This is a genomic window from Rhodococcus sp. Chr-9 (assembly GCF_000801125.1).
Lineage (GTDB): Bacteria > Actinomycetota > Actinomycetes > Mycobacteriales > Mycobacteriaceae > Rhodococcus > Rhodococcus pyridinivorans.
Genome location: NZ_JTIZ01000061.1, coordinates 1 through 47489 on the forward strand (window position 1 = coordinate 1; position 47489 = coordinate 47489).

A 47489-nucleotide genomic window follows, 5' to 3' on the forward strand; every position below is an offset into this window, starting at 1 on the left:
CAACGGGGTCGATCGACACCCGCCCCTACCAAGTGCGAAGAGCCCCATTAGTTCGAGGTCAGATCGAAAAGTCGGCTCGGACCACGAATGGAACTTTCAAGATTAACCAGTCTGCGCTCGCGGCCATTAGACTTCCTGTCCCCGGTCATGAATTGCAGCAGGTTTATGCGGAACATCGGCGCCGAATTTTGGATCAACGACGTCGCCATATTGAAAGTCATCACCGAATGAGATTGTTGTTCGACTCGCTGCAATCCCGCGCTTTTCGAGGCGAGCTGTGACCCTTCCGCAGCCAATTACCGTCCCTGTCTGGCAGCAGTTCATGTTGCCCGTGCTCAAGGTGCTTTCCGACGGCGCAGTCTGGGCTCGCCGTCCGCTGCGTGCTGCGGTATTCGAGTGCATGCAGTTGACTGAAACACAGCTTGCAGAACAGCTTCCGAGCGGACAATCGCGGGCGAACAACCGCATGGGATGGGCAACGTCTGCGCTCGTCCGCGCCGAAGCGGTTTCGAAGCCGGAGAGGGCGCATTTTCGGATCACCGATGTCGGTCGTGCGCTCATCGAGCAATATCCGAACGGCTTCACGGAGAAGGGACTGCGGGCGCTCCCTGCATATCAGGCCTACGAATCGCAGACGAGAACCTCGGCGTCCTTGGTCGCCTCGGCGGAGGTCGCCGAATCCGACCTCGATCCTGTTGAACAGATGGAAGCCGGCGAACGACGATTGCACGCTGATGTCGGCGTCGAACTCATCAAGCGACTCCGCGCACAAGCACCCGAGTTTCTCGAACACTCCGTCCTCGACCTCCTCGTCAAGATGGGCTATGGAGGCACGGAGAAACTTGCGCAGCGAATCGGTGGTAGCGGCGATGGCGGTGTTGACGGCGTCATCGACCAAGATGCACTCGGTCTCGACCGTGTCTACGTCCAAGCCAAGCGATACGGTCAAGGCAACGTCGTACGGCGGCCCGACGTACAGGGATTCGTTGGCGCTCTACAAGGTGTTGGTGCGAACCGCGGCATCTTCATCACCACAAGTTCCTTCTCGCAGGGCGCGCTCGAGTTTGCAAAGAGTATCTCCGCCTCCGCCGGGAACACTCGCATCGTGCTCATCGACGGGCAACGCCTCGTGCAACTGATGATCAAATACGGCATCGGTGTACAGAACGTCCGAACATTCACTGTCGTCACAGTGGACGAGGACTACTTCGAATAGCAAGGGAGACAATTCCTTTGATCCCGTCGGCCTCGGAAGAGAACTTCCGAAGGCTCGAACGCGACGAAGAGATGTTCGCGGGGTCCATCGGGTTGATCTCGGCCTACCTCGAATGCGCTTTCTCTGATCCGGCGTCCGAAGAGGTCGAGCGGTGGACGCTGAATTGCCTGCCATCCACCAACCGCGACGCGCGGCTGTTCACCCTCAACATCGGCCCGATGGAAGTGCTGTTCGTTGAGCGGGCCGACGCTGGGGGCGCCGACCTCACAGCGGGATTCATGTCGCTGTATGTGTCCCGCTCGGCGCTCGAAGAGGAAACCGGCACGTCGATCGAGGCGTTGGCGCAGTCTGCGGCGGCGGTCGAGCTGGTGCCCAGTCGACTCGCATCGGCCGACGGGGACGCGATCCGATTGGTTGCTCATATCGCGGACGAAGCTGCTGCCGATGAACTCGACGCACTCATCGGCACTGGACTTCCGATTCGCCGGTTGGCCGAGAAGCTGGTGATGAAGGGGCGGGGGCCGTACGAGCAGTACCACAACCGGTGGTTCGCTGTTGCCGTGCTCGACGAGATTGAACGAAACGCTGCGGCCTGAGATGTGGCAAAAGAAGCGGGCGCCCTTCGGGCGGCTGCGCCAACCGATCGGAGACCCTACGGGTCCCTGAGCCTGTCGTCCCCTTCCCCAAGGCTGCCCGGTCGCCATGCCCCGGTAGACCGTCTCGGCCAGCACTTCTGGCCCCACGTCGCAGAGGACGTGTGGCTTGTACTGGACCCGGTCGTTCGTGTCGACCTTCACGATCGGGTGCTCCACCACCAGCTGCGGAGACGAAGGATACTGGTGCCCAGTCGGTTTCGAACGCGAGGAATGGCACCCCGGTTCGCAGCGTCGAGCGCTGACGTCGGACTGTGGGAGGCGAGCGACGAATGTGTCGATGTGCCTCGGATACCGGAACGGCCCTCGTGCACGTCGAAGCAGAGAAACGGCTCGAGCCCTCCGACCATCACGGTCGGAGGGCGAAACAGTCAGAGCGTCGGTGATGAACCTGGTGGCCAGGTGAAGAATCGGCCGGCGCGGACCAGCGCGCTCGCGGCTGATTGCTGGTGCTCGCCTCTGGAAGGCGTGTGGATAGAATCCACCCTACGGTGCATGACAGCTCTCTTCTGTCTTGTGCCCAGACCCCGGAGTGGTGTTGGTAGCACCTTCCGGGGTCGACCTGTATTCAGGTCGGTGGAGGGATGATCGCATGGGCTGCATCCGAGGTCAACTCGAAACTGTTTTCGAACCCGCGTCCCAGATTTCCCTCGGCATGCGCATCACTACATTTAGTGACGCCATCAGTGTATAGAGTGAGGTCATCACTGCATGATTGATCCAGTCACTGAGGAGTGTTGATGGACCGGGACGAGCTGGGCACGATAGTTACCCAACTTCGTAGACGCGGCCGCGACACCGCACAGGTTGAAGTCAAGTCCGTAGCCGACAGGGTGGGAAAGAGTCTCTGGCCGACTATCAGCGCCTTCAGCAACACCAACGGAGGCCTGATCCTCTTGGGCCTCGACGAGCGCGAGGGGTTCACGCCGGTTCCCGGCTTCGACTCAGCACGAATTTCCGACGAAGTGAAGGACGCGGTGCGACCTCGTGGTCCTAGAGAGGTCCCTGGTCCTCTTTCGCCTCGGCCGATGGTGACAATCGACGAAGTTGAGTTCGAGGACGCAACGGTAGTGGTACTCGAAGTCGAGGAGTTGCCAGCAGGTGAAAAACCATGCTTTGTGCTCGAGCAAGGAAAAGAGCGGGGAAGTTACACGCGCCTAAGTGACGGCGACCACCGTATGGATACATACGAGGTCTTTCTGATGTCCGCGCTTACTGTGCCGAGTAGGGCAGATCGAAATCCGGTTGAGGACGCAAGTATCGAAGACTTGGACCCGCGACAGATTGCGCGCACGATCGATCGAATCCGCACGGTGCGACCACGTGCGCTCGCTGGTACTTCTGATGAGGAAACAATTCTCGAACGGATTGGGGTCCTCGACCGAGCTACAAAGACACCGACGCTCGCGGGGCTACTTGCACTAGGGAATTATCCTCAGCAATTCTTTCCTCAGCTCATGATCAGCTTTGCTTACTATCCAGGAACCGACAAATCCGTGATCGTCGGGTCGGAGCGGATGCGAGACCGCGCCGTGCTCGAAGGACCGCTACCCGACATGGTCGACGACGCGGTCTCGGTGGTGCAACGAAACCTACAAGTTCGACGGGTTTCACGCGGTGCCGGCGCCGAGGATGTAATGGAAATTCCGGCCGATGCCATCCGCGAGGCGATAGTCAACGCTGTCACGCACCGCGACTACAGTGCTCGAGCGCTTGGTGTTCAAGTGCGGGTCGAACTGTATCCGGACAGGCTTGAAGTCCATAGTCCCGGAGGTTTGTGGGGTGGACGCGGCATCGAGCGCATCTATGAGGGGGGGTCCTACTCGCGGAACGAGGTGCTGGCGCGATTGCTGACCGACGTCCCATTTCGGGATCGAAATGAAACGGTCTGTGAGAACGCGGGCTCAGGGATTCCTCGCATGTGGGGTGAAATGACGAGCAATGGCCTTCCTGCACCTCGATTCAGGAGCATCCCCGCTCAATTCACGGCTACGCTCGACAGATTCGGGATCCTCAATCCTGACATGAGGCATTGGCTCGATTCGCTCGGTGTAAGCGGACTCAGTCGAGAGCAGGAGTTTGCGCTCGCGCTGCTCCACCAAGCGGAATCGCTGACTACTAATGAACTGAGGCAGCACTTGGCCGTAGATTCCAGTGTCGCGGAGCAGGCCCTCCACAATCTGGTCGAGCGGCAGCTCGCGACTCAGGCTGCTGAGAGATACTTTCTCGTGCAAGCATCTTCGGCGGCCGGTCGCTACTCGGCGGGCGACTTGGCCGTTATTGCGACGTTGGCCGAAGGCGGAGCATGGACGGTTCACCAGCTTGCGACTGCGACCGGACGCACTGCGGGATCTTTGCGTCCGGTGCTCCGGAGACTCGTAGAGAAGGGCGAAGTGGTGCCTACAGCGCCGCCCACGAGCAAACGTCGTGCATATCGGCTCCCTTGAACAGTGTCGCGAGTCATCGAAGTTCAGTAGGTCAAACTTTGAAGTAACCACGATGCATTCAAGGTTTGGTCGGGGGATTGTCGGATCCACCCTGTAGCGTCACGCGGCTCGACACCGATACAGGCACGATGGGTCGAACAAGCACGACCCGAGCGCGAGGAGGACAAGAGGGCATGGTGGGGAACTTCGACTTCCTTCAGGCCGAGTGGCCGCAGCTGCATGCCGAGGCCAAGAAGGCCGAGCGCGACGCCCTGTTCGACCCCCGCACCACGTGCTTCTACGCGCGCCGCACCGTCGAGCACGTCGTCAAGTGGCTCTTCGGGGTCGAAGGCATTCAGGTTCCCTACAGGAGCGACCTCGCTGCCCGCCTCCATGAACCCGCCTTCAAAGCCGTGGTGCCTCCTCAGCTGCTCCCCAAGATGCATCTCATCCGGGAGCACGGGAACCACGCGGTTCATGAGGCGAGACCGGTCTCCCAGGAGATCGGCCGGCGGGTGCTCGCCGAACTCTTCCACATCCTGTCGTGGCTTGCGCGCACGTATGCGACCCAGCCCACGAGTAGGCCGGCTCCCACGGCGCAGTTCGACTCCGCCCGCCTCCCCAAGCCCGGCGGTGGGGCAGTGGTGGCGAAGTCGCTGGCTCAGCTCGGGAAACTCGAAGGTCTACTCGCCGAGAAGGATCAGCAGCTCGAGGATGCCGAGGAGCAGCGCCGTCTGCTGATAGAGCAACTCGAAGGCCGCAACGCCGAGATCGAAGCGCAGGATCTCGCCGCCAAGAATCTCGAGGAACTCGTCGCGCAGCTCAAACGGCAGGTCGCCGAAGCGCAGGCCGCCGCACGCGCCCTTCCCGATACGCACGACTACGACGAAGCACAGACCCGCCGCGACATCATCGACCTCCTGTTGGCCGAGGCCGGATGGTCGGACGACGGGGTGGGCAAGGAAGTGCCCGTCACCGGCATGCCCGACGACAAGAACGGCTTCGTCGACTACGTGCTGTGGAGCGCGGACGGACTGCCTCTGGCCGTCGTCGAGGCCAAGCGCACCTCGAAGGACGCTGTAGCGGGCCAGCACCAGGCGAAGCTGTATGCCGACCGGCTCGAAGCGCAGTACGGACAGCGTCCGGTCATCTACTACACCAACGGTTTCGACACCTACATCTGGGACGACCTGCACTATCCGCCGCGGCCGATCGAAGGCTTCCACACGCGCGACGAGCTGACGCTCGAGATGCAGCGGCGCCGCACCCGGAAACCGCTCGCCTCCATCGAGATTCCCCAGCACATCGCCGGTCGTCGTTACCAGGAAGAAGCGATCCGTCGGGTCACCGAACACTTCGAGAACGATCGCGAACGGGCGGCGTTGCTCGTCATGGCGACCGGCTCGGGCAAGACACGTACGGTCATCGCGCTCACCGACATGCTCATGCGCGCCAACTGGGCCAAACGGGTGCTGTTCCTCGCCGACCGCGTCGCTCTCGTCAAGCAGGCTGCGAACGCATTCAAGACCCACCTGCCCGACTCGGCGCCCGTTAACCTGCTCACCGACAGGAACATCGACGGTCGTGTCTACGTCGCGACCTATCCCACGATGATGGGCCTGATCAACGAGATGGAGGACGGCAAGCGACGCTTCGGTCCGGGCCACTTCGACCTCGTCGTCATCGACGAAGCGCACCGCTCGGTGTACCAGAAGTACCGCCGCATCTTCGAGTACTTCGATTCGCTGCTTCTCGGGCTCACCGCCACCCCCAAGGACGAGGTCGACTACAACACCTACAAGTTGTTCAACCTCGAAACCGGCGTTCCCACAGGGAACTACGAGCTGGACGACGCCATCGCCGATGGTTTCCTGGTTCCTCCGCGTGCAGTGACCGTCCCGTTGGCCTTCCCCGTCAAGGGCATCAAATACGACGACCTTTCCGAGGAGGAACGCAAGCGGTGGGAGTCGACCGACTGGGGTGACGACGCGGACGAGGACGAACTGCCCGACATCGTGGCTGCCGAAGCCGTCAACAAGTGGCTGTTCAACACCGACACCGTCGACAAGGCACTCGAGGTTCTGATGACCCGCGGGCACAAGGTGGCCGGCGGTGACCGTCTCGGCAAGACGATCGTCTTCGCCAAGAACCAACGGCACGCGCAGTTCATCGCCGACCGTTTCGACCACAACTATCCTCAGTACAAGGGCAGTTTCGCGCGAGTCATCACGCACTCCGTCTCGCACGGGCAGGACCTGATCGACCAGTTCTCGCAACGCGATCGAGAGCCTCACATCGCGATCTCCGTCGACATGCTCGATACCGGTATCGATGTGCCCGAGGTCGTGAACCTGGTGTTCTTCAAGCCGGTTCGGTCGAAGTCGAAGTTCTGGCAGATGGTCGGACGTGGCACCCGGCTGTGCCCGGACCTCTACGGCCCGGGGCAGGACAAGGAAGACTTCTTCATCTTCGACCTGTGCGGCAACTTCGAGTTCTTCGAGCAGCGCCCCGACGCGGCGGAAGGAACGATGACGCGCTCCCTGTCGGCTCGGTTGTTCGAGGCGAGAACGGACCTGCTCGTCGCGTTGGACAAGACCGCGGACCATCCGGCTCTGCGGACCGAGACGGCCGACCGACTCCACCGCACGGTCCTGGGAATGAACACCGAGAACTTCCTGGTGCGCCCGCGCCGCCGCGAGGTCGAGAAGTACTCGGATCGCAGCGCGTGGGATTCGCTGAACGAACAGAAGGCCGCAGAGATCGTCGAGTCGCTGGCCGATCTCCCCACCGCAGTTCATGACAGCGACGAGATGGCCAAGCGGTTCGACCTCGTCATCCTGCGAGGGCAACTGTCGGTGCTCTACGGCGACGGTGCGCTGCCGAAGTACGAGACGCCCATCCGTGAGATCGCCGACGGATTGCTCGAACAGCTGTCCATCCCGAAGGTCGCTGCCAAGGAGACGCTGCTCCGCGAAGTGGCGTCCGACGAATGGTGGCAGGACATCACGCCTCCGATGCTCGAACACGCCCGTAAGGAGCTGCGGTCGCTCGTCGGTCTCCTGGAGAAGAAGAAGCGCACGATCGTCTACACCGACTTCCAGGACACGCTCGGTGAGGTCGTCGAGCGCGCCATGCCCGAGCTGCGATCGGGGACCGACACCGACCGGTTCAACGCCAAGGTGCGCGACTACCTTCGCTACCAGCCCGACAATCTGGCTTTGCAGAAACTCCGATCGGGCAAGCCCCTCACCGAAGCGGACCTGACGTCCCTCGAGGAACTCCTCGTCCGCAGCGGCGCCGGGGAGCGCGAAGACTTCGAACGTGCGGTGGAGAACGCGAAAGGCCTCGGACGGTTCGTGCGGTCGCTGGTGGGACTCGACAAGCAAGCCGTGCAACAGGCCTTCGTCGACTTCCTGGAAGGCCGGACGGCCACGGCCAGCCAGATCGACTTCGTCAACCTGATCGTCGCGCACCTCACGAAGCACGGTGCCATGGATCCGGGTCTGCTGTACGAGGCGCCGTTCACCGACTACGCGCCGCAGGGGCCGGATCAGGTCTTCGAACCCGAGCAGGCTCTGCGGCTCGTCCAGACCATCCGCGCGGTCAACGACTCGGCGGACGTACGGAGCGCATAGAACCCGCGATCCCACCGGCGCGGTTGCCGGGACCACCCACCACGGCTGGGTATCCCGAACGGCCGCGCGACCACCACTGTCCCTGTCGCATCCGCGGGACTCCTGTTGCCGACTGTCTCGAATGTAAGGGATGCGATGGTGGACGAGCGAACGAGGAAAACTCCTCGTGGACGCCCGCACGGACAGGAGGACCGTATGGCCGAGGTGGCGAAGGGGTCGAAGACCGATCTCACCGATCTTCGATACGAGGTGACGCTCGGCGCCGCAGTGGACGGAGCTGTCGACCTGATGGCCGTCCTCCTCGCCGACGACGGCCGCGTGCGCAACGACGACGACTTCGTGTTCTTCAACAATCCGAAGGCGCCGGGTGTCCACCTCACCTCCGACACCTCCGTCACGGTCGATCTGTCCGCGGTGCCGTCGGATGTGCAGCGGGTGCTCGTCGCCGCGAGCACCGAAGCGCAGGGACGCACCTTCGGTGACGTTCCGGGTGTGCGCGTCGAGATCCGTGGGCCGGGCCAGGTGCTGGAGTTCTTGCCGCCCGGGCTGGCCACCGAAACCGTCCTGCAGGTGGTCGCGCTGTACCGGCGTGGAGGTGGGTGGCGCCTCGACGCGGTAGGCCAGGGTTACCAGGACGGACTCGCGGCATTCGCGACCGATCACGGGATCGTCGTCGACGATGCGGACGACGAATCCGAACCGGCCGTTTCCGCTCCGAAGGTGCCTCCTGCCGCGAGCCCGATCTCGTTCGAGAAGGTGCGGATCTCGCTCACGAAGGATTCGCCCACGCAGACCGCCCGGATCGACCTGCGCAAGTCACAGGGCGATCCGAACTGGGTGCTCACCGTCGGACTCGAATGGGACGGTCGCGGCGCGACATACGACCGGAACGGCAACGTGAAGAAGTACGGCACCGGAGATCTCGACGTCTACTTCTACTGCCGCAACGAACACACGAACGACTACATCGTCGTCAGTGGAGATCCCGGTCATCGCGGAAGTCTCGACACGTGGCCGCATATCCACCACTACGGCGACAGCAAGGGTCCGGGCAACGGGAAGAGGCCTGCGGTCGAACAGGTTCGGGTACTGCCGAACGAGAACGGCGATCTTCTCGTCAACATCTACCAGAGCATCGACAACGGCGCGGGCGCGATCGACAAGTTCGGAAAGCCGCGTGTGGCAATCCGATACGGTCGTGCCGGGCACGACGGTCTGCCCGGGCCCGACGCCGACGAGATCCTCGTGTACGTCGGCAACGGGAAGAACTCGTACTGGGCGACCGTCGCCCACATCGACGTGCAGGACGGTGTGCTGACTGTCGACGGCGAGACCCGGTACAGCAGGTTCGGGAGCGAACGCATGCCCGGACTCGACTCGTCCGGCAACTGGGTGCGCTCCCCGAAGGGCGGCCCGACCGGTCGCAGCAAGAAGCGGAACAACGGCCTGGGTCTGGATCGCTACGCCGGGGCGTGCCCGACGTAGCCGATCACCGGCGTCGGCCGGCCCGCCCGCGTTCGACGACAGCGCGCGCGATCAGGAAGGTGATCACCACACCGGCGACCGACCGCACCAACCGGTTCACATCGACGGCCGGTCGCCACGACACCTTCCCGTCCCTGACGACATAGGCGCCGGCCGGTCGCGCCCCGACACCGAAGCCGCCGCCCTCGCCGTTCTCGCCGTCCGCGGACGAACCACCGCCTCCGCCCACGCCGCCGGTGATCGTCGCGGCGGTGATCACCGTGACCCCGTCCTTCTCGAAGGGTGTCGAGAACACTCGTTCGACGGTCACCGTGTCCCTGGCGATGCTCATGAGTTCTGCGAGTTTCATCCCGGGCCTCCCTGCTCGATCGTGTCAGCGGGTCGAACCCATTGTCGGCGACCACGGTGGATGAGACCAGGGCGCACACCGGGGGAAGGAGGACGTATGTCCTCCTTGTGGCGTCTTTCTACGCGGTATCGGGGGAGAATGGCGGCGAGAAGTACCGGAGATGGGAGTGACGGGGCATGAGGGCGACAGCCGAGTCGGGAGAGGCGTGGTCGGCGGAACGCCTGTTCGAGGGGCCGGGAGAATGCCTGGAACGGTTTCGGAAGACCGACTGGTCGGCCACCCCTCTGGGGCCGGTGGAGTCCTGGCCGGCGGAACTGCGCATGGCAGTGCGGACGGTATTGCCGTCCGAGGTGCCGATGCTCCTGTGGTGGGGGCCGCAGCTGGTGCAGATCTTCAACGACGCGATCATCCCCCTCCTCGGCGACAAGTACCCCGCGGCGGTCGCCCAGCCGGCACCCGAGTGCTGGCACGAGGTGTGGGACGAGGTGGGCGCGCGCGTCGAACGGGCGATGGCGGGCACCGCCACCTTCGCCGAGGAAGAACTGCTGTTCATGCAGCGCCACGGTTACGAGGAAGAAACCTACTGGACCTTCTCCTACAGCCCGATCCGCGACGAGTCCGGCAAGGTCGCGGGGGTCTTCGTCGCGACCACCGACGTCACCTCACGGGTACTCGGTGAGCGTCGTCTGGAGGCTCTGAGCCGCCTGGGTACGGTGGCGATCACCGATTCGGGCCTGTCGGTGATCGACACGTGCCGGAACGCGCTGGACGCGCTCGCTCCGAGCCATCAGGACATTCCCCTGGCCGCGCTGTTCCTCGACAGTCGGGTGGTGGATCCCGATGATCCGCAACCGAACTGGAAGCAGCTCGCCGTAATGGGGACGAAGCCCGGCTTCTCGGGTGCCCTGCTCGGACCGGATGAGGACCAGCTGCTGTCGAAGGCCGCCAGGGCCTCCGAACCCTTCGTCGTCTCCGGCGTCGCCGAGCGTTCCCCGGATCTGCTCGACCCGCAGCGGGCCCTCGGCGACCATCCGATCGGCACCCTCCTCCTCGTGCCGTTGACGGCGCCGGGACACGACTTCCCGCTCGGTGTCCTCGCCGTCGGACTGAGTCCGTACCGGGTGTTCGACGCCGCGTACTCGACCTTCGTCGACCTCGTGGTCACGAAGATTTCGGGGCTGCTGCGCGATGCGTCAGCGATGGATGCCGAGCGTCGCCGGGCCGATGCGTTCGCGGCGCTGGACGCCGCCAAGACGCGGTTCTTCGAATCGATCAGCCACGAGTTCCGCACGCCGCTCACGCTGCTCCTCGGCCCGTTGCAGAGTGTGCTCGACGAGGCCACGACCTTGACGGAGGCGCAGCGGCAATCGCTGGAGGCCTCCCAGCGCGCCGCGATCCGATTGCGGCGACTTGTCGACGCACTGCTCGAAGCGACGCGTGCCGAGACCGACCCGTCGAGGAAGTCCCTGGAACCGACCGATCCGGCGGCGCTCACAGCCGAATGTGTGGACCTGTTCGCCGACGTGGCGCACCGCGCGGGCCTGGACCTGCGCAGCCGGATCGCCGACGCGGCGGCCGAGCAAACCCGGCTCGATCCCCAGACGTGGGCCCACATCGTGCTGAACCTGCTCTCGAACGCGATCAAGTACACCCCTTCGGGGTCGGTCGAGGTGGATCTGGACGTCGAGGGCGATCGACTGGTCCTGAAGGTCGCCGATACGGGTCTCGGCATTCCGGAGTCGGAACTCGCCCGCGTCTTCGAACGGTTCCATCGCGTCGAGAGCGCCGGCGGACGCAGCCGGGAAGGGATCGGGCTGGGTCTGTCCCTCGTCTCGGACTGGGTCCACGCGCTCGGGGGAGAGGTAACCGTGTCCAGTGAACTCGGACGCGGCAGCACCTTCACCGTGTCCGTTCCCCGCGTCCTCGACCCGACGTCGGAGTCTCCGGCCGGAACCGTTCCGGGGGATCTGGGCGCCATGTACGTCGGCGAAGCGCAACAGTGGGACAGGGTCACTCTCGACGAGGACGAATCATTCGCGCAGGGAGAGGATGTGGATTCGTTACCGCGGATCCTCGTGATCGAGGACAACGCGGACATGCGTGACTATCTGACGCAATTGTTGCGTCGCCAGAGTTGGCACGTGGATGCGGTGGAGGACAGCGATACCGCACTCGAGCGAATCCGATCGCGACCGCCGCATCTCGTGCTGAGCGATATCATGCTCCCCGGGCGGGACGGGGTGGAGCTGCTCGAGGAGATCCGCCGCGACCCGGCGACCTCCCGTCTGCCGGTCATCCTCCTGACGGCACGTGCCGGCGCGGAGGCCACGATCGGCGGTCTGCGCACCGGCGCCGACGACTACATCACCAAACCGTTCCACCCCGATGAACTCGTCGCCCGCGTTCGCGTGAACCTCGAATTGTCGTGGCTGCGTGAGCAGATGCTCGTCGCGCGGGAACGTGAATCCGACCAGTTGAAGACGGCGTTGGAGACCCGTTCGACGCTGAGCAAGGCCGTCGGATTGATGATGGCCACGTTCAAGTGCGATGCCGACGCGGCCTTCGACAAACTCGTCGCCTTCTCCCAGCACCGCAACGTCAAGGTGCGTGAGATCGCTGAGCAGATCGTCGGCGACTACACCGTCTCGCTCAGCGATTCGTCGAGGTAGGGCGCGATCAACGGTCCTGCGAACCGGTCGGCGCGGTGACGGATCAGGCTCCCGCGTACAACTTGTCGATCTCCTCCGCGTACTTCGCGTCGATGGGCTTGCGCTTGAGCTTCATCGTCGGGGTCAGCTCGTCGCCCGAGGGTTCCCAGATCGTCGGCAGCACCGTGTACTTCTTGATCTGCTCGACCCGCGACAGCTTGCTGTTCGCCTCCTCGACCGACTTCGCGATCGATTCGAGGACCACCCGATGCCGGGTGAGTTCCTCGTGGGTGCCGCTGAGACCGTGCTGTTCGGCGAAGACGGCCAGGGCGTCGGGGTCGAGTGCGAGCAGTGCGACGTTGTAGGGGCGGTCGTTGCCGATGGCGACGGCGCCACCGAGCATCGGGCAAGCGGCACGCAGGGCGCCTTCGATGTTGGCGGGCGACATGTTCTTCCCCGCCGCGTTGACGATGATCTCCTTCTTCCGGTCGATCAACCGCACGTATCCGTCCGCGTCGATCTCACCGATGTCGCCGGTGTGCAACCAACCGTCGGAATCGATTGCATCCGAGGTCTTCTCGGGGTCGTTCCGGTAGCCCTTCATCAGCAGCGGACCCGAGACGAGCAGTTCGCCGTCCTCGGCGATCCTGAGCTGCGCACACGGCACGGCCTGCCCGACGGTGCCGATGCGGATGGCACCCGGCCGATTCATCGTGACCACACACGAGGTCTCCGACATGCCCCACACCTCGGAGCACGGAATGCCGAGGGCGAGAACGAACTCGAGGACCTCCGGCGAGATCGCCGCGGCTCCGGTGACGGCGGCGCGGACCTGGTCGAGACCGAGCTTGCCGCGGATCGCGGACAGCACCAGCCTGTCGGCCACCGCGTGCTGCACCTCGAGGGACCGGGGGACCGGTTTGCCATCGGACTGCAGCCGGGCGCGCTTGCGTCCGACGTCGATCGCCCACAGTGCGAGCTTCTTCTTGATCGGGCTCGACTCCTCGGCGAGGGTCTTGTCGATCGCGGCCTTGAGCTTGTACCAGACCTGGGGGACGGCGCCGAAGAGCGTCGGCCGCAGGCTCGGTAGCACGGTGATGGCCTGCTTGAGGTCGTCGAGCGTGGTGATCTGCATGCCGCTGTACAGGCTCGAGTAGTGCGAGCCCCAGCGGTTGGCGATGTGCGCGTCGGGCAGATACGACAGGATCCGGTCGTCCGGACCGATGGGCAGATACGAGCTCGTCGCTTCGAGTTCGGCGAGCAGGTTGGCGTGGGTGAGTTCGACACCCTTCGGCGGGCCTGTGGTGCCCGAGGTGTAGATGAGGGTCAGCAGGTCGGGCGGTTGCACGGCCTTCCACGAGGCCTCGAAGTCGAAGGACGGATCGGTGGCGGCCTCGAGGCCGTCGAGGGAGATGGTGCCTTCCGGTTTGCCGTCGATGCACACCAGGTGCTCGACCTTCGTGTCGCCGATCGCCTGCCGCAGGACGGGGACGAACTGTTCCTCGGCGATCATCACGTGGTTGCCGGCGTTGCCGAGCACGTACGAGATCTGTTCGGCGGTCAGCGAGTTGTAGATCGAGAACGGCGCCGCACCGAGGTGGATCGCGGCGGTGTCGAGAAGGTGGAATTCGGGCCGGTTGGTGAGCATGAGGCCGACGGTGTCCCCGCGGTTCACGCCGAGCCCGGCGAGTCCGGCGGCGAGGCGTTCGACGCGCTGCGCGTACTGACGCCAGGTGTAGGAGACGGAGTCGTCGGGGGTGCGCAGCGCGACCTTGTCGGGGTACGCCGCGGCGGTGGTCTGGAAGGCTTCGCAGAGGGTCGACGGTGAGGTGGCACGAGGGGTCATCACTGGCTCCCGAGGTCGAGGGTGGCGAAAGTGTAGGACGAAGTGCGTACATCCGCGGTCGGATCTGCCGGATTGTGTTCCGAGATTTCGCGCGCGTGTCCTGATGGGATGGACTGAGGAACAGGCAGAGTCAGATCTCGGCTGTAGTGACTCCTGTCTGTACGATTCGACCTATTTGACGTTCGTTCCGGTTTCGTGGAACCGGCGAGGGGAGAGGAACCACCGATGACCGGACCGGCAGGAAACTGGGAACCGCAACCGAAGTACCAGAGGGATCTCGAGCCGGGGGAACTCGAGGAGTTGAACCGTCTTCGCGCCTGGAAGGAAGAGCAGGAGCGCGAGGCCGAAGCTCAGCGTCTTCGAGACCACCATCAGCAGATCGCGCTCGAAGAACAGCAACGGAGAGTCGCCGAGCACCAGCAGAACCTGTATGCACAGCAGCAGAATCAGCAGCCGTATCCGCACGCGCAACAGCAGTACCCGCCACAGAATTACGCGCATCAGCAGTTCCACGGGCATCCGCAGTCTGCGTACCCGCCCCCGCAGCCGTTCGCGCCGATCCAGCAGGTCACCGTCAATAATGTGAAACGCGCGGACTGCCCCCATCTCCTGCATCTCGTCCTCACATTGATCACGTGCGGCGCGTGGCTGCCGGTATGGATCATCCACGCCATCATCGTCGCTGCGAGGAACTGAAGGTCCGGTCGTGTGGGGGTGCAACGTTTGAGCACTCCCACCCCGGGTACTGCCGGGAAGATGACCACCGTGGATCGCATCGCGGATCCGTGGGGTTCGCGCACACCCTACGGACGCGGGCAACGCTGGCCCACCCGCGTCGACACCTATCTCGCCGACGGACTGACCGAGGACGATGTCGACAGATGGGTGCAGTCGGCGACCATCCTGCATTCCAACGGCGACGGCCTCGACATCGCCGTCAAGGACGGACGCATGGTGGGGGTGCGCGGACGCGCCGTCGACCGGGTCAACCACGGGCGGCTCGACCCCAAGGATCTGTTCGGCTGGCAGGCGAACCACTCGGAGGACCGGCTCACCGTGCCGTTGATCCGCCGCGACGGCAAACTCGTCGAGACCGACTGGGACACCGCGATGGATGCCGTTGCCGGTCGCACGAAACAACTGCTCGACGAGCGCGGCCCCAGTTCGGTCGGCTTCTACACCACCGGGCAGCTGTTCCTGGAGGAGTACTACACCCTCGCGCTCATCGGTCACGGTGGCATCGGCACCAACCACATGGACGGCAACACGAGGCTGTGCACAGCGACGGCGGCTGCCGCCCTCAAACAGTCCTTCGGGTGCGACGGCCAGCCCGGCTCCTACACCGACATCGATCATGCCGACGTCATCGCGCTCTACGGACACAACATGGCCGAGACGCAGACGGTGACATGGACGCGGGTCCTCGATCGGCTCGCCGGACCGAATCCGCCGGCCGTGATCTGTGTGGATCCGCGGCGGACGCCGGTCGCGCGGGCCGCGACGGTGCACCTCGCCCCGCGCCCGGGCACCAACGTCGTCCTCATGAACGGGCTGTTGCACGAGATCCTGCGACGCGGGTGGATCGATGAGAAATACATCGAGGACCACACCGTCGGATTCGACGAACTGCGCACCCAACTCGACGACTATCCCCTCGAGAAGGCCGCCGAGATTTGCGACGTCCCCATCGAGGATCTGCGGGAGACCGCTCGACTGCTCGGCACGGCGGAGCGGCTGCTCTCGACGGTCCTGCAGGGCTTCTACCAGTCCCATCAGGCCACCGCGGCTGCCGTGCAGGTGAACAACATCCATCTCGTGCGCGGCATGCTCGGTAGGCCCGGTTGCGGAGTCCTCCAGATGAATGGGCAGCCCACCGCGCAGAACACCCGCGAATGCGGCGCCGACGGCGACCTGCCGGCCTTCCGCAACTGGGCCAACGAATCGCACGTCGAGGACCTCGCCCGGGTGTGGAACATCGATCCGATGCGGATCCCGCACTACACCGCGCCCACCCACCTCATGCAGATGATGCGGTACGTCGAGGACGGCTCGATCCGCTTCCTCTACGTGAGCGGGACGAACCCGGCGGTGTCCCTGCCGGAACTGCGCCGGGTGCGTGAGATCCTCTCCCAGGACAGGCTTTTCCTCGTTGTGCAGGACATCTTCCTGTCGGAGACCGCGCAGCTGGCCGACGTCGTCCTGCCCGCTGCGACCTGGGGTGAGAAGACCGGGACGTTCACCAACACCGACCGGACCGTGCACCTGTCGGAGAAGGCCGTCGAACCACCCGGACAGGCCAGACCCGATCTCGACATCTTCGTCGACTACGCGCGCCGGATCGATCTGCGTGACAAGGACGGAGACCCGCTCGTGAAGTGGTCCACGCCCGAGGAGGCATTCGAGGCGTGGAAGGAGTGCACGGCCGGGCGGCCCTGCGACTACACGGGCATCACCTACGAAAAACTACGTGGCGGAAGCGGAATCCAGTGGCCGTGCAACGCCGACGCACCCGACGGGACCGAACGTCTCTACGAGGGCGGAAAGTTCTGGGCCGCACCGGACTACTGCGAGAACTACGGACGGGACATGGTCACCGGAGCGCCGGTCGAACCCACCGAGTACCGGGCGCTGAACCCCTTCGGCAAGGCGATCATCAAGGCGGGTGAGTATCTTCCCCCGCACGAGACGGTCTCCGACGAGTATCCCTATCTACTCACCACCGGCCGCACGCTCTACCACTTCCACACCCGCACGAAGACCGGCCGCGCCCCGCAACTGCAACGCGCGGCACCGGAGGTGTGGGTGGAGATGTCGGCGGGCGACGCCGAGCGGCACGGCTGGTCGGAGGGCGACCTGCTGCGGATCGACACCCCGCGCGGGCACGTCACCGCGCGGTTGCGGATCAGCGGGATCCGGAACGGGGTGCTGTTCCTGCCGTTCCACTACGGCTACTGGGACACCCCGGCGGGCCACGAACCGGCGCTCGAGGGGCGCGCGGCCAACGAACTGACCTTCACCGACTGGGACCCGGCGTCGAAGCAACCCCTGTTCAAGTCGGGCGCCGCGCGCGCCGAACGGGTCGCCGTCGCCGAGGGCGGGCCGTCCGCGGCACCGACCACCACCGCCTCGGCACCGGTCTCCGGCAGCGTGCCCGCCACCTCGGGTGGGCCGGACGCCGAGATCACCGAGACGCTCGACGACGGAGGACCGCGATGAACAAGGTCTCCCTGGCGATCCGCGAACTGCACCGCTCGGAGAACGACCTGGCGACCGAACTGCTGCGCACGGCGGACCGGCACAAGGTCGACCACGAGATCTTCCACGTTGCGCGTGACATCGCCGGCTGGTCGCAGCAGCATGTGCGCGAACTCGCCCGCGCCGGCCACGACTACGACCTCGACCTCGACGACGAGCCTCAGGGCGTCCACGAGGTGCTCGCTGAGGTGCGGCGGAAGGGAAGCGAGATGCTCGGACGCCGACACACCCCGAGTGTCCTGCTGCTGCGGGACCTGCGCACCGTGCACCGCAGGGCGGCGGGTGTCTCACTCGACTGGGAGATCCTCGCCCAGACGGCGCAGGCCCTGAGCGACCGCGAACTGCTCGCCCTCTCCGAACGCTGCCATCCGCAGACCCTGCGCCAACTGCGCTGGGCGAACGCGAAACTCAAGGAGATCGCAGCGCAGACGGTCATCACCGACTGAGCGACGGCACCGTCAGGGGCGTTCGAATCTCTCCTCGCGCCCGAGTCTGCGCAACCGGATCCACTCGCGCAGACCGGCCGGGTCGCGGCGCGTGATCAGGAAGTACCAGCCGAACCGCACCCATTCCTGGGGCAGCAACCGGCGCAGTCCCGGCTGCGACAGCAGGTAGCCGCGGTTGCGGTAGGTGAAGAAGCGCTTGGTGTCGTTGTCCGGATACTGCGTGTGCATCCGGCCGCCGAGAATCGGCTTGAACTCGTCGGCACCGTCCGGGTGCAGATAGGCCGTCTGCAGGCAGGTGCCGAACGGCAGTCCCGAGCGGACGAGACGCCGGTGCACCTCGACCTCATCGCCACGGACGAACAGGCGCAGGTCGGGCACACCCACCGCGTCGATCGCCGCGGCGGTGAAGAGCGCACCGTTGAACAGCGAGGCGATGCCGGGCAACAGGTCCTCGTCGCCGAGTTCGTGCCGCCACCGCCGCCACACCACACCGCGACGCAGCGGGAAGGCGAGGCGGTCGGGTTGCGCGATGTCGCACACGACCGGCGACACCTCGGCCAGGCCGTTGCGTTGCGCGCAGTCGAGCAGCGTCGCGAGCACGTCCGGTCCCTCTGGGCGGCCGTCGTCGTCGGCGAGCCACACCCGGTCGGCTCCCAGCGACAGCGCGTACAGGATGCCGAGGGCGAAGCCGCCTGCTCCACCGAGATTGTGCTTCGAGCCGAGATAACTCGTGGGCAGGTCCACCGCGTCGACGAGCTCACGCACCGCGTCCTCGTCGCCGTTGTCGACCACCACGAGATGGTCGAGCGGACGGGACTGCGAGGCAAGAACTTTCAGCGAATCCGCCAGCAGTTCGCGTCGGCGGTGTGTGACGACGACGCCGATGATCCGTTCGTCAGCCACCGTTCGAACCCGTCGAGGCCGCGGCGTCGGGGGCGGACTTCGCGATCCGCTCACGCTCGAGCTCGTGGAGGATCGTGCGCACGTGATCGCCGGCCTCGTCGCCCTCGTAGGCGCGCACCACGTGCTCGATGTCGCCCTGCTCGCGGATCTGGCCGTGGTCGATCCACATCGCCTGGTCGCACAGTTGGGCGAGGAACTCGTTCGAATGGCTGGCGAACACGAGGATGCCCGAGCGCGCGACGAGATCCTGCAGACGCACCCGCGCCTTCTTCATGAACTCCGCGTCGACCGCGCCGATGCCCTCGTCGAGCAGCAGGATCTCGGGATCGATGCTGGTTACCACGCCGAGCGCGACACGCACCCGCATACCGGTCGAGTAGGTGCGCAGCGGCATGTTGAGGTAGTCGCCGAGCTCGGTGAAGTCCGCGATCTCGTCGACCTTGGCCAGCATCTGCTTGCGGCTCATCCCGAGGAACATGCCGCGGATGATGATGTTCTCGTAGCCGGAGATCTCCGGGTCCATGCCGACGCCGAGGTCGAACACCGGCGCGACGCGACCCTTCACCCGAGCGTGGCCGCGCGTGGGCTCGTAGATCCCGGAGAGCAGACGCAGCAGCGTCGACTTGCCGGCACCGTTGTGGCCGACGAGCCCGACGCGGTCGCCTTCCTTCAACGACATCGTGATGTCGCGCAGAGCCTCGACGACCACGACATCGGAGTCGTTGCGGCCGATCGCCCCGCCCGCCTTACCCAGGAAGGCCTTCTTCAAGGACCGGGTCTTGGCGTCGAAGATGGGAAAGTCGACGCACGCGCCGCGCGTTTCGATGCTGACCCGACTCACGATGCTGCTCCAGACGCTGACACGGGACCCGAGCGTACCCGTCGCGCCGATACCCGAGTCCCGGGGCGTACCCGGTGGGACTACAGGTACTGGCCGGTTCCGGGGTGGGTCTGACCGGGAAACGATTGATCGTTCTGGCCGCGACCGGCCTGCGCGACGCCGGGAGGAAGCGCTCCCTGACGCATCTGCTCGAGCTGGGCACGAGCCGCCATCTGCTGAGCGAACAGCGCTGTCTGGATGCCGTGGAACAGACCTTCGAGCCAACCGACGAGCTGAGCCTGCGCGATGCGCAGCTCGGCGTCGGAGGGCACCGCGTCCTCACCGAAGGGCAGCGCGAGCCGCTCGAGTTCCTCCCGCAGATCGGGGGCGAGGCCCTGACCGAGTTCGCGGATGGACGACAGGTGGATGTCCTTGAGCCGGGTGCGGCTGGCGTCGTCGAGCGGCGCGGCCTTCACCTCTTCGAGGAGCTGTTTGATCATGGTGCCGATCCGCATGACCTTCGCCGGCTGCTCGACCATGTCGGCCAGGGATTCGCCGCCGTTCTCGGTCTTCTCCTCCTCCGGCCGGCCGTCGGCCTCCACGCGGGTCGCCTCCTCGCGGGAGACACGGATGGGCCGGCCGTCGGGGCCGATCACGAGAACCTGGTCGTTGTCCGGATGCGTCATGGCTCCATTCTCCCTTTCCCACCTCGGGGGTGCCCGGTTACCCGAGGGACCCGGAGTGCCGGGTACCCCGATCGAGCCTACCGAGAGGGCAACGCCGAGTGCAGGTACGGCGCGTCCCATTGACATCGGGACCTAGAGTGTCTGCCATGGCTTACGACGTTGCCCGGATCCGGGGGTTGATCCCCTCGCTCGGGGACGGGTGGATCCATCTCGATCCACGGGCCGGTATGCAGATCCCCGATGTGGTGTCGCGCACCGTGTCCACTGCCTTCCGCAACTCGGCCGCGTCGTCGACCGGACGGCACCTGTCGTCACGTCGCAGCGCCGCGATCCTCCAGGAGGCGCGCGTCGCGGTCGCGGAACTCGTGGGTGCCGATCCGGACGGGGTCGTCCTGGGCCCGAGCCACGCGGTGTTGCTCGCCTGGCTCGCCGAAGCACTCAGTTCCCGCCTCGGGCTCGGCACCGGCATGGTGCTCTCACGGCTCGACGACGAGGCGAACATCGCTCCCTGGTTGCGGGTCGCGAGCCGCTACGGCGCGCAGGTGCGCTGGGCCGAGGTCGAGATCGAGACGTGCGAGCTGCCCACCTGGCAGTACGAGGAACTCGTCACGCCCACCACCCGGCTCGTCGCGCTCACCGCGGCGTCGTCGATCGTCGGCACCGCGCCCGACGTGCGGGTCGTCGCGGATCTCGTCCACGAGGTCGGTGGGCTCATGGTCGTCGACGCCGCGGGCGCTGCCCCCTACGCCCACGTCGACATCGACGATCTCGGCGCCGACGTCATCACCGTCGACATCGCCTCGTGGGGCGGCCCGCAGATCGGTGCGCTCGTCTTCTCCGACCCCGCGCATCTCGAACGGGTTCCGGCCATGTCGCTGAACCCGCACGCGCGCGGCGCCGAACGCCTCGAGGTGGGCGGTCACCAGTTCGGTCTGCTCGCCGGTATCCCCGCGTCCATCGACTTCATGGCCTCACTGGACGACGACGCCACCGGCTCGCGCCGCGAGCGTCTCGACATCTCGATCAGCTCGATGCAGAACTACCAGGACGTGCTGTTCGACCGTCTGATGCGACAGCTCGACAGTCTCACCGGCGTGATCGTGCTCGGCCGCGCGTCGAGCCGCGTCCCCACCCTCAGCTTCACCGTCGACGGGGTCCCGGCCGAGAAGGTCGCCGCGCATCTTGCCGACCGCCGCATCGCGACGGTGGCGAGCACCCGCGGATCGAGCCGGCTCCTCGACTCCCTCGGCGTCAGCGACGAAGGGGGAGCGGTGAGCATCGGCCTCGCCCCCTACACCACGAGCTTCGAGGTCGATCAGCTCGTCCGTGAGCTCCGCAACCTCTAGTTCCGTTCGATCCGCAGCACGACCTTCCCGACGGTCTCGGGGCTGTCGAGCAGTTCGTGCGCCTGTGCCGCCTCGGTGATCGGCAGCTCGGCGTGCACGACGGGATGGACCTTCGCCTCCTCGATGAGCGGCCACAGATCGGCGCGCACGGAGTCGATGATCGCGCTCTTGCCCGACGGCCCCGAGTCCGGACGGCCGCGCAGACCGGTCGCGATGACGTGACCGCGCTTGGCGAGCAACTTGCCGAGGTGCAGTTCACCCTTCGTGCCACCCTGCATGCCGATGACGACGAGCCGTCCGTCCGGAGCGAGGACGTCGATGTTCCGGGACAGGTACTTCGCACCCATGTTGTCGAGCACCACGTCGGCGCCACCGAAGGCAGTGCGCACCTCGGAGACGAAGTCCTGTTCGCGGTAGTCGATCGCCAGGTCGGCGCCGAGTTCGCGGCAGCGGTCGAGTTTGCCGGCCGAGGCCGTCACCGCCACCTTCGCGCCGAGCGCCTTGCCCACCTGGATGGCATGTGTGCCGATGCCTCCGCCGCCACCGTGGACGAGCAGGACGTCGCCGCGCTTCAGGCCGGCGGTCATCACGACGTTCGACCACACCGTGCACGCGATCTCGGGAAGCGACGCGGCGACCGCGATGTCCATGCCCTTCGGGACGGGCAGCAGCTGGGAGGCAGGGACCGCGACCTTCTCGGCGTAACCGCCACCGGTGAGGAGGGCACAGACCTTGTCGCCGATGTTCCAGCCCGTCACACCCTCGCCGAGTTCGGAGATCACTCCGGAGCATTCGAGGCCCAGGATGTCGCTCGCCCCCGGGGGCGGCGGGTAGAGGCCGCGCCGTTGCAGCAGGTCGGCGCGGTTGACCGCGGTCGCCGCGACATCGAGAAGTACGTGCCCGGGAGGCAGGTCCGGGTCGGGCTGCTCGGTCCACCGGAGAACTTCTGGACCACCGGGTTCGGTGGCGACGATTGCATACATGTGTTCGACGCTATCGCGTGCGGGGCAGTGAGGAGACGATCACGCCGCTCGCCGCGCGCTCACCTGCTCGAAGCTACCGTGCGGTAACCGGATCGGGCCGTCGGCATTACACTCCCGGCGTGACCAGCGAACGAGACGAACCCAAGTGGCTGACCGCAAAGGAGCAGGAGGCCTGGCGTCTCTACATGGACGGCAACAACCGTCTCATGAGCGCCCTCAGTCGGTCTCTCAACGACCGACACGACCTGTCGCTGGCGGAATATCGGATCCTGGTCATGCTCTCCGAAGCCCCCGAGGGCGCCCTGCGCATGAGCGATCTCGCCGACGGCGTGCTCTCCTCACGCAGCCGGCTCACCCATCAGATCCGGCGGATGGAGCAGGAGAAGATGGTCGTGCGCAGCTCGTGCCCCGACGACGGTCGCGGTGTGCTCGCCACCATCACCGACGAAGGCAGGCGGCGTCTGGCGGAGGCCGCCCCCACCCACGTCGACGACGTGCGCAACTACCTCATCGACCTGCTGTCGGCCGACGAGCTCGACATGCTGGCGCGGGTCTTCGCGCGCGTCGAGCACACTCTGGCCGACCGCTGAGGTCGCGAATCGGTTATGCCCTGCTTGCGCGGAGCGGTTAGGATCTGCCACGGAAGCGTGGCAGAGCGGCCGAATGCACTCGCCTTGAAAGCGAGCTTGGGTAACACCAACGGGGGTTCAAATCCCTCCGCTTCCGCCGAAGCTCCTCACTTGTTCACGCAGGTGAGGAGCTTTTTTGTGTCCGAGGGGCGTGCTCGTCAGTGCCTGGTGGGCACATTTTGGGCACACCGGCTGTCGAGTAGGCGTGATCGAGCACGACCGCAACGGCGTCCAGATCCTCGTCGAACAGGTCGCTGTACGTGTCGAGTGTCATCGCTGCCGAGGCGTGCCCAAGCATCCGCTGGAGGGCCTTCACGTTCACTCCGGCCGCGACAGCCAGAGATGCCGCTGTGTGCCGTAGATCGTGCGGAGTCACGCGTTCGATTCCCGCGCGCTTCACTGCCAGCTCGAACCATCCGCTGTGGCTGACCGGTCGACGCATGTGCTTTCCGTCACGGCCCGGGAAGACGAGATCGTCGCGGCCGCGTCCCTCGCACTGTTTCGCCAGCTCGTCGAGGACAAAGGCCGGCACCGGCACGGATCGGACCTTGTCGCCCTTCGTGGTGCCGACGACGTGCTTCGTTCTGACCTGGACTGCGTTCTCGTGCACGGTGAGGCGCCGCCGCAGGAAGTCGATGTCCCGTACCCGTAGCCCGATCGCCTCACCCCACCGAAGTCCGCAGTAGGCGAGCACCAGGACGAGCGCACTGTTTCGGCCGGCCTCGTGTGCCAGCGACGCCACGTCGTCGGCCGTGAGGTACTTGTGTCGGCGCTTCGACTTCCGTGGCAGGTTCTCGACTCCGCGGGCCGGGTTCTTCACGATCCGCCCGTTCTTCACCGCGTCGTCGAGGATCCCCGCGAGGACCCCGTATGCACGGATCACCACGGTGGCCCCGGATCCCTTCACGGCGATCTCTCCGTCGTCGTCGAGCTCGTCGCGCCCCATGTCGGCGATCCACCGTTCGACCGTGCCGAGCTTGATGTCAGCGATCCGTGTGGACGACCACCGCGGTTCGACGTGCGTACGCCACGATGAATCGATTGCGTTGTACGTCGAGGCTTTCGTGTCGACCTTCTTGCGCGCCAGCCACTCCGGCGCCAGCTCGCCGACGGTGATGCGGCCGAGGGACGGCGGCACGTACTCGCCGCGCATCTTCTCGACCTCCACGGTGGCCGCGAACCGTTCGGCGTCCCGCTTCGTCCTGAAGCCGCGTTTCTTCGACTGGACGCGATCGGGCGTGCGGAAGCGAACCATGTACCGCTTGCCGGCCGCGGTGTCGTAGGACTCAATCGTCGCCATCGATTACTTGGTCCGTTCGTCCTGAGTGAGATATCCAGCCTCGACCGCCCGAACGAGCCACCGGCGCACGGTGGCAGGGGATACGGCGAAGTCGCGTGACATCACAGTCGTCGGCCGACCGTCCTGCAGCCGAATCCATCGGTACAGCGCTGCGAGCTGGGGAAGGTCTTCGTCTGTGATCGTCTTGTCGAGTTCGATGCGGTCCCAGAACTCGGGTGCGCTTGCGATTGGCCGGCTGGTGTTCTCGCCCGTGGCAACGCTGATCTCTCGCGCCGCTTCTCGGATGAACGGCTCCATCGAGATCTTCGCAAGTTCTCCCCGTTGGATCGGTGGACCATCGGGCAGCTGCTCTGCGACGAGTCTTGTGACGACGTACTTTCCGCCGTTCGGCTCAATTCTTGCGGTCACGTTATAAGCCAGCCCGTCGTCTGGCCCCGAGGTGACCTCGAGTTCTTCGTAGCCGAGTAGTCCCGGTGCGACCTCGTGGTTTGGCATGGGTGTCGACCTCTTACTGATCTTCGGCATTCGCTAAGCGTGCCTCGTTGTGAGCGGGTTTTTCAACACTCTGTCGTGACTGGGTCTTGCATATCGCGCTCACTCACTGTACAACGGAATGCGCGGGTGATAAATCACCCAATCAGAGACGAGGAGGACCGAGGAAGATGACAGAATCACCGCTCGCCACGGCCGAGGAAGTCGCCGGATATCTGCGGACCACTACAGCGAAGCTTGCCAACGACCGCTATCGCGGTATCGGCCCGAAGTTCGTGAAGCACGGTCGCCGCGTTCTCTACCGCTGGGCGGATGTCTACGCCTGGACCGAGGCGAATCTCATGCAGCGCACCGACGATCGTCCCGGTGCTGCATGATGGCCGGCTACTTCGGCGCCGAACCGACCTGTGTCAGGTGCGATTACCCCCGTCGCCTACACCACTTGCTCGGAGTCGAACACGACTACACCGAGCGACCGAATGAGAACGCCCCCGATGCCGGCCAGGGCATCGAGGGCAACGAATCCACCAACCAGGAAGCAGGAGATTCTGACATGCAGTCTACCGACCCCCAGAGCTACATGGTGCGCCTGATCGTCGCCGGGCTACAGCAGATCGTCGCTCACGCCCAGGACTTCTCCGGCGCGATCGCCTTGATCAACGCCGACGTGACCCGACGGTTCGGATGGGACGCAATCGAATACACCGTCACCACCGGCGACTACGTACGCATGACCACCACAGTCGGCCTCGAAGTCGAGTACCAAATCCTTCGATCCGACCAGCCGGTGCCCGAGGACGAACCCGCGGCCGACACCATCGACTACGCACCCGAAGGAATCCTCGTCGATCCGATCCCCACGGTTTACCAGAATCTCGAAACCCTCGGACCCGATGCCGATTGGCGCGACGGGCACAACTTCCTTCTCGCCGAGGTCACCCGCGGCGTGTTCACCGCCCAAGTGTGGCGACACGACAGCATCGAACAGGGCCGGCCTCACAGCGAAGTCGAAATCACCATCGACTCGACCGGGATGCAGGGCGGCGAAATGTTCCACGACCTGTGCATCCTCCCCGACCAGCTCGAGGACTTCCAACAGGTGACGAACGCGATCACGACGGCGTACCAGTACATCACGGAGGCCGGACAGTGACCGACCTCGAACTCTTCCTCGTCGTCGCCCTCTTCGCCGAGAACATCGCCCTGATCCTCGCGCACATCGTCGACCGGCAGGCCACTGACCGTGACGGGTTCGGAGAGGACGCCTCGACTGCGATGCGCCGACGCCCCCACCTCGAACGCGACCACCTCACCGAAGCGCTCCACACAGGCAGGAGACGCATCCCGTGACGTAACCCGCTGTCCCGATTCGCACATCCCCGCACCTCTGCGAAATGGGAACCAAAGAAATCTTCCCGATGCGGCCGGGGAGTCGACAAACTCCCCGGCCGCGCAGAAACGAAAGGACGACGCAACGCCATGCGTCACAACAACTCTAGCGCGGACGGACCAGACAGCGCATTCAACGCAGCCCACCGCGACCTGCTCGCCGTGGCACAGCAGTGGATCGCACACCAACCTTCCGGAACGACGTTCACAGCCGCACAGATGGCGCTCTACCTGCCGCCGCACGCGAATGACAAGCCGTGCCGCCTGGGAGCCCTCGTGCGAGAGCTGAACCGTCGCGGATACATCGAATTCCACGGGTACGGCCCACGTGCTGCAGACGGCGATTGGGATGCCCCCGCACGGGTTTGGCGCCGCACTAACGCCCGGATCGACGGTGAGGCCGCATGAGGGCACTCGATCGCCTCCGCGACCGCTGGCGCGACCAGGGACTCATCTGGAAGGACGGCCCCGGCGACACCGCATCCGCTCAGGCCCCCGGACACTCGCCGACAGATCGGTCGGTGACCTTCCGGCAGATCTCCGACCAGGTACTGATGAACAGCCACGCCGACGACAAACAGTCCGTACTCGACGCAGTAGGGCTGACCATGCGGGACCTGTTCGACGACACCGCCGGCGCCAGCTACACCTACCGGGACGGCCGCACCGTACACCGCACCTACGACGACAACGGCCGCAAGAAGTTCCGGCAGGCCGGAAACACCAAGGGTCGAGACCTCTACCGCGTCGAAAACTTGGACCAGCTCGCCACCGGCACACCCGTCTACGTCGTCGAAGGCGAGAAGGACGTACAGGCCATCGAATCCGTCGGTGGTGTCGCCGTGTGCTCGGCTATGGGCGCTGGAAAGGCTCGCCTGTTCGACTGGGCACCGCTGACCGGTCACACCGTGGTGATCGTCGCCGACGACGACGAACCCGGCCGCAAGCACGCGATGCAGGTGCACGAGATCGTGGAACCGATCGCCGCGGGTGTGGTGGTGACGCAGGCGGCATCGGGGAAGGACGCCGCCGACCACATCGCAGCCGGATACGGACTCGACGAGCTCGTGGTTGTCGACCTGGACGGCAACGCCGGACGCCGACTGAAAGTCACCCGCGGAGCCGACGTGAAGATGCAGCGCGTCAAGTGGGTCATGGAGCATTGGATTCCCGCCGGGTCCCTCACCCTGCTTGCCGGCCGCGAAGGGCTCGGTAAGTCCACCATCGCCGCTCAGATCTGTGCTCAGGTCACCCGCGGCCAGCTCGAGGGGGAGTTGCACGGCACACCCCGAAACGTGCTCTACGTGCACTCTGAGGACTCGCGAGAGTTCACCGTCGCCCCGCGACTCAAAGCCGCCGGGGCCGACATGGAGCGGGTGCTGTTCGTCGACGTGGAGACCTCACACACCGACTCGGGAACACTGATCCTGCCGCTCGACACCCTCGCGCTCGAAAAGGTCATCGCGCAGCACCAGGTGGCATTCGTGGTCCTCGACGCCGCCACCTCGAGCATGTCCTCGGAACTGTCCGGCAAGGACGACCGCGCGGTCCGGCAGTACCTCGAACCACTCGCGCAGCTCGCTTCCCGGCAGGGCTGCGTGGTGTTCGGGCTGTGCCACTTCGGGAAGAGGGACGGGGCCGACACCGGAAAACTCATCCTCGGATCGATCGCCTGGTCTCAGGTGGCTCGCTCGGTGCTCTCGGTCGCCAAGGACGACGAGACCGGCAACCTCGTCGTCACCAACACCAAGGGCAACCTCGCGCCGCGCACCCGATCGATGGAAGCTGAGATTGTCTCGACGACCATCACGACCGAGGACGGGGACACCGAAGTCGGCGCGCTGCACTGGCTGGGGGAAACCAATCGTGACGCCCGAGAACTACTCGCCGAGCCGGACGGGACCGACCGCGAGGATCGCAGCGAAGCCGCGGCATGGCTCGAGGACTACCTCACCGAGCACGGTCGCACCCCCGGCAAGGACGTGAAGAACGACGCCCGAAAGGCCGGCATCGCCGAACGCACACTCAAGCGCGCCGCGAAGGAACTCGGTGTCGTCTACACGACCGAAGGATTCCCGAGAACGACCCGATGGGCACTGCCCATACAGTCGGGCCACGACGAACAGTCAGATCTCATGCATGGCCCGACTGGCCCCACTGGCCCAACTGGGGATGACCTGCGGAAACAGTGTGGCCCCACTGTGGCTGATTCGCAGTCGGGCCACACATTCGTGAATGGCCCCACTGGCGACCTGACTGCAATTCCGGGGTGCCCCGAGTGTGGTTTTCCCCTCGACGGAGTAGCCACCGGCATGGCCATGCACCCCGACTGTGAACGACGCGCAAACCATCGCACCGAACTGTTTGGAGGTGACGCAGCATGACGCGGACCGCCCGATCTCCGCAGATCCCCGATCCCATCGCAAGCCTCGTCGATGAACGTCTCACCGGTGCCAGATGCGCCGGCCGATCCCCGCTGTTCGATGCCGAACTCGACGACGAGACCGCCGAGGCCCGGTCGGCGCGTCTGGCGTGGGCACGAACCGAATGCACCCGCTGCCCCGTCCAGGGCCTGTGCCGAACCGCAGCAAGCGAACAAGACCATCCCCTCGGGATATGGGGCGGCAAGGTCCACGGCCTGCCCGGCCGCCCCGGACGAAAGGACACCCCCGCAGTATGAGACTCGTCGTCCACCGCAGCAAGGCACGAGTGACCGCCAACCCGGGAACACCCTTCCCGGTGCTCTTCGAGTTCAGCGGAGTCTCCATCGCCATGAGGTCATCCGAAGCGATCGCCCTCGCAGACCAGCTCGTCGACGCCGCCGAACAACTACGGGAAGGCCGAGCATGACCGTGCAACACCTCGCCCCCGGAGTCGTCCTCCTCACCGGAGACGCACTCAACGCCGTGCGGTACGCCGTACGAGTCGCCATCGCAGCCCGGCACCGCAACGGCTACCCCGTCCCCCGAGAACTCGCCGAACTCGCAGCAGCCGTGACCGAACCCGGAACCACGGACACCGAACCCACACGCGCACAACACACTTCAACCGAACTGATCGACGTACAGGAGACGGCACGAATGCTCGGATGCAGCCAACGCCAAGCACGGCGCCTCGCACCCCAACTCGACGGACACCTCCACGCAGGCCGCTGGCTCATCCCACGCACCGCCGTCACCGAACACCTGAAAGGACGGGCCGCATGAAACCCACACGGCACGAACTACTCGACATGCTCGCCGCCATGACCGACGACGAGCTCGCCTCCACCATCAGCGAAGCCCGCAACCACAACGCTGGCTACACCGCACCCACCGACGACGAGCAGGCCCGAGCCGCCGCCATCCTCGGATTCCAGCGAACGGAGACCCAGCAGTGAGTAACGGACTGACCCGCGGACAGCAGAACCTACTCGACCGCACCCTCAGCAAGCTCGAACACGACGGTGGACGCATCCCCGCGCCCCTCACCGAAGCACGAGACCGCCTCACACAGCTCGCCACCGACACCAGCGAACTCGACACCCCCGACCAGCTCCGCAACCGCATCGTCTCGGACCTGCTCGACGGCAACAACATCAAAGCCACCGCATGGGCCGAACTCGTCACCATCAACGAAAAACACCGCGTGTACTCCGCAGCAGTGGAAGCAGCCACCACCGCCTATGTCGCGGTCGCACACCAGCACGCCGACGACATCCTCCGAGAGGTACGCCGCGTATGGTTCGACCCGGCCGTGGAAGAACTCACCACACTCGCTACACAGGTCACCCCGCACGACACCGTGGAGAAGCTGTTGCGGGCACGCCGCACCGACGACGCAACCAAGCTCGCCCAAGCACCACTGCATCTCGACACCATCCGCAAGGCACACGAGCTGCACCGAGCCCTGTACAACCTGACCAACGTCGCAGCCCGCGACTGGCGCAACCCTGATCTGCCCACCGCAGACACCCGCGATGTCGACACCTACCTCGCAGCGATCCGCGCCGGCAACACCCCGTGGCTACCCACCGAAACCGAACTCACCCAACTCCTGCAGCAGCGACAAGAGGCATACCGAGCCGAGCAGGAGAACGCCCGCGCCGCCAACCGCAGGCGCATGAGCGTCGGGCTCTAACCCCACACACCTCCCACGCACCGGTCGCCAGCGTGGGAAACCGGGTGGGCCGTCTCCTGACTGGACGGCCCACCCACAACAACGACGACAACGAGGCACGATGAGCAAATCATGGGCCAGCGGATCAACCCGCCAATGGCGCAACCAACGCCAACGAGCACTCACCCGAGACGGGAACCGCTGTGTCGACTGCACCGCGCCCGCCGTAGAAGTCGATCACATCATCAGCAAAAACGACGGCGGAACAGACGACCTCGAGAACCTGCGATCCCTGTGCGGCCGCTGCCACGACCACTACACCAGAGAACAAACTCGACGCGCCCGACGCGGCAACCACCGCCGCGGGCAGCATCCAGGACTGATCTGACGCCCCCCACCCGGGGGGTCCTGACGGCACCGCAGCGGACACCCTACGGCTTTGCGGCTCGCTGTCGCTGCAATGCAACACGAATCCCACAACGATGGAAAGGACTCCCAGGATGAGGCAACCGAGGACCGCGGCGGGCAAGCGCCTGGTGGCCGCGCAGAACGCTGCGTTGGAGCGTGCTTCGCAGGAGCGTGGCGAACAGCTCGTGTGGAGCGAAGCGGAGGAGGCCGCGCTCGAGCGTGCCGGTCTGACGGTGGATCGGGCGGAGGACCTGCGGAGGTTGCTCGCCTCGGAGCTGAAAGCCGAGGACCCGAACGGCAATAAGGTGGTGAAGTTCTCCGCTGAGATCCGTGCTCTCGACCGCCTGGTGGTGCAGCTGCTGGACCGGTTGGCCCCGGATGAGGTGGGTCCGTCGAAGTCGAAGCGGCATCAGAGGGCGGCTCAGGCTCGTTGGCATCGGGCGGCGAACTGATGGCGCGTTCGGTTGGCCGGCCTTCCCGGTTCGTGTCGCCGGAGCAGTGGCCGGATTGGGTGTTGGCGTTCGGTCGTGGCGTCCACAACGACGAGCTGGTGCAGGCTTCGATTCGCGCTGAGTGGTTGGAGTGGAAACAGCGGCGTGATGAGTGGGCGCAGGGTATGCCGGGTTTTTCGCCGGCTGCTGCGGCGGAGGAACGCCGCCGACGGCGTGGGGGAGTGTCGATGGATTAGGTGACGGCGACCCCCCTCATTGAAAAGTTGTCGGCGGTGGATGCCATCATGAGTAATCCCAGGTATACAAGATGTTCACTGTGGATAATCGGTCAGGTAGGCCGAGGACACGCGTAATGGAGAAGGGTGGGAGACATGGCTGTCATCAGTGATTCGCACAGCGAGGTGGTCGTCTTGGATTCCCATGATTCGGCTGACCTTTTTGACCGGATTGCGCAGGCGTACATGAGCATCACCGGTACTGAGTTTCTGCGCCGGTGGGATACCGGAGAGTTCGAGGGAGTTGACTGGGACAGCATCCCAGGCCTCGCAGAGGTGGCCATAGCACTCCCGTTTGCCCGTAACGCCGCGGAGTAACGCGCATGCCGGGGCGGACCGTGCCAGATGCGCTCCGCGCCTATATAGGACCGATCCAACAGGCAGTTTCTTGTTTCGCAGGCGTCGCCAAGATCTATACATCTGGGCAAGTGCGCCGGGTCGGCGACTTTGGAGCCTGGACGCTCAACGGGCCGGAGGGGATGACCCTAAGAGGCTTCGGCAGGTTCTGGGCTTCCCAGCGCTATGAGTTGGTTGAAACGAGCGATGAGCACTTCGATGTGACGGGCGAGCGGTACCGAGTGTCCACCCGAGAGTACCTATACAAGGTGGTACTAGATGCCGGCCACGAAATTAGGTGGCATTGGCACCCCAAGGGAAACAGTCCCGAGCGACGTCCGCACATCCATCCTTCCTTCGACTTGGCTGCGCATATCCCGAGTGGGCGAGCCGTTCTAGAAGAGGTGATTGAAGGGTGTATCGAGATGGGTGCGACACCCGCGTGTGACGACTACAAGGACCGACTCCTAGCGACGGGCGGAATCCACAAGTTGTATCGCACCTGGGCAGACAACCCGACCCTGGAAGCAGACGGGTAGGGGTAGTGCATCCGCCGCTGCTTTGTCTGTGTGCGATACAGAGCGCCACAGGATCGACGCTGCGGTCATGCGGCGCAAAATCTCGTACCTCCGGGTACGTTGCGCCGTATGAGTGATAAAGAGATTGGGTTCGCCTGGTCGGGTCTTTCCCCGACCGTTCGCCACGCCTTACTTGAGGACCCTCACGGGGTGATTCCGGCCGAGTATGTTCCAGAGCTCGTGCACAGCGGAGGCTCGGTGTACGCCTCCTACTGGGTGGCTTCGGAGGAAGGGCCTGACGGCTTCAGGCTTTCGCCCAGCAAGGCCGATCTGATCGCTCTACTGAAGGAGAAAATGGATCGGTGGTGGACGGATCTGCCTGAACACGTGCGGAACGTAGTGACGGCTCGCAAGGGACGGAAGATCCCTCAGGAACACAAGGGTGCAATTCAGAACCCGAACCTAGTTGGCGGGGTCCTGCAAACGAGTGCAGGCGGTGCTGAACCCACGTACTTCGCGCTGGCGCCGTTTGCGTGTGACTACGTCGAGTGGGCCGCTTCCCGTTCGCAGTAGTCGGTGTGGGCACATTTTGGGCACACCTGCCGTTGATTCGGTGTGATTCGGCAGGGTCTCGAAAGCGGCGAAATCGCAGGTAGTGAGGTTTTCGGCTCGGTGACCTGGAGGTTCGGGAGAGTTCAAATCCCTCCGCTTCCGCCACGGAAGAGGTTCCGGAACCCGTCAGGGAGTCGGAGCCTCTTCTCGTTTCTACCGCCGGGTGGCGACCATCTTCTCCTCGAGGATCCAGGTGCGCCCCTCGTCCCCAGCTTCCGTCGAACCGTGAGAAAGCCTCGAGCTTCGGGTCGGCGACGCCGGTCAGAAGAGTGGCACCGAGAGCATTCATGCGGCCGGTGTGCCCGCGCCGTGCGGGCATGTCCCCGGTTCCCGTGGACCGATCACATCTGTCAGCTCGGTCCGGCGGACACTGCTCGTTCCACGGCCGCGGCCGCACCGTCGTGCCAGGGCTCACCGTGGCCGACGAGGACGTGCTTCGCGCCGGTGCCGGCGATGGCCGCCAGCGAGGCGAGGGCCGTCCTGCTGTCGGCGGTCGCCGCACCCGAGACGATCTGCGGACCGTGCCTGCCCGTGTACGGATCGAGGGTGACGATGGCGTCGCCGACGATCACGGTGTCGCGGTCCGGGAGATGCAGCGCACAGTGCCCGTAGGTGTGGCCGGGTGTGTGCAGGGGGACGGGGCGGCCCGGCAGGTCGAGCGGTTGGGAGTCCTGGAAGAGCGTCACGTCGTGGACCCCGCGCACCCACAGCGCACCGGCCACGGTCATCCGGGCGAGAACGGGGATGCAGGCGGGATATCGAACGGGATAGAGCAGCCGGTTGCGTTCGTGCTGGTAGCGATAGGGGTGGGCGGCGAGGAACTTCTCGTCGCGATGCGCCCATACCGGAACCCGCCACCGTTCACGCAGCCGCTTCGCCGACCCGACGTGATCGAAGTGGGCGTGCGTGAGGACGACTCCCTGCACGTCGTCGATCCGGCGACCGATGCGTGAGATCGCCTCTTCGATGCGACCAGCGGTCGCGGGTAGTCCCGTGTCGACGACGGTCACTCCGGCGTCGTCCTCGATCAGGTAGACGTTGACGTCGGCGTGCGCGAGGCGATGCACGCCCGGTGCGACATCCGTGTGGAGCATGGTGGCCCTTCGCTCGGGTGAACGTGCGGGTTCAGCTGTGTCCGTCGATCTCGTCGGCGATGAAGGCGGCCCACGACCGCACCTCGTCCTCGCCTGCGGACGGACTGAACGACCGGTAGTCGAGCGCGGCGAGTTCGGACACCAGATCCGTTGTGTCCTCGGTGCTTTCGTCGCCCACCGCGAACAACCACACGAGCTGCTGACTCAGCCCGGAGGCCCGCGACGACAACAGTTCGACGGTGTCGGGCGAGTACTCGCCGGCGTCGACCTCGCCTCCGAAGACGACGCCCTCGAACTCTTCCGACCGCTCGAGATCGGAGGTGTCACCGACGGTGACGTCGATGTCCCGCTCTCCCAGCGCGTCGGCGACGAGCCGGGCGATCTTCTGTGCCGGACCTTCGGGGCTGTCCGTGACGACGAGAACGGTCATTGTGTCTCCAGCATGTTCGGCGACTTGGGTTCACTGGTGCGTTCCCGGTCCCCGAGGGGCGGAAACATGCCCCCGGCCGTGTCAGCGGTAGACGCCGAGTGCCCGCACCCCCGGCGCCCCCGACCGGCGGACGAACTCGGAGTCGGCGAGGCGTTCGTCCGCACCGAGATCCAGCGACAGGTCGACGGTGGTGGCGAGCCGGTAGGGCTTGCTCTCGATCACGTCCCCGATCGCGCGTCGCAGTCGCGACACCTCGGCGCGGACCGACACGGCATGGTCGTCGTCCCCGTAGAGGGCCCGGCTGAGCGCTGCGACCGTCATGCCGTCCGGGCCGCGCTCGTGCAGCAACAGCAGGATCTCGGCCTGGCGTGCGGTGACGATGCTGTGCCACGAGTCGTCGTCCCCGAAGACCTCCACTGTGGGCGACGACGACACGTGCAGCACCATCCGCATGCGCGACGACGAGGCCGCGCCGCGGATCAGCCAGCCGTGCGAAAGCCGCTCGGGCACACACAGTCCCATACCGGGAACTGTCAGTGGGCGTGCGTGCCGCGGAACCGCGACCCGCTCGGCGGCGATACCGGAGGCGTGCGCGACCCAACCGTCCTCGTCGACGAGCAGCACCGGTCCCCGCGTCGACGACAGCAACGGAGCAGCCTCGGTGCGCAGCCGTTCGAGTCGCACCTCGTGCCGTCGCCACAGTTGTGCTTCGGCGAGCCGGACGGCGGTGTCGACGAGGGCGATGATGGCCGGGTGCAGGGTCAGCGCGGGACCGCTGACGTCGACGATGCCCAGCAGGTCGCCGCGGATCGGATCGTGGATCGGCGCAGCGGTGCAGTACCAGGGATGCTGGGTCGTCTCGAAGTGTTCACCCGAGAACAACTGCACGGGCGCGGCCTCCGCGAGCGCCGTGCCGATGGCGTTCGTGCCGACGGTCGACTCCGTCCACACAGTTCCCTCCTGGAAACCGAGGGCGTCGGCGCGTGACCGGATCGGTGCCGAACCGCTGCGCCAGAGGATCACGCCGTCGGCGTCGGTCACCACCAGCAGCAGATGCGAGGCGTCGGCGACGGGTGTGATGACCTGCTCGAGATCGCCGATCACCGCGGAGAGGGCGGACGCGCGGCGACGTCGCTCGATCTCCGCGACGGGCAGCCGGCTGCGTTCGTTGGTGCCGGTGGGATCGAGGCCCGCGTCGAGCACGCGCTGCCACGAACGGGACACGAGCGGACGGGGTCGCATGGGTGACCGGGCGCCGCCGATGACCGCGTCGTGCATCCGCGTCAACTCGCGCGCGTAGCGCGACAGGTCGGTGCCGGGCGCGATCGCGCTGAACGTGGTCACGGTCTCCTCTTCGTCGTCGTCCTCGGAGCATAGGTGGCAAATGTGTGCTGCGCCACAAGTGGGGCGCCGTGCAACGTGACGCAACGCTTGCGGGGAACCGGCCGCGGGGAGTGTCCTGGATCACATCACCACGGGAAAGGACTCACCATGACCGACACCCTCGACAAGCCCACGACCTCCGGCACCGCGACGCCCGACGAACGCGTCGACGCCTGGTTGCGAGCTTTCGAAACCGCCCTCGCACAGCGCGATGTCGACGCCGCTGCGGGCCTGTTCGGCACCGATTCCTTCTGGCGCGACCTGGTCGCCTTCACCTGGAACCTCAAGACCGTCGAGGGACGCGAGGGCGTCTCGGACATGCTGCACGCGCGACTCGCCGACACCGATCCCAGCGGCTTCCGCACCACCGAACCAGCGAGCGACGACGACGGCGTACTCAGCGCCTGGATCGCGTTCGAGACCGCGGTCGGTCGCGGCGTCGGCCACCTGCGTCTCAAGCGCGACGAGGAGAGCGGCCAGGACCGCGCCTTCACGCTGCTGACCACGATGCAGGAGCTGAAGGGATACGAGGAGAACAAGGGCACGCGTCGTCCCCGCGGCACGAAGCACGGCGCCGACAAGCAGAGGGTCACGTGGTCGGAGCAGCGCGAGATCGAGGAACGCGAACTCGGTTACACGCGTCAGCCCTACATCGTGATCATCGGTGGTGGTCAGGGCGGTATCGCGCTCGGTGCGCGCCTGCGTCAGCTCGGTGTTCCCGCAATCGTGCTCGACAAGCACGACCGTCCCGGCGACCAGTGGCGCAGCCGCTACAAGTCGCTGTGTCTGCACGACCCCGTCTGGTACGACCACCTGCCGTACATGCCGTTCCCCGACAACTGGCCGGTCTTCGCGCCCAAGGACAAGATCGCGGACTGGCTCGAGATGTACACGAAGGTGATGGAGGTCCCCTACTGGTCGAAGTCGGAGTGCACCTCCGCGAGCTACGACGAGGCAACGGGCGAATGGACCGTCAACGTCCTGCGCGACGGCGAACCGGTGGTCCTCCGGCCGAAGCAGCTCGTCATCGCGACCGGCATGTCGGGTAAGCCGAACATCCCCGACTTCCCCGGCATGGACCTGTTCCGCGGCGAGCAGCACCACTCCAGCGCCCACCCGGGTCCGGACGCCTACGCCGGCAAGAAGGCCGTCGTGATCGGTGCCAACAACAGTGCCCACGACATCTGCGGTGCCCTGTGGGAGGTGGGCGCCGACGTCACCATGGTGCAGCGCTCGTCGACGCACATCGTCCGGTCCGATTCGCTGATGGATCTCGGTCTCGGCGACCTGTACTCCGAGCGGGCCCTCGCCGCCGGCGTCACCACCCAGAAGGCCGACCTGACCTTCGCGTCCCTGCCGTACCGGATCATGCACGAGTTCCAGATCCCCATCTACGAGAAGATCCGCGAACGCGACGCCGAGTTCTACGACCGGCTCGAGAAGGCGGGCTTCCAGCACGACTGGGGTGACGACGGTTCGGGCCTGTTCATGAAGTACCTGCGTCGCGCATCCGGCTACTACATCGATGTCGGTGCCTCGGAACTCGTCGCGAACGGCGACATCAAGCTCGCCCACGGCAACGTCCGCGAACTCACCGAGACGTCGGTGATCCTCGAGGACGGCACCGAACTCGAGGCCGATCTCGTCGTCTACGCGACCGGCTACGGCTCGATGAACGGCTGGGTCGCCGACCTGATCTCGCAGGAGGTCGCCGACAAGGTGGGCAAGTGCTGGGGCCTGGGCTCCGACACCACCAAGGACCCCGGCCCCTGGGAGGGTGAGCAGCGCAACATGTGGAAGCCCACGCAGCAGGAGGGCCTGTGGTTCCACGGCGGCAACCTGCACCAGTCGCGGCACTACTCGCTCTACTTGGCGCTGCAACTCAAGGCGCGTTACGAGGGCCTCCCGACCCCGGTCTACGGGTTGCAGGAGGTGCACCACCTCCGCTGACCGACACAGCTCTCCCACGCGTCGCTCCCGCCGCCCGGCGGGGGCGACGCGGCCGTGGATCCTCCGATTCGTCACGAATAGGAGCGTGAATATTAGGGTCGCGTGCAGGTCCGCTTGACCGGGTACAGATAGTGACTGTGAGATCACTGCAGGTCGTCGGGGGACGGGGAGTTCGATGGTGAAGAGACGCGCGGCGGCTGTAGCGGTGGCCCTGATGGTGCCGGTCTCCGGCACGACGATCGCCCATGCCCAACCGATCCATGCACAACCGGCGCACGTGCAGCCGGTGTCGGCCAGGATCGACCATGTCGAGCGGGTCGGCGACAGGCAGACGAAGCTGTTCGTCCACTCGGCCGCGATGAACCGGGTCGTGCCGGTGCAGGTGCTGCACCCGGCCTCGGCGGGGCCGCGCCCCACCCTCTACCTGCTCGACGGCGTCAGCGCCGGCGAGGAGTCCGAATTCCGCGAGAGCACGTGGACCCAACGCACCGACATCGCGGAGTTCTTCGCCGACAAGAACACCAACGTCGTCCTTCCCGTGGGTGGCACCGCGAGCTACTACACCGACTGGAACAACCCCGACCCCGTGCTCGGGATCAACAAGTGGGAGACCTTCCTGACTGAGGAACTACCCCCGCTGATCGACGCCGAGTTCGACGGCAACGGCACCAACGCCGTCGCGGGCCTGTCGATGGGCGCCACCGGGGCGATGTCCCTGATCACCCGCAATCCCGACCTCTACCAGGGAGTCGCGGCGCTCAGCGGTTGCTACGACACCTCCAGCGACCGCTCCCGCGACACCGTCCGCGGAACCGTCGCGTACAAGGGCGGCAACCCCGACAACATGTGGGGACCGCCCGACGACGCCCGATGGGAGGAGCACGACTCCTACCTGCACGCCGAGAAGCTGCGCGGCAAGGAGGTCTTCCTCAGCACCGGCAACGGCCTGCTCGGCCCGCACGATCTCGGCGCCGGTCAGGACGTGCTCACCGTCGGCGCGCCGCTCGAGATCGGCACCTTCGTGTGCACCGTCACCTACGACCGTCGCCTCCGCGAACTCGGTATCCCCGCGCAGGTCGTCTACCGCCCGTGGGGCACGCATTCGTGGGGCTACTGGCAGGACGACATCAAGGCCGCGTGGCCGACCCTCGCCGACGCACTCCGACTCCGCTGATCGCGCGTCGACGGCACCGTCTCAGTGGAGGCGGATGCGGTCGACGGCCGGCGGCTCCACGCGTGAGCGGGTCGCCAGATAGTTGTTGAGGGCGTCGAGATCCTTGCCCGCGCCGACCAGTCCGTGCGCTTCCGTACACACGGTGAAACCGTCTCCGCCGCCGGCCAGGAAGTTGTTCATCACGACCTTGTACACACGCTCGGGGTCGACGGCCTCGCCGTCGATCGTGATCGAACGGATCCGTTCGCCGCGCGGCGCCAGGCGGTCGAGCGTGTAGGTCAGATTGTGCGAGGGCGCCAGGATGCGTTCGACCTCCGAGCCGACCGGGCTGTCCTGAAACTGCTGCTCGAGCAGCACGTCGAGTTGGGCTCCGGTGAGGTCGAGCACCTGCAGCATGCTCCCGAAGGGCTGCACGGCGTAGGTCTCCCGGTACGAGACGGTGCCGTCGCCGGCGAGGAGGTCGCCGCGGAGTCCGCCGGGGTTCATCAGCGCGATCTGCGCGCCGAGATGCCGCGTCGCCGCGAGTTGTGCGTCGGCCACCAGATTGCCCAGCGCCGACTCTCCGCTCGGGCTCTCGCTGCGCGTGACGTCGGCGCCGATGCGCGCGATGGACCGGTTCGCGACCTCCGCCGACTTCTCGACTGCCCGGTCGACGAACTCGAGAGTGGTCGGATCCGGATCGATGTCGTGCGTGACGACCTGCGTGAACACGACGGTTCGGTCGCGCAGCACCTCCCGGCTCTGCCGGTCGACGACGAGGTCGGCGACCGACAGGATGCGCCCGTGCGAAGCACCCTGCACGACGGTGCGCGGCCTGCCCGCCGGGTCGGTGTAGGTGCAGTTGAAGTGCCGGTCGCCGTCGGAGGTGACGATGAGGTCCACGTCGGGGGAGACGGACGTCGCGATCGCCGCCGCTCCGTCGTCCCCGCTCGGACACGGATCGTCGCCGTCGATGGCCCCGATGTCGCCCTTGTAGAGCACCACGATCGAACGCACGCCGAGCGCACCGAGGATGTCGGCGGTGCGGTTGACAGCGGCGATCTCGTCCTCGAACTGCAGTCCCGCGATCGCGTCGGGCCGGATGATGTCGGGGGTGTTGCTCGGCACGACACCGATGACGCCCACGGGCAGTCCGTCGACGTAGTCGATGCTGTAAGGGAGTGCGGCCGGTGTGCCGTCCGTCGTGGTGAGGTTGGCGCCGAGGATCGGGAAGTTCGCGCCCTCGAACGGTTCGGTGTAGATGCACCCTTCCTTCGGGTGGCAACCGCCGTCCCGCAGTCGCTCGAGTTCGGCGTAGCCGCGGTCGAGTTCGTGGTTGCCGAGGGTCGCGGCGGTGAGATCGAGTTCGTCGAGCAGGGCGATGGTCGGCTCGTCGTGGAACAGGCCCGACTCGAGCGGCGACGAACCCCACGTGTCGCCCACGGCGTAGAGCACGGAGTTGTCGGCCTGTTCCCTGAGCTGCCGGACGTAGGCGGCGAGATAGGCCGCACCCCCCGCGGGGACCGAGACGCCGTCCGACCGGACGACCTCGCCGTGCAGTCCCTGCGGGGGCAGCAGATTTCCGTGCAGGTCGCCGAATGCGATCACCCGGAGCGGGACGGCGTTCGAGGGGATTGTGCTCGTCGGCGCGGCTCCGGCAGGTGCCGCACCACCGAAGGCGACCAGTGAGCCGACGACTGCGCAGGTCGACAGGGCGCGCCGCACCTTGCCTGCCCCCATGCAGTTCCTCCGCCACCCGACCCGATCCGACCGCCCGAGTCTGTCAGGGCCGGATCACGCCACCGATACCCAGCTATAACGGTTGGGTCTCGTCACAGGATCAGCCGATGCCGGCGAGTGCCCGTCCCTGCCCGGTTGCGAAGTCGAGGAAGAGATCGTTCTCATGCGGGTCGCCGATCGTCACCCGGGTGCCCTCGCCCGTGAAGTTGCGGAGCACCACGCCTGCCTCCGCTGCGGCTTCGAAGAACGCGGCGGAGCGTTCACCCAGCGGCAGCCAGAGGAAGTTCGCGGCACTCGTGGGCACCTCGTAGCCGGCCTCGACGAGTGCCGCGTGGACCCGTTCCCGCTCGGCGACGACGCCCTCGGTGCGCGCGAGCAACTCGGTCGCGGCGGCGAGCGAGGCCACGGCAGCCGTCTGGGCGAGCGAGTTCACGGAGAATGGGGTGTGGACCTTGCTCAGCGCCGTCACGACGGACGGGTCGGCGACCGCGTATCCGACGCGGATACCGGCGAGACCGTAGGCCTTGGAGAAGGTGCGGAGCACGACGACGTTGCGGCGACCCTCCGCGAGCTCGAGACCGTCGGCCAGATCCTCACCGGGCTCGGGGCGGACGTACTCGAAGTACGCCTCGTCGAGGGCGACGACGATGTGCTCGGGGACGGCGTCGAGGAACTGCGCGAGCTCCTCCTTGCCCAGCAGCGACCCGGTGGGATTGTTGGGATTGCACACGAAGATCAGCCGCGTGCGGTCGGTGATCGCGGCGAGCATGGCCTTCAGGTCGTGACCGTGGTCCGCGGTGTTCGGGACGCGCACGGCGGTCGCGCCGGCGACGGCCGCGATGATCGGGTACGCCTCGAACGACCGCCACGCGAAGATCACCTCGTCGCCCGCATCGCACGTGATCTGCACGAGCTCCTGGCACAGGCTCACCGATCCGCAGCCCACGGCGATCTGCTCGGTCGGGACGCCGAGTCGTTCCGACAGTGCCGCGATGAGCTCCGTCGCGCTGTTGTCGGGGTAGCGGTTGAGGCCGGCGGCAGCGTCGGCGATCGCCTCCCGGACGCTGGGGAGCGGACCCATGGTCGTCTCGTTGCTGGCGAGCTTCACCGCACCGGGGAACGAGCGGCCCGGAACGTAGGCGGGGATCGATTCGAGGTCGGGGCGGGTCTGTGGAGTCACGCGCCGATTATGCGCCTCGTCGTGAGACCGCCGGTCGGCAGGATGGGGGAGACCGTCCATCTACACGCCTCTGAACAGGCGTTTTGCGTTTCCCCTGGGGGCATGTGTAATGTTTCGATCCGGCGGTTCGAGAGCATCGAATCCCCGAGGAGGCGTGCCAGAGCGGCCGAATGGGACTCACTGCTAATGAGTTGTCCCCCTTACCGGGGACCGGAGGTTCAAATCCTCTCGCCTCCGCCAGTTGGTGTAGCGTCACCAACGACAATTGAATACACATGCGCCCGTAGCTCAACGGATAGAGCATCTGACTACGGATCAGAAGGTTAGGGGTTCGAATCCCTTCGGGCGCACACACGAAAACCCTCACCGGTACTCCGGTGAGGGTTTTCTCGTATCTGGTTACGGAGTCGCCACGACACAGAATCGACACGGCTTGCTGACCGGCTTCAGCGACATCTTGTGGCTATCTTCACTCCGCAAGGGGCGTCACGTGACTTCCCCGGACTACAGGAGGGTGTGTGCAAGATCGGTCCTGGTCCAACAAACAGATGGAGATTCTTGCCCAGTGCCTCCGTGACGTTTACATCCCCAAGAGCAAGGTTCTATCAGAGTGTGTGACCGCAGTCATGAGGTGAACGCCACCCTCCCCGGTCCTGCGCTACGAGTGAACGTTCCGTCTTCGTGTCGAGCTGACCCTCCACCTGGAGTCGGGGACTCGATCGTTCGTGTCCCCGGTCGGAGATCCTGCCGGTACCGCAGGTGATATCCGTCTATTGACGAGCCCGCTGGGGTAGAAGTAGATTTCGTACCACTCTCAAAAAGTTAACGACAATTCGCACGATGGTCCGGCAACGGCGGTCGCGCTCTCCGGGGAGAAGACATGGAACTTGCGTGGTCAGAGGCCGACGCCGCCTTCAGAGACGAGGTGCGATCGTTTCTCGAGGAGAAGCTGACGCCCGAACTGCGGCGGGCCGGCCGACTCGCGACGAGCGTGTACTCCGACCACGAAGCGAGCATGGAGTGGCAGCGCATCCTCCATGAGCGTGGTTGGGCGGCGCCGGCCTGGCCGGTCGAGTACGGCGGATGCGACTGGACGCAGACGCAGCACTACATCTTCAGCCGCGAGTCGATCCTCGCGGGCGCCCCGAACCTGTCGCCGATGGGCATCCGCATGGTCGCGCACGCGATCGTCGCCTACGGCACCGAGGAGCAGAAGAGCTACTTCCTGCCCCGGATCCTCACGGGCGAGGTCTTCTTCTGTCAGGGTTACTCCGAGCCCGAGGCCGGCTCCGACCTCGCGTCGCTCAGCATGGCGGCGGTCGACGACGGCGACGACCTGATCGTCACCGGCAGCAAGATCTGGACCACGCACGCCACCGAGGCGAACTGGATGTTCGCGCTCGTGCGCACGTCGAAGACGGGCCGCAAGCAGCAGGGCATCACCTTCCTGCTCATCGACATGACCTCGCCCGGCATCGAGATCCGCCCTCTGGTCATGACGTCCGGTGAGGAAGTGCAGAACCAGGTCTTCTTCGACGGTGTGCGTGTCCCGAAGAAGAACGTCCTCGGGAAGATCGACGACGGCTGGACCGTCGCGAAATACCTGCTCGTCTTCGAACGTGGGGGAGCGGCGGCAGCGCCGGCCCTGCAGGTCATGGCCGAGCGGATCGCCGAGGCGGCCGCCGAACAGCCCGGTCCGTCGGGTGGCAGGCTCATCGACGATCCGGCGTTCTCCGCCAAGCTCGCCGAGGCGCGTATCCGCACCGAAGTACTCGAGATCCTCGAATACCGCACTCTCGCAGCGCTGTCCGCGGGCAAGAACCCCGGTCCTGCATCGTCGATGCTCAAGATCCTGGGCACCGAACTCAGCCAGACGATCACCCAGCTGGCCCTCGAGGCAGCCGGTCCGCGTGGTCGGGTCTACCAGCCGCACATCACCGCGCCCGGTGGTCCGGTGGCCGACTACGTGCCGCCCGCCGACGGTTACGTCAGCGGTGAGGAGTGGCAGGCCGTCGCGCCGCTGCGTTACTTCAACGACCGTGCCGGGTCGATCTACGCCGGCAGCAACGAGATCCAGCGAAATATTCTCGCCAAAGCAGCATTGGGGCTCTGATGGACTTCGGTTTGAGCAAGGAGCAGGAGCTCCTTCGTGATTCGGTCACCAAGTTCCTCGCCGGTCGCTACGACCTGGCGCAAAGTCGGAAGGTCGCGACCACCGGCGATGGTTGGCAACCGGAGGTGTGGCGGGCATTCGCCGAGGATCTCGGAATCCTCGGGGCCACGCTTCCGGAAGAGGTGGGGGGGATGGGCGGCGGACCGGTCGAGTTGATGGTGGTGTCCGAGGCACTCGGGCACGCACTCGTCATCGAACCGTACGTCGACACGGTCGTCCTCGGGGGCGGGCTGCTCGGTCGTGCAGGGGTCGATCGAGCCCGGTCCGTCCTCGAGGCGATCGCTGCCGGTGAAGCCGTCACGGCGTTCGCCGCGACCGAACCCACCTCCGGATACGTCTTCCACGACGTGTCCACCACCGCGCGTCGCGAGGGCGACGAGTGGGTCGTCGACGGTGAGAAGATCGTCGTCACCAGCGCTCCGCTCGCGACGCATCTGCTCGTCACCGCCCGCACGTCGGGCGAGCGCACCGACACCGACGGCATCTCGCTGTTCCTCGTCGACTTCGACCCCGCGAACCCGCCGAGCGGTGTGGAGATCCACTCCTACCGCACGATCGACGACCGACGCGCTTCCGACATCGTCTTCTCGGGTCTGCGACTGCCCGCCGACTCGCTGCTCGGCGAGGAGGGCAACGCATGGCCGTCCGTCTCGCGCGGCGTCGACGAGGCGACCGCCGCCGTGTCCTCCGAAGCCGTGGGTCTGATGCGCAAGGTGCTCGCCGACACCGTCGAGTACGCCAAGCAGCGCCAGCAGTTCGGTCAGCCCATCGGCAGCTTCCAGGCGCTCCAGCACCGCATGGTCGATATGTACATGGAGGTCGAGCAGGCGGTGTCCGCCGCCTACCTGGCCGTTCTTCATCTCGACAGCGACGACGCCACGCGGGCACGCGCGGTCTCGGCCGCGAAGGCGACGATCAGCCGTGCGGCACGCTTCGTCGGCCAGAACGCCGTCCAACTCCACGGCGGCATGGGTATGACGGAGGAGCTCGCCGTCGGGCACTACTTCAAGCGACTGACCGCGATCGAGTACGAGTTCGGCACCGCCGAACAGCACGTCGCCAGGTACGCCCAGCTCACGAAGGGCTGATCGGATCGGTGCCAGGGCCGGTGCGGGGGATCACCCCTGCGCCGGCCCCGCATCCGTGTCCGGCGGAGCCGACAGAGCATCCTCCACGCGCGTCGCGGCGACGACGGGATCCTCGTGCTCCCACACCCGCACCACCGTCCAGCCCGCGGCCTGCAGGCGCGCATCGGTGTCCCGATCGCGCTGCACGTTGGCAGCGAGCTTGGCCACCCACCACTCGGCGTTGTTCTTCGGGAACGTCGCATGCTGCGGGCAGCTGTGCCAGAAGCAGCCGTCCACGTAGACCGCGACCCGACGACGAGGGAAGACGAGGTCGGCCCGGCGTCGCATCCCCGGCAGAGGAGCGCGGTCGACGAAGAACCGCCGCCCCCGGCGATGCAGTTCCTTACGTAACGCCACTTCGGGAACGGTGTCGCGTCGGCGTTGCCGGCTCATCCGCGCACTCGTACGCGGATCCGTCCCGGGCCGATCCGACGACACCATCACAGTGGCTTTCAGGCCGCCACTCGCGGGAAGCCACCCATGCGTTCGAGGTGGTTCTCGACGTCCTCGAGGAATCCGGGCAGGAAGCGCAGGTTGCCGGAGCGTGCGCGTCGGAGGAATCCTGCCGTCGCCCGCGCCGACAGCAGACGGGCGTCGAGGAGGAAACCGCCGAGGTCCTCGTAGGGAGCTTGAACGGGCCACTGCGACTCGTGCACGCGGAACGCCTGTCCGCGGGCGCCCCACGCGGCGGTCGGCCAGGTGTCGCCCGGAAGCAGCGGGGTCTCGTGGTCGGAGCTGTACGCGATGGGGTTGTTCAGACGGTGGCCCACCCACGACGCCATCCGCACGCTGACCGCATTGCCGACCAGACGCCACCGGTGTCCGGCGCGGACGCCGGGGGCCTCGACGGCAGGTGCGGTCCAGTCGGCGTCGAAGCCCTGGAGTCTCTCCGCGTCGGTCAGGCCGGGGGTGACGATCTCACCGGACGGCAGTCGCACGGCCGGAGGGCTGGCGATACCGAGCGTCGAACCGCCCTTGAGCGTGGGCACGGCGTTGACTGCCCATCCGAGACCGCGCACCCCCTCGGTCCAGTAGAAGCCGCAGGGGAACAGATCGGGATTGCCCTCCATGGGCATGCCGGCGTCCTGGCCGAACAACACCGTGCGGGGATCGTCGGTACGAGAGGCAACCATCAGGACGCGGTGCCGACGCTGGGGGAGACCGAAGGCGCGGGCATCGACGACGCGGTAGGCCCACATGTAGCCGAGCTCCTCGAGAGCGTCGGTGATGTGACGCATCGCCGCACCGCGGCCGAGCTGCAGCATGAAGGGAACGTTCTCGACGACGAGCCAGCGCGGGCCGTTCTTACGCTTCACGAGACGGAACACTTCGTCGACGAGCCCGGACTTCGATCCCGTGATGCCGGCCGTGCGTCCGGCCTGGGAGAGGTCCTGGCACGGGAAACCTGCGGCGACCAGTTCCGTATCGCGGGGAAGAGAGCGGAGACGCGTGACGTCCGGATGGAGCGGAACGTCGGGGAAGCGCGTGCGTAGTACTGCCTGAGCACCCGGCTCGATCTCGCAGAGGAGTTCGGTGTTCCACCCGTGTCGCCCGAGTCCGAGCTCCAGTCCGCCGATACCGGCGAACAACCCCACCATGTTCCCCGTCGACGTCACGGCACCCTTCCTCGCTCAGCTCAACGGTGAACGTTACTCGAGAAGTAGGGGGATCCGTGAGCGGACGCGACGAGCACCACGATGGAGGGGTGGCCCTACCCCTCTCGTGACGGGCACCAGGTGACCAAAACAGTCCTTGACCTGGCGATTTGGTGTTCTCGGACATGTTCGCGTAACTTATTCCAGGTCAGAGCGACACGGACACCGACCCGGGCCGAGAGGAACGGGACAACGAGGTTGGACGAAGGCGCCTGCGAATTTGATGGCCACAAACCTTCTGGTAAGGTTTCGAGCCGCCCCTGGTTCCGAAAACCACACGGACTTGCGTTCGTGAGGATGAGGAAGTAGGCTGGAACAGTTGCCTCAGAGCGGGTCGGACATCAGTCCGAAGCGTGATGATGTGTGCGTGTTCTTTGAGAACTCAACAGTGTGCCGAT

General features: G+C 65.8%; 43 protein-coding genes and 3 tRNA genes. 31 read left to right on the top strand and 15 right to left on the bottom strand.

The genetic code is table 11. From position 1 onward, the window contains the following. Positions 1–277: 277 nt before the first annotated feature. From QR64_RS07125 to QR64_RS07140, 5 genes are all read left to right on the top strand, one after another. Complete coding sequence (locus QR64_RS07125) at positions 278–1216, top strand: restriction endonuclease (RefSeq protein ID WP_318025566.1); 939 nt, start codon at positions 278–280, stop codon at positions 1214–1216. 17 nt (positions 1217–1233) lie between these two features. After that, positions 1234–1812: a hypothetical protein gene (locus QR64_RS07130; protein ID WP_052227229.1), complete on the top strand. Its 579-nt coding sequence runs from the start codon at positions 1234–1236 to the stop codon at positions 1810–1812. Between the two features lie 797 nt (positions 1813–2609). Then, positions 2610–4316 carry an ATP-binding protein gene (locus QR64_RS25680; protein WP_084222301.1) on the top strand — a complete coding sequence of 569 codons (1707 nt, stop codon included), beginning with the start codon at positions 2610–2612 and terminating at the stop codon, positions 4314–4316. Positions 4317–4489: 173 nt separating this feature from the next. Then, positions 4490–7930, top strand: coding sequence for a DEAD/DEAH box helicase family protein (locus QR64_RS07135; RefSeq protein WP_039584698.1), 3441 nt, complete (start codon positions 4490–4492; stop codon positions 7928–7930). A gap of 195 nt (positions 7931–8125) precedes the next feature. Continuing rightward, complete coding sequence (locus tag QR64_RS07140) at positions 8126–9415, top strand: TerD family protein (protein ID WP_039584699.1); 1290 nt, start codon at positions 8126–8128, stop codon at positions 9413–9415. Between the two features lie 4 nt (positions 9416–9419). Here QR64_RS07140 and QR64_RS07145 read toward each other — a convergent pair whose 3' ends face one another. Then, complete coding sequence (locus tag QR64_RS07145) at positions 9420–9764, bottom strand: spore germination protein GerW family protein (RefSeq protein WP_039584700.1); 345 nt, start codon at positions 9762–9764, stop codon at positions 9420–9422. A gap of 176 nt (positions 9765–9940) precedes the next feature. Between QR64_RS07145 and QR64_RS07150 the strand changes: the two genes are divergently transcribed. Next, complete coding sequence (locus QR64_RS07150; RefSeq protein WP_039584701.1) at positions 9941–12433, top strand: response regulator; 2493 nt, start codon at positions 9941–9943, stop codon at positions 12431–12433. A gap of 43 nt (positions 12434–12476) precedes the next feature. Here QR64_RS07150 and QR64_RS07155 read toward each other — a convergent pair whose 3' ends face one another. After that, positions 12477–14258: an AMP-dependent synthetase/ligase gene (locus QR64_RS07155; RefSeq protein WP_006553474.1), complete on the bottom strand. Its 1782-nt coding sequence runs from the start codon at positions 14256–14258 to the stop codon at positions 12477–12479. Positions 14259–14483: 225 nt separating this feature from the next. On the opposite strand from QR64_RS07155, the gene QR64_RS27635 reads away from it, so the two are divergent. From QR64_RS27635 to QR64_RS07170, 3 genes are read left to right on the top strand one after another with little or no spacing between them, the layout of a single operon-like run. After that, complete coding sequence (locus tag QR64_RS27635) at positions 14484–14954, top strand: hypothetical protein (RefSeq protein ID WP_138841334.1); 471 nt, start codon at positions 14484–14486, stop codon at positions 14952–14954. Positions 14955–15014: 60 nt separating this feature from the next. After that, complete coding sequence (locus QR64_RS07165) at positions 15015–17474, top strand: molybdopterin oxidoreductase family protein (RefSeq protein ID WP_039584704.1); 2460 nt, start codon at positions 15015–15017, stop codon at positions 17472–17474. Further along, positions 17471–17959 carry a hypothetical protein gene (locus QR64_RS07170; RefSeq protein ID WP_039584705.1) on the top strand — a complete coding sequence of 163 codons (489 nt, stop codon included), beginning with the start codon at positions 17471–17473 and terminating at the stop codon, positions 17957–17959. The genes QR64_RS07165 and QR64_RS07170 overlap by 4 nt, the downstream gene beginning before the upstream one ends. A gap of 12 nt (positions 17960–17971) precedes the next feature. On the opposite strand, the gene QR64_RS07175 is transcribed toward QR64_RS07170, so the two are convergent. The 3 genes from QR64_RS07175 to QR64_RS07185 all read right to left on the bottom strand — a co-directional run bounded on the left by QR64_RS07175 (position 17972) and on the right by QR64_RS07185 (position 20368). Next, positions 17972–18862: a glycosyltransferase gene (locus QR64_RS07175; RefSeq protein ID WP_016692663.1), complete on the bottom strand. Its 891-nt coding sequence runs from the start codon at positions 18860–18862 to the stop codon at positions 17972–17974. Then, the gene (locus tag QR64_RS07180) at positions 18855–19706 is read right to left on the bottom strand and encodes an ABC transporter ATP-binding protein (protein ID WP_085989319.1); all 852 of its coding nucleotides are present in this window, start codon (positions 19704–19706) and stop codon (positions 18855–18857) included. The genes QR64_RS07175 and QR64_RS07180 overlap by 8 nt, the downstream gene beginning before the upstream one ends. A 77-nt stretch (positions 19707–19783) precedes the next feature. Beyond that, positions 19784–20368 carry a bacterial proteasome activator family protein gene (locus tag QR64_RS07185; RefSeq protein WP_039584708.1) on the bottom strand — a complete coding sequence of 195 codons (585 nt, stop codon included), beginning with the start codon at positions 20366–20368 and terminating at the stop codon, positions 19784–19786. 146 nt (positions 20369–20514) lie between these two features. Here QR64_RS07185 and QR64_RS07190 point away from each other — a divergent pair, with 146 nt between their 5' ends. Then, positions 20515–21714 carry a cysteine desulfurase-like protein gene (locus QR64_RS07190; protein ID WP_006553481.1) on the top strand — a complete coding sequence of 400 codons (1200 nt, stop codon included), beginning with the start codon at positions 20515–20517 and terminating at the stop codon, positions 21712–21714. Here the strand turns inward: QR64_RS07190 and QR64_RS07195 are convergent. Continuing rightward, positions 21711–22697, bottom strand: coding sequence for an NAD(P)H-quinone oxidoreductase (locus tag QR64_RS07195; protein WP_006553482.1), 987 nt, complete (start codon positions 22695–22697; stop codon positions 21711–21713). The genes QR64_RS07190 and QR64_RS07195 overlap by 4 nt on opposite strands. A gap of 119 nt (positions 22698–22816) precedes the next feature. On the opposite strand from QR64_RS07195, the gene QR64_RS07200 reads away from it, so the two are divergent. Together QR64_RS07200 and QR64_RS07205 are read left to right on the top strand one after the other, a co-directional pair. Then, on the top strand, positions 22817–23287 hold the full coding sequence (locus QR64_RS07200; protein ID WP_006553483.1) for a MarR family winged helix-turn-helix transcriptional regulator: 471 nt from the start codon (positions 22817–22819) through the stop codon (positions 23285–23287). 51 nt (positions 23288–23338) lie between these two features. Continuing rightward, a tRNA-Ser gene (locus tag QR64_RS07205) sits at positions 23339–23423 on the top strand. Positions 23424–23441: 18 nt separating this feature from the next. Here the strand turns inward: QR64_RS07205 and QR64_RS07210 are convergent. Together QR64_RS07210 and QR64_RS26480 are read right to left on the bottom strand one after the other, a co-directional pair. Next, on the bottom strand, positions 23442–24626 hold the full coding sequence (locus QR64_RS07210) for a tyrosine-type recombinase/integrase (RefSeq protein WP_039584710.1): 1185 nt from the start codon (positions 24624–24626) through the stop codon (positions 23442–23444). Between the two features lie 3 nt (positions 24627–24629). After that, the gene (locus QR64_RS26480) at positions 24630–25151 is read right to left on the bottom strand and encodes a hypothetical protein (protein WP_006553485.1); all 522 of its coding nucleotides are present in this window, start codon (positions 25149–25151) and stop codon (positions 24630–24632) included. Between the two features lie 137 nt (positions 25152–25288). Here QR64_RS26480 and QR64_RS07220 point away from each other — a divergent pair, with 137 nt between their 5' ends. From QR64_RS07220 to QR64_RS26805, 13 genes are all read left to right on the top strand, one after another. Further along, positions 25289–25495: a hypothetical protein gene (locus tag QR64_RS07220; protein WP_006553486.1), complete on the top strand. Its 207-nt coding sequence runs from the start codon at positions 25289–25291 to the stop codon at positions 25493–25495. A 176-nt stretch (positions 25496–25671) separates the two neighbouring features. Beyond that, the gene (locus QR64_RS27640; RefSeq protein WP_235367042.1) at positions 25672–26271 is read left to right on the top strand and encodes a hypothetical protein; all 600 of its coding nucleotides are present in this window, start codon (positions 25672–25674) and stop codon (positions 26269–26271) included. Continuing rightward, a complete protein-coding gene (locus QR64_RS07230) occupies positions 26268–26468 on the top strand; it encodes a hypothetical protein (protein ID WP_039584714.1) in 201 nt (66 codons plus the stop codon). The genes QR64_RS27640 and QR64_RS07230 overlap by 4 nt, the downstream gene beginning before the upstream one ends. A 443-nt stretch (positions 26469–26911) precedes the next feature. After that, complete coding sequence (locus QR64_RS07240) at positions 26912–28891, top strand: AAA family ATPase (RefSeq protein WP_039584716.1); 1980 nt, start codon at positions 26912–26914, stop codon at positions 28889–28891. Further along, positions 28888–29187: a WhiB family transcriptional regulator gene (locus QR64_RS07245; protein WP_052227231.1), complete on the top strand. Its 300-nt coding sequence runs from the start codon at positions 28888–28890 to the stop codon at positions 29185–29187. The genes QR64_RS07240 and QR64_RS07245 overlap by 4 nt, the downstream gene beginning before the upstream one ends. After that, positions 29184–29357, top strand: a complete 174-nt coding sequence (locus QR64_RS26795) for a hypothetical protein (protein WP_153811625.1) — start codon at positions 29184–29186, stop codon at positions 29355–29357. Before QR64_RS07245 ends, QR64_RS26795 begins: the two co-directional genes overlap by 4 nt. Beyond that, positions 29354–29713, top strand: coding sequence for a helix-turn-helix domain-containing protein (locus tag QR64_RS07250; protein ID WP_039584717.1), 360 nt, complete (start codon positions 29354–29356; stop codon positions 29711–29713). Before QR64_RS26795 ends, QR64_RS07250 begins: the two co-directional genes overlap by 4 nt. Continuing rightward, on the top strand, positions 29710–29886 hold the full coding sequence (locus QR64_RS26800; RefSeq protein ID WP_153811626.1) for a hypothetical protein: 177 nt from the start codon (positions 29710–29712) through the stop codon (positions 29884–29886). The genes QR64_RS07250 and QR64_RS26800 overlap by 4 nt, the downstream gene beginning before the upstream one ends. Then, positions 29883–30626 (top strand): hypothetical protein, encoded by a 744-nt coding sequence (locus tag QR64_RS07255; RefSeq protein WP_039584718.1) that lies wholly within the window; start codon positions 29883–29885, stop codon positions 30624–30626. Before QR64_RS26800 ends, QR64_RS07255 begins: the two co-directional genes overlap by 4 nt. A 100-nt stretch (positions 30627–30726) precedes the next feature. Next, entirely contained in the window at positions 30727–30993 is a 267-nt protein-coding gene (locus QR64_RS25685; protein WP_084222299.1) for an HNH endonuclease, read from the top strand. 112 nt (positions 30994–31105) lie between these two features. Beyond that, complete coding sequence (locus QR64_RS07265) at positions 31106–31465, top strand: hypothetical protein (RefSeq protein WP_039584719.1); 360 nt, start codon at positions 31106–31108, stop codon at positions 31463–31465. A gap of 371 nt (positions 31466–31836) precedes the next feature. After that, complete coding sequence (locus QR64_RS07270) at positions 31837–32058, top strand: hypothetical protein (RefSeq protein WP_039584720.1); 222 nt, start codon at positions 31837–31839, stop codon at positions 32056–32058. Positions 32059–32723: 665 nt separating this feature from the next. Next, a complete protein-coding gene (locus QR64_RS26805) occupies positions 32724–33167 on the top strand; it encodes a hypothetical protein (RefSeq protein WP_039584722.1) in 444 nt (147 codons plus the stop codon). 389 nt (positions 33168–33556) lie between these two features. On the opposite strand, the gene QR64_RS07285 is transcribed toward QR64_RS26805, so the two are convergent. The 3 genes from QR64_RS07285 to QR64_RS07295 all read right to left on the bottom strand — a co-directional run bounded on the left by QR64_RS07285 (position 33557) and on the right by QR64_RS07295 (position 36074). Further along, a complete protein-coding gene (locus QR64_RS07285; RefSeq protein WP_039584724.1) occupies positions 33557–34300 on the bottom strand; it encodes an MBL fold metallo-hydrolase in 744 nt (247 codons plus the stop codon). Positions 34301–34331: 31 nt separating this feature from the next. Next, on the bottom strand, positions 34332–34730 hold the full coding sequence (locus QR64_RS07290; RefSeq protein WP_006553498.1) for a flavodoxin domain-containing protein: 399 nt from the start codon (positions 34728–34730) through the stop codon (positions 34332–34334). 81 nt (positions 34731–34811) lie between these two features. Continuing rightward, a complete protein-coding gene (locus QR64_RS07295; protein ID WP_019290322.1) occupies positions 34812–36074 on the bottom strand; it encodes a helix-turn-helix domain-containing protein in 1263 nt (420 codons plus the stop codon). A 147-nt stretch (positions 36075–36221) separates the two neighbouring features. Here QR64_RS07295 and QR64_RS07300 point away from each other — a divergent pair, with 147 nt between their 5' ends. Further along, positions 36222–38063, top strand: coding sequence for an NAD(P)/FAD-dependent oxidoreductase (locus tag QR64_RS07300; protein WP_039584725.1), 1842 nt, complete (start codon positions 36222–36224; stop codon positions 38061–38063). Between the two features lie 175 nt (positions 38064–38238). Continuing rightward, positions 38239–39237, top strand: coding sequence for an alpha/beta hydrolase (locus QR64_RS07305; protein WP_039584726.1), 999 nt, complete (start codon positions 38239–38241; stop codon positions 39235–39237). Positions 39238–39258: 21 nt separating this feature from the next. On the opposite strand, the gene QR64_RS07310 is transcribed toward QR64_RS07305, so the two are convergent. Then, on the bottom strand, positions 39259–40956 hold the full coding sequence (locus QR64_RS07310) for a bifunctional metallophosphatase/5'-nucleotidase (RefSeq protein ID WP_039584727.1): 1698 nt from the start codon (positions 40954–40956) through the stop codon (positions 39259–39261). A gap of 100 nt (positions 40957–41056) precedes the next feature. Then, positions 41057–42136 carry a histidinol-phosphate transaminase gene (hisC, locus tag QR64_RS07315; protein WP_039584728.1) on the bottom strand — a complete coding sequence of 360 codons (1080 nt, stop codon included), beginning with the start codon at positions 42134–42136 and terminating at the stop codon, positions 41057–41059. A gap of 148 nt (positions 42137–42284) precedes the next feature. On the opposite strand from hisC, the gene QR64_RS07320 reads away from it, so the two are divergent. The 4 genes from QR64_RS07320 to QR64_RS07335 all read left to right on the top strand — a co-directional run bounded on the left by QR64_RS07320 (position 42285) and on the right by QR64_RS07335 (position 45397). Further along, a tRNA-Ser gene (locus tag QR64_RS07320) sits at positions 42285–42376 on the top strand. A 37-nt stretch (positions 42377–42413) separates the two neighbouring features. Further along, positions 42414–42486 (top strand) — tRNA-Arg (locus QR64_RS07325). Positions 42487–43016: 530 nt separating this feature from the next. Continuing rightward, complete coding sequence (locus QR64_RS07330; protein WP_039584730.1) at positions 43017–44249, top strand: acyl-CoA dehydrogenase family protein; 1233 nt, start codon at positions 43017–43019, stop codon at positions 44247–44249. Beyond that, the gene (locus QR64_RS07335; protein ID WP_039584731.1) at positions 44249–45397 is read left to right on the top strand and encodes an acyl-CoA dehydrogenase family protein; all 1149 of its coding nucleotides are present in this window, start codon (positions 44249–44251) and stop codon (positions 45395–45397) included. Before QR64_RS07330 ends, QR64_RS07335 begins: the two co-directional genes overlap by 1 nt. A 30-nt stretch (positions 45398–45427) precedes the next feature. On the opposite strand, the gene QR64_RS07340 is transcribed toward QR64_RS07335, so the two are convergent. Both QR64_RS07340 and QR64_RS07345 read right to left on the bottom strand, forming a co-directional pair. After that, positions 45428–45877 carry a very short patch repair endonuclease gene (locus tag QR64_RS07340; RefSeq protein WP_039584732.1) on the bottom strand — a complete coding sequence of 150 codons (450 nt, stop codon included), beginning with the start codon at positions 45875–45877 and terminating at the stop codon, positions 45428–45430. Positions 45878–45888: 11 nt separating this feature from the next. Further along, entirely contained in the window at positions 45889–47034 is a 1146-nt protein-coding gene (locus tag QR64_RS07345; RefSeq protein ID WP_024102730.1) for a DNA cytosine methyltransferase, read from the bottom strand. Positions 47035–47489 lie beyond the last annotated feature (455 nt).

Excerpts from the sequence above, each read along its gene's own strand:
- QR64_RS25680 (WP_084222301.1), top strand. The coding sequence starts at position 2,610 with ATGGACCGGGACGAGCTGGGCACGATAGTTACCCAACTTCGTAGACGC.
- QR64_RS07135 (WP_039584698.1), top strand. The coding sequence starts at position 4,490 with ATGGTGGGGAACTTCGACTTCCTTCAGGCCGAGTGGCCGCAGCTGCAT.
- QR64_RS07140 (WP_039584699.1), top strand. The coding sequence starts at position 8,126 with ATGGCCGAGGTGGCGAAGGGGTCGAAGACCGATCTCACCGATCTTCGA.
- QR64_RS07145 (WP_039584700.1), bottom strand. The coding sequence starts at position 9,764 with ATGAAACTCGCAGAACTCATGAGCATCGCCAGGGACACGGTGACCGTC.
- QR64_RS07150 (WP_039584701.1), top strand. The coding sequence starts at position 9,941 with ATGAGGGCGACAGCCGAGTCGGGAGAGGCGTGGTCGGCGGAACGCCTG.
- QR64_RS07155 (WP_006553474.1), bottom strand. The coding sequence starts at position 14,258 with ATGACCCCTCGTGCCACCTCACCGTCGACCCTCTGCGAAGCCTTCCAG.
- QR64_RS27635 (WP_138841334.1), top strand. The coding sequence starts at position 14,484 with ATGACCGGACCGGCAGGAAACTGGGAACCGCAACCGAAGTACCAGAGG.
- QR64_RS07165 (WP_039584704.1), top strand. The coding sequence starts at position 15,015 with ATGACCACCGTGGATCGCATCGCGGATCCGTGGGGTTCGCGCACACCC.
- QR64_RS07170 (WP_039584705.1), top strand. The coding sequence starts at position 17,471 with ATGAACAAGGTCTCCCTGGCGATCCGCGAACTGCACCGCTCGGAGAAC.
- QR64_RS07185 (WP_039584708.1), bottom strand. The coding sequence starts at position 20,368 with ATGACGCATCCGGACAACGACCAGGTTCTCGTGATCGGCCCCGACGGC.
- QR64_RS07190 (WP_006553481.1), top strand. The coding sequence starts at position 20,515 with ATGGCTTACGACGTTGCCCGGATCCGGGGGTTGATCCCCTCGCTCGGG.
- QR64_RS07195 (WP_006553482.1), bottom strand. The coding sequence starts at position 22,697 with ATGTATGCAATCGTCGCCACCGAACCCGGTGGTCCAGAAGTTCTCCGG.
- QR64_RS07210 (WP_039584710.1), bottom strand. The coding sequence starts at position 24,626 with ATGGCGACGATTGAGTCCTACGACACCGCGGCCGGCAAGCGGTACATG.
- QR64_RS26480 (WP_006553485.1), bottom strand. The coding sequence starts at position 25,151 with ATGCCGAAGATCAGTAAGAGGTCGACACCCATGCCAAACCACGAGGTC.
- QR64_RS07220 (WP_006553486.1), top strand. The coding sequence starts at position 25,289 with ATGACAGAATCACCGCTCGCCACGGCCGAGGAAGTCGCCGGATATCTG.
- QR64_RS27640 (WP_235367042.1), top strand. The coding sequence starts at position 25,672 with ATGCAGTCTACCGACCCCCAGAGCTACATGGTGCGCCTGATCGTCGCC.
- QR64_RS07240 (WP_039584716.1), top strand. The coding sequence starts at position 26,912 with ATGAGGGCACTCGATCGCCTCCGCGACCGCTGGCGCGACCAGGGACTC.
- QR64_RS07245 (WP_052227231.1), top strand. The coding sequence starts at position 28,888 with ATGACGCGGACCGCCCGATCTCCGCAGATCCCCGATCCCATCGCAAGC.
- QR64_RS26795 (WP_153811625.1), top strand. The coding sequence starts at position 29,184 with ATGAGACTCGTCGTCCACCGCAGCAAGGCACGAGTGACCGCCAACCCG.
- QR64_RS07250 (WP_039584717.1), top strand. The coding sequence starts at position 29,354 with ATGACCGTGCAACACCTCGCCCCCGGAGTCGTCCTCCTCACCGGAGAC.
- QR64_RS26800 (WP_153811626.1), top strand. The coding sequence starts at position 29,710 with ATGAAACCCACACGGCACGAACTACTCGACATGCTCGCCGCCATGACC.
- QR64_RS25685 (WP_084222299.1), top strand. The coding sequence starts at position 30,727 with ATGAGCAAATCATGGGCCAGCGGATCAACCCGCCAATGGCGCAACCAA.
- QR64_RS07265 (WP_039584719.1), top strand. The coding sequence starts at position 31,106 with ATGAGGCAACCGAGGACCGCGGCGGGCAAGCGCCTGGTGGCCGCGCAG.
- QR64_RS07270 (WP_039584720.1), top strand. The coding sequence starts at position 31,837 with ATGGCTGTCATCAGTGATTCGCACAGCGAGGTGGTCGTCTTGGATTCC.
- QR64_RS26805 (WP_039584722.1), top strand. The coding sequence starts at position 32,724 with ATGAGTGATAAAGAGATTGGGTTCGCCTGGTCGGGTCTTTCCCCGACC.
- QR64_RS07285 (WP_039584724.1), bottom strand. The coding sequence starts at position 34,300 with ATGCTCCACACGGATGTCGCACCGGGCGTGCATCGCCTCGCGCACGCC.
- QR64_RS07290 (WP_006553498.1), bottom strand. The coding sequence starts at position 34,730 with ATGACCGTTCTCGTCGTCACGGACAGCCCCGAAGGTCCGGCACAGAAG.
- QR64_RS07300 (WP_039584725.1), top strand. The coding sequence starts at position 36,222 with ATGACCGACACCCTCGACAAGCCCACGACCTCCGGCACCGCGACGCCC.
- QR64_RS07305 (WP_039584726.1), top strand. The coding sequence starts at position 38,239 with ATGGTGAAGAGACGCGCGGCGGCTGTAGCGGTGGCCCTGATGGTGCCG.
- QR64_RS07310 (WP_039584727.1), bottom strand. The coding sequence starts at position 40,956 with ATGGGGGCAGGCAAGGTGCGGCGCGCCCTGTCGACCTGCGCAGTCGTC.
- QR64_RS07330 (WP_039584730.1), top strand. The coding sequence starts at position 43,017 with ATGGAACTTGCGTGGTCAGAGGCCGACGCCGCCTTCAGAGACGAGGTG.
- QR64_RS07335 (WP_039584731.1), top strand. The coding sequence starts at position 44,249 with ATGGACTTCGGTTTGAGCAAGGAGCAGGAGCTCCTTCGTGATTCGGTC.
- QR64_RS07340 (WP_039584732.1), bottom strand. The coding sequence starts at position 45,877 with ATGGTGTCGTCGGATCGGCCCGGGACGGATCCGCGTACGAGTGCGCGG.
- QR64_RS07345 (WP_024102730.1), bottom strand. The coding sequence starts at position 47,034 with ATGGTGGGGTTGTTCGCCGGTATCGGCGGACTGGAGCTCGGACTCGGG.